Raw genomic sequence first — 43,576 nt, 5'->3', positions numbered from 1 at the left:
ATGGCGCCGACGGCGTCACTGGCCAGTGCACCGACCTGGTCGGACGAGAGGCCGGCAAGCGCGGCGGTGGTGACGGCGCGCAGGTCGGCCGTTTCCAGCTTGCCCAACTGGCCAGTGGACAGCGCACCGAACTGGCCGGAGGTCAGCGCGGCAAACTGGGCCGTGCCCAGCGCATTGAGGTTGTCAGTCGCGAGGTTGCCCAGCTGCGTCGAGGTCAGCGCCTGGACCTGGCCCGAGGACAGGTTGGCAAACTGGCTGCTGGTGAGGCTGTTCAGGTCTGCGGTGCCCAGCGTGTTGACCTGGCTGGTCGTCAGCGCGGTGATCTGCGAGCTGCTCAGCGAGCGCAGCTGGTCGCTGGTAAAGGCGTCGAGCTGGTCGGACGACAGGTTGCGCACGGCGCTCGTCGTCAGCGACTTGATGTCAACCGTCTCGATGGCGGCGATCTGGGAGGTCGTGAGCTTGGCGGCCTGGCCGGACGTCAGCGCGCCGATCTGGGACGACGTCAGCGCCGCCATGTCGGCGGTCGTCAGGCCCTGGATCTGCGAGGTGGACAGCGCGGCGATCTGGTTCGTCCCTAACGCCTGGACCTGGTCGGTCTTCAAACCGACGATCTGGTCAGACTTGAGGCCGGCGAGCGACGGGACAGACAAAGCGCGCAGATCTTCGGTCTGGAAGGCGCGCAATTGATCAGTGCTCAACGCAGACAGGCCGCTGGAGGTGATCGCAGCGGCCTGTGTGGTGGTGAGAGCAATGAGCTGGTCGGAACTGAAGGCAGCCCAATCCTCCGTCGTGAATCCCGCGATCGTCGCCGTGGACAGATTCGGGATGGTCGACGCCGGAATGTTGGGGATGATGGTTGCCATAGTCTTTACCTGCTGTACTGATGTTCACCGCGCCCAAGGACGTGGTGGTTTTTGTCTTGTCTTGTCTAGCCCGCGCCACCGCGCTTAGGCATTCCCTGAGCAGCGCCTGCGGTGGTCGAAAACTTCATCCGACCGGCCGCGCTGACGCGAAAACTGAACTTCTGTGACGCTGCCGTCTCAACCGTCGAGACGTGATTTCCATGCGAGCGCGACGGCATGGCGCTTGCGTGATGCCATGCTATTGACGGTCGCTTCCGGGTAATCGGCAAAAAGGCGTGCTTTCCTTAGCTTTGCCTGCACCGTCCGGCAGAACGCCGGACGGTTCGGGGACGATTTCACGACTCACAACCACCCGCCGCCGTTGTTGCGCCTGAACTCGTCTTCCTCGGCCAGCTTGCGGTCGATGGCGGCGAGGTGGGCATCAGGCGAGGGCAGGGCGGCGCGGGCCAGGTCGACCGGCGCGGCGCCGAGCAGCGCCTCGCTCGGCGGGGCCAGCACGTCGGTCAGGCTGACCGTCGCGGCGTGGCCGTCGTCGGCCTTCTGCGGCTGCACGTCCTTGGCAAACCAGACGTCAGCCATGTCGTGCTTGGCGCCGTCGGTCGTCGTGTAGCTGGACACCAGCCCCACGAGATTGCCGTTGTCCATGCCGCTGCCCTTGACCGCGTTCAGGTCGAGCGAGGCGACGCCCAGCTCATCCAGCGACTTCAGCTCGCCGCCGTCCGTCTTGCCGTCGTGGTTGGCGTCGACCCAGACCTTGAGTTCCTTCCAGTTGGCGTCCTTCACGTCCAGCTTGCCGTCATGGTTGCTGTCCTGCTCGGCCATGGCGACGTAGCCGTCCTTGGCATGCTTGCCGTTGGCGAGGATGGTGCCCATGCCGAACAGTTCGCTGCCGTTGTTGATGACGCCGTCATGGTTGCGGTCCATCACCAGCAGGCCGTCGTTGCCGGCGACCCAGCCGACCTTGTTCACCTGGCCGGTGCCCAGCAGGTCGAAGTTGACGCCCTGGGCGGCAGCCAGCGTGTTCACGCCGTGGCCGTCCAGGTCGAGCGCGATCGGCGTGACCGCGAAGTAGGCGTTCAGCTGGGCGGTGCTCAGTTCGCTGATGGCCGACGTCGTGAGCGCGTCGAGCTGCGCCATGCTCATGGCCGCGATGTCGCGCGTTTCCAGGCCGATGACCTGATCGGAGGTGATGCTGTGGATCTGATCGGTCGTCAGCGAGGCGGCCTGCGCCGTGGTGAGCGCCGTGAGCTGCGTCGCCTTCAGGTCGTCGAACTGGTCCGTCGTCATGGCGGCGATCTGGGCCGTGCTCATCGCGGCGATGTGTGCCGTGGTCAGCGCGCGCAGGTCATCGGTTTCCAGTGCTGCGATCTGGGTGTTCGTGAGGGACTTGATCTGGACGCTGCTCATGACGGCGAACTGGGACGTCGTGAAGGCGTTCAGGTCGTCGGTACCCAGCGTGCTGATCTGGCTGGTCGTGAGCAGCGAGACGCGGGCGCCGAGTCCGGTCAGCTGATCGGTCGTCAACGCCTCCAGCTGGGTAGAGCTGATGGCCTGCAGAGACGCCGAAGACAACCTGACCAGGTCTTCGGAGTCGATGGCGACGATTTGGTCGGTCGACAGCGAGTTGACCTGGGCCGTCGTCAGTGCCGCGACCTGTGCGGAGGTCATGGCCGTCATGTCGGCTGCCGCCAGGCCCTGCATCTGGGCTGTGGACAGCGACACGATCTGTGCCGTGCTGAAGGCGGCGATATGGTCCGTTTCCAGCGAAGCCACTTGATCGGAACTCAGGCCGCCCAGTGCGGCGGTCGTGACTGCACGCAGGTCGGCTGTTTCCAGCTTGGACAGCTGCTCCGTCGTCAGCGAGCCGAACTGGCCGGACGACAGCGTGGCGAACTGCGCCGAACCCAGGGCGTTCAGGTTCTCCGTGCTCAGGTGGCTCAGCTGCTCGGTGGTCAGCACGCGGATCTGCGCGGTGGTGAACTTGTTGAGCTGGTCAGACGCGAGGCTGTTCAGATCGTCCGTGTTCAGCGTGCTGACCTGCGCCGTGGTCAGGGCGGTGATCTGGCCGCTGCTCAGGGCGCGGAGCTGGTCGCTGGTGAAGGCGTCAAGCTGGGTGCTGGACAGCGCCCGCAGCGCGGTCGTCGTGATCGAGCGCATGTCGGCCACGTCGATGGCGGCCAACTGGTCGGAGTTCAGCGCCGCCAGCTGTGCCGAGCCCAGCACGGCGATCTGTGCGGAACCCAGGGCCGACATGTCGGCGGTCTCCAGGCCCGGCAGCTGCGCGGTCGTCAGCGAGCTGATCTGGGCCGTGCTCAGGCCGGCAATGCCACCCGAGCTGAGGCTCTGCACCTGGTCGGAGGACAGGCCGCGCAGCGCAGCGGTGGTGACGGCGCGCAGGTCGGCCGTCTCCAAAGCGCCGAGCTGGTCGGACGTGAGCGAGCCGAACTGGCTGGACGACAGCGTGGCGAACTGGGCCGAGCCCAGCGAGTTCAGGCCGTCGGTGGTCAGGTGGCTGAGCTGCTCGGTGGTCAGCGATTGCACCTGGCCCGTGGTCAGGCGTACGAACTGCTCGGACGTCAGGCTGTTCAGGTCATCCGTGTTCAGCGTGCTGACCTGGCCCGTGGTCAGCGCGGCGATCTGGCCGGTGCTCAGCGCGCGGAGCTGGTCGCTGGTCAACGCGTCGAGCTGGGTGCTGGACAAGGCCCGCAGGGCGGCCGTCGTGATCGAGCGCATGTCGGCCACGTCGATGGCGGCCAACTGATCGGTGCCCAGCGAGGCCAGCTGCGCCGAGCCCAGCACGGCGATCTGCGCGGAGCCCAGGGCCGACAGGTCGGCGGTTTCCAGGCCTTGCAGCTGCGCGGTCGTCAGCGAGCTGATCTGGGCCGTGCTCAGGCCGGCGATGCCCTCGGAGCTGAGGCTCTGCACCTGGTCGGAGGACAGGCCACGCAGCGCGGCGGTGGTGACGGCGCGCAGGTCGGCCGTCTCCAGCTTGCCAAGCTGGTCGGACGTGAGCGAGGCGAACTGGCTGGACGACAGCGTGGCGAACTGGGCCGAGCCCAGCGAATTCAGGCCGTCGGTGGTCAGGTGGCTGAGCTGCTCGGTGGTCAGCGATTGCACCTGCGCTGTGGTCAGGCGCACGAACTGCTCGGACGTCAGGCTGTTGAGGTCATCCGTGTTCAGGGTGCTGATCTGGCCCGTGGTCAGCGCGACGATCTGGCCGGTGCTCAGCGCGCGGAGCTGGTCACTGGTCAGCGCGTCGAGCTGCGTGCTGGACAGCGCGCGCAGGGCAGCCGTCGTGATCGAGCGCATGTCGGCCACGTCGATAGCGGCCAGTTGGTCCGTGTTCAGCGAGGCCAGCTGTGCGGAGCCGAGAGCGGCGATCTGTGCGGAGCCCAGGGCCGACAGGTCGGCGGTTTCCAGGCCTTGCAGTTGCGCAGTCGTCAGCGTTGAGATCTGGGTCGTGCTCAGGCCGGCAACGCAATCGGAGCTGAGGCTCTGCACCTGGTCGGAGGACAGGCCACGCAGCGCGGCGGTGGTGACGGCACGCAGGTCGGCCGTCTCCAGCTTGCCGAGCTGGTCGGACGTGAGCGAGGCGAACTGGCTGGACGACAGCGTGGCGAACTGGGCCGAACCCAACGCGTTGAGGCTGTCGGAGGCCAGGTTGCTCAGCTGCTCGGTGGTCAGTACCCGGATCTGGGCGGTGCTGAGCTTGTTGAGCTGGTCCGTCGCGAAGCTGTTGAGGTCTTCGGTGTTGAGGGTACTGACCTGGGCCGTGGTCAGCGCACCGATCTGCACGGAGGACAGGGCGCGCAGCTGGTCGCTGGTCAGGCCGTCGAGCTGGGTGCTGGTCAGCGCGCGCAGGGCGACCGTCGACAGGAAGCGCACGTCAGTGGCTTCGATGGCAGCCAGCTGCTCGGTGCTCAGCACGGAAACCTGGGTGGAATTCAGCACGCCGATCTGGGCGGTGCCCATGGCGGCCATGTCTGCGGTTTCCAGGCCTGGGATCTGGAGGGTGGACAGCGAGCCGATCTGGGCCGTGGTCAGGCTGGCGACCGCCTCGGAGCTCAGCGAGTGGATCTGGTCGGAGCTCAGGCCTTGCAGGGCTGCCGTCGTGACGGCACGCAGATCGGCCGTCTCCAACGCGCCGAGCTGGTCGGACGTCAACGAAGCGAACTGGCCGGACGACAGCGTGGCGAACTGCGCCGAACCCAAAGCGTTCAGGTTCTCCGTGCTCAGGTGGCTCAGCTGCTCGGTGGTCAGCACGCGGATCTGCGCGGTGGTGAACTTGTTGAGCTGGTCAGACGCGAGGCTGTTCAGGTCGTCCGTGTTCAGCGTGCTGACCTGCGCCGTGGTCAGGGCGGTGATCTGGCCGCTGCCCAGGGCGCGGAGCTGGTCGCTGGTGAAGGCGTCAAGCTGGGTGCTGGACAGCGCCCGCAGGGCGGCGGTCGTGATCGAGCGCATATCGGCCACATCGATGGCGGCCAACTGGTCGGAGTTGAGCGCTGCCAGCTGGGCCGAGCCCAGCACGGCGATCTGTGCGGAACCCAGGGCCGACATGTCGGCGGTCTCTAGGCCCGGCAGCTGCGCGGTCGTCAGCGAGCTGATCTGGGCCGTGCTCAGGCCGGCAATGCCACCCGAGCTGAGGCTCTGCACCTGGTCGGAGGACAGGCCGCGCAGCGCAGCGGTGGTGACGGCGCGCAGGTCGGCCGTCTCCAGCGCGCCGAGCTGATCGGACGTGAGTGAGGCGACTTGGCTGGACGACAGCGTGGCGAACTGGGCCGAGCCCAGCGAGTTCAGGCCGTCGGTGGTCAGGTGGCTGAGCTGCTCGGTGGTCAGCGATTGCACCTGGCCCGTGGTCAGGCGCACGAACTGCTCGGACGTCAGGCTGTTCAGGTCATCCGTGTTCAGCGTGCTGACCTGGCCCGTGGTCAGGGCGGCGATCTGGCCGGTGCTCAGCGCGCGGAGCTGGTCGCTGGTCAGCGCATCGAGCTGGGTGCTGGACAAGGCCCGCAGGGCGGCCGTCGTGATCGAGCGCATGTCGGCGACGTCGATGGCGGCGAGCTGGTCGGTGTTCAGCGAGGCCAGCTGTGCCGAGCCCAGCACGGCGATCTGCGCGGAGCCCAGGGCCGACAGGTCGGCGGTTTCCAGGCCCTGCAGCTGCGCGGTCGTCAGCGTACCGATCTGTGCCGTGCTCAGGCCGGCGATGCCCTCGGAGCTGAGGCTCTGCACCTGGTCGGACGACAGGCCGCGCAGCGCAGCGGTGGTGACGGCGCGCAGGTCGGCCGTCTCCAGCTTGCCAAGCTGGTCGGACGTGAGCGAGGCGAACTGGCTCGACGACAGCGTGGCGAACTGCGCCGAGCCCATGGCGTTGAGGCTGTCGGTGTTCAGGTTGCTCAGCTGTTCGGTGGTCAGCGCCTGGACCTGGCCGGTCGACAGGCGGGCGATCTGCTCCGTCGTCAGCACATTGAGGTCGCCGGTGGTGAGGCCGATGAACTGCGGGTTGGTGGTCAGCGCGTTCAGCTGGGCGCTGGTGAGGCCACGCAGCTGGTCGCTGGTCAGGCCGTCGATCTGCTCGCTGGACAGCGCACGCAGCGCCGTCGTGGACAGGGCGCGGATGTCGGGTGCATCGATGGAGGAGAGCTGGTCGGTGGACAGAGCCTGCACCTGGGCCGAGTTCAGCACGCCCACCTGGGAAGAGCTCAACGCGGACATGTCGGCCGTCTCAAGCCCCTGCACCTGGGCGCTGGTCAACGCGGAGATCTGGGCCGTGCTCAGGCTTGCGACTTCAGCGGAGGTCAGTGCCTGGATCTGGTCTGACGACAGGCCACGCAGCGCGGTGGTCGTGACGGCGCGCAGGTCGGCTGTCTCCAGTGATCCGAGCTGGTCGCTCGTGAGGGCAGCGAACTGGCTGGACGAGAGCGTCGCGAACTGGGCCGAGCCGAGCGCGTTCAGGCTTTCGGAGGCCAGGTTGCTCAGCTGCTCGGTCGTCAGCACGCCGATCTGGGCGGTGCTGAGCTTGTTGAACTGGTCGGATGCGAGGCTGTTCAGGTCTTCGGTGTTGAGCGTGCTGACCTGGGCGGTGGTCAGGGCACCGATCTGCACGGAGGACAGCGCGCGCAACTGGTCGCTGGTCAGGCCGTCGAGCTGGGTGCTGCTCAGCGCGCGCAGCGCCGCCGTCGTCAGGAAGCGGACGTCGCCGACTTCGATGGCGGCGAGCTGCTCGGTGTTCAGCGCAGCGACCTGGGTGGCGCTGAGCGCGGCCACCTGGCCGGTGCCCAGGGCCGCCAGATCGGCGGTTTCCAGGCCCTGGAGCTGTGTGGTGGACAGCGAGCCGATCTGCGCGGTGGTCAGCACGCTGATCGAATCGGAACTCAGCGTGTGGATCTGGTCGGAGCTCAGGCCTTGCAGCGCCGCCGTCGTGACGGCGCGCATGTCGGCCGTTTCCAGCGCCCCGAGCTGGTCGGACGTGAGCGCCGCGAACTGGGTGGACGACAGCGTGGCGAACTGAGCCGTGCCCAGCGCGTTGAGACTCTCGGTGGAGAGGTTGCTGAGCTGCTCCGTCGTCAGCACGCGGATCTGCGCGGTGGAGAACTTGTTGAGCTGGTCAGACGCCAGGCTGTTGAGGTCGTCCGTGTTCAGCGTGCTGACCTGTGCGGTGGTCAGGGCGGTGATCTGGCCGCTGCTCAGCGCGCGGAGCTGGTCGCTGGTGAAGGCGTCGAGCTGGGTGCTGGACAGCGCGCGCAGGGCGGCCGTCGTGATCGAGCGCATGTCGGCCACGTCGATGGCGGCGAGCTGGTCGGAGTTCAGCGCTGCCAGCTGCGCCGAGCCCAGCACGGCGATCTGGGTGGAGCCCAGAGCCGACAGGTCGGCAGTCTCCAGGCCTTGCAGCTGTTCGGTCGTCAGCGTACCGATCTGGGCCGTGCTCAGTCCGGCGATGCCCTCGGAGCTGAGGCTGTGGATCTGGTCGGACGACAGGCCGCGCAGTGCGGCGGTGGTGACGGCGCGCAGGTCGCCGGTCTCCAGCGCACCGAGCTGGTCGGACGTGAGCGAGGCGAGCTGACTGGACGACAGCGTGGCGAACTGGACCGAGCCCAGCGAGTTGAGGCTGTCGGTGCTCAGGTGGCTGAGCTGTTCCGTGGTCAGCGCCTGCACCTGGCCAGTGGTCAGGCGCACGAACTGCTCGGACGTCAGGCTGTTGAGGTCATCCGTGTTCAGGGTGCTGATCTGGCCCGTTGTCAGCGCGGTGATCTGGCCGGTGCTCAACGCGCGGAGCTGGTCGCTGGTCAACGCGTCGAGCTGGGTGCTGGACAGCGCGCGCAGAGCGGCCGTCGTGATCGAGCGCATGTCGGCCACGTCGATGGCGGCGAGCTGGTCGGTGTTCAGCGAGGCCAGCTGCGCCGAGCCGAAGGCGGCGATCTGTGCCGACCCCAGGGCGGACAGGTCGGCGGTCTCCAGGCCTTGCAGCTGCGCGGTGGTCAGCGCGCCGATCTGGGTGGTGGTCAGGTTGCCCACCGAGTCGGAGCTGAGCGTCTGGATCTGGTCGGACGACAGGCCGCGCAGCGCAGCGGTCGAGACGGCGCGCAGGTCGGCCGTCTCCAGCTTGCCAAGCTGATCGGACGTGAGCGAGGCGAACTGGGCAGACGTCAGCGTCGCGAACTGAGCCGTGCCCAGCGCGTTGAGGCTGTCGGTGGCGAGATTGCTGAGTTGCTCGGTCGTCAGCGACCGCACCTGGGCGGTGGAGAGCTTGTTGAACTGGTCAGACGCGAGGCTGTTGAGGTCTTCGGTGTTGAGGGTGCTGACCTGGGCGGTGGTGAATGCGCTGATCTGAACCGAGGTCAGGGCGCGCAGCTGGTCGCTGGTGAACCCGTCGAGCTGGGTGCTGCTCAGCGCGCGCAGCGCGGCCGTCGACAGGAAGCGGATGTCGCCTGCCTCAATGGCGGCGAGCTGGTCGGTGTTCAGCGAGGCGACTTGCGTGGCGCTCAGCGCGGCCACCTGGGCGGTGCCCAGAGCGCCCACGTCGACGGTCTCCAGGCCTTGCAGCTGCGCAGTGGACAGCGAGGCGATCTGCGTGGTGGTCAGTACGCTGACCGATTCGGAACTCAGTGTCGCGATCTGGTCGGAGCTCAGGCCTTGCAGTGCGGCTGTCGTGACGGCGCGCAGGTCGGCGGTCTCCAAAGTGCCAAGCTGGCTGGTCGTGAGCGAGCCGAACTGGCTGGAAGACAGCGTGGCGAACTGGGCCGATCCAAGCGCGTTCAGGTTGTCCGTGGCGAGGTGGCTGAGCTGTTCCGTCGTCAGCGCCCTGATCTGGGCGGTCGACAGTTTGTTGAACTGGTCGGACGAGAAGCTGTTCAGGTCTTCGGTGTTGAACGCGCTGACCTGGGCGGTGGTCAGTGCGGTGATCTGGGACGAGGTGAATGCGCGCAGCTGTTCGCTGGTCAAGCCGTCCAGTTGCGTGCTGGTCAGCCCGCGAATGGCCGTTGTGGACAGGAACTTAACGTCTATCGCCTCAAGCGACGAGAGCTGGTCCGTAGAGAGGCTGCCGACCTGGGACGAACTCAGCGCGCTGACCTGGGAGGAGGTCAGGGCCACCATGTCCGCAGTGTTGAGCCCGGCCAACTGGCTGGTGCTCAGCCGGCCGATCTGCGTGGTGCTGAACGCCTGCACCTGCTCGGTGGTCAGGAAGCCGATCTGTTCGGACGCGAAGCCGCCGATGGCCGTCGTGGAAATGGCGCGCAGGTCTTCGGGCTGGAACGACCGGATCTGGTCGCTGCTCAACACGGAAAGGCCGCTGGAGCTGATGACGGCAGCTTGGGCGGTGGTCAGGGCAACCAGCTGGTCGGTACTGAAGGCAGCCCAGTCCTCGGTCGTGAAGTCCCGAATCGTTGCCGTGGTCAGGCCGGGAATCCGCGAAACCGGAATGAATGGGACGATGCTTGCCATGGTGCTTGCCTGTTGTGCTGGTATCCGGCGGCGACTTCGCGTGAGCCGCCGCTGCGTCAAATGGATAGGCCTCGATCCCTAAGGCGCGCGACCTGTGGTGCGCGGACAGCCGCTCTTTCGGAACGGCAGTCGTATCCCTAGATTTCAAGTGCTTCGATCGGTTATCGGGCCGCAGGGGATTGACTTGAGGAACTAATACTCAAATCCGCCTCGTTGAACACGAAACCGGCCAACTACCCACGGCTCGGACACCCAAGCCGGGGGTGGTTTACCCAGTGATTGGCATGCTAGTTAGGGGTTGCGCAATCCGCGCGCGGATAAGCAGGCCGTTTCGGTGGCAGTTCACGGGCGCCGCCGGTGCTGTCAGGAAGCCGTCCGAGTCGCGTTCAAGCCGTTACAAAAATGAGCCGTGACAAGTTCACGGCAGCTTTGCGCATCCCGCGAAAGCAGCGCCTTGACGATGGCGCGGTGTTCGGCCAGCGACTCCTCCAGCCGTCCCTCCCGGAACAGCGAATGGTGGCGGTTGAGCTTCATCAGCCGGCGCAGGTCGCCAACGATCTGCAGCCGCCAGCGGTTGCCGTCAATCTCCAGCACGCGCAAGTGGAAGCGCTCGTTGGCGGCGAAGAAGGCGTCTCGGTCGGGCAAGGCCTCCTCCAGCGCACGGTGCAGTTCGCCCAGCTCGGCGAGTTCATTGGCGGTCGCCCGAGTGGCGACTTCTGCCGCCGCGTCACTTTCTAGAAGCGAGAGCAGTTGATAGGCTTCCCGCACATCCCGTTCGCTCATCTCGGTCACGTAGGCGCCGCGGCGCAGCTTCATCGTCACGAGGCCTTCGCTGGCCAGCACCTTCAGTGCCTCACGCAGCGGCGTGCGGCTGATGCCCAGCTCACCGCAGAGCTTCAGTTCGTCTATCCACGCGCCAGGCTCAAGCTCCCGCGCCAGGATGTGTTGGCGCAGCCGATCGGCCACCTGTTCATACAGAGCAGTGGAGGCAAACGGGGTCGCGTGGTCGAGCAAACCGGCGGGCATGGCGCTGAGTGTAGGTGGAATCTGAATTTATAATTATGAATAACGGAGCGGGCTATGATGCCGTCTCAGTCAAGGAGAAGTTCGATGTCGGACGGCAGTCGCGCCCCGGAATTCAAGACCGCCACGCTGGAGCAGTGGGAAAAGGCTGCGGCCAAGTCCGCCCCTGGCGGCGATGTGAGCGCGCTGAACTGGGTCACGCCCGAGGGCCTGGTCGTCAAGCCGCTCTACACGGCCGCCGACGTGGCCGGCCTGCAGCACGCTGACACGCTCCCCGGCTTCGAACCCTTCCTGCGTGGCCCGCAGGCGACGATGTATGCCGCCAGACCGTGGACGATCCGCCAGTACGCGGGCTTCTCAACCGCTGAGGAAAGCAACGCCTTTTATAGAAAGGCTCTCGCCGCCGGCGGCCAGGGCGTGTCCGTCGCCTTCGACCTGGCCACCCACCGCGGCTACGACAGCGACCACCCGCGAGTGACCGGCGACGTCGGCAAGGCCGGCGTGGCCATCGACTCGGTGGAGGACATGAAGATCCTGTTCGACGGCATCCCGCTGGACAAGGTGTCCGTCTCGATGACGATGAACGGCGCCGTGCTGCCGGTGCTGGCCGGCTATGTCGTCGCCGCGGAAGAGCAGGGCGTGCCGCAGGAGCAACTGGCCGGGACCATCCAGAACGACATCCTCAAGGAGTTCATGGTCCGCAACACCTATATCTACCCACCGGCGCCCAGCATGCGCATCGTCGGCGACATCATTGAATACACGGCGCAGCAGATGCCGAAGTTCAACTCGATCAGCATCTCCGGCTATCACATGCAGGAGGCGGGCGCGACCCAGGCGCTGGAACTGGCCTTCACGCTGGCCGACGGCAAGGAGTACGTGAAGACGGCGATCGCCAAGGGCCTGGCTGTCGACGACTTCGCGCCGCGGCTGTCGTTCTTCTGGGCCATCGGGATGAACTTCTATCTCGAGATCGCCAAGATGCGCGCGGCGCGGCTGTTGTGGACCCGCATCATGAAGAGCTTCGGCGCCACCTCGCCAAAGAGCCTGATGCTGCGCACCCACTGCCAGACCTCGGGCTGGAGCCTGACCGCGCAGGACCCGTACAACAACGTCGTGCGCACCACCATCGAAGCCATGGCCGCCGTCTTCGGCGGTACGCAGAGCCTGCACACCAATTCGCTGGACGAAGCCATCGCGCTGCCCACCGAGTTCAGCAGCCGCATCGCGCGCAACACGCAGCTCATCATCCAGGAAGAGACGCACATCACCAGCGTCATCGACCCCTGGGCCGGCAGCTACATGATGGAGAAGCTGACCCAGGACATGGCCGACCAGGCCTGGGCGCTGATCGAGGAAGTCGACGCCATGGGCGGCATGACCAAGGCGGTCGACTCGGGCTGGGCCAAGCTGAAGATCGAGGCGAGCGCGGCCGAAAAGCAGGCGCGCATCGACTCGGGCACGGACGTCATCGTCGGCGTCAACAAGTACAAGCTCGCCAAGGAAGACCCGATCGACATCCTCGACGTTGACAACGTCAAGGTGCGTGACGGGCAGATCGCGCGGCTCAACCGCATCAAGGCGACGCGCGACACGGCTGCCGTCCAATCTGCGCTGACCTTGCTGACGCAAGCCGCAGAAACCGGCGAGGGCAACCTGCTCGACCTGGCCATCAAGGCCGTGCGCCTGCGCGCCACCGTGGGCGAAGTGTCCGACGCGCTGGAAGCCGTTTATGGCCGCCATCGTGCCGACACACACAAGGTCAGCGGCGTCTACGCAGCCGCCTATGACTCGGCCGAAGGCTGGGCCAGGCTGCAAGGTGAGATCGCCGCGTTTGGCGATGCACACGGCCGCCGCCCGCGCGTGATGATCGCCAAGCTCGGCCAGGACGGCCACGACCGCGGCGCCAAGGTCGTCGCCACCGCCTTCGCGGACCTCGGCTTCGACGTCGACATCGGCCCGCTGTTCCAGACCCCCGAGGAATGCGCCCGCCAGGCCATCGAGAACGACGTGCATGCGGTGGGCGTGTCCACGCTGGCGGCCGGCCACAAGACACTGGTGCCGGCCATCATCGAAGAGCTGAAGAAGCAGGGCGCGGACGACATCATCGTCTTCGTCGGCGGCGTGATCCCCGCGCAGGACTACGACTTCCTGTACGAGGCCGGTGTCAAGGGCGTCTACGGCCCGGGCACGCCCATCCCCGCCAGCGCCAAGGGGGTGCTTGAGGCCATCAAGGCTCAGCTCGCCGCAGTGGGCGGAGTTGCCGTTTGACCCCCACGCTGGCGCCCGTTGCCGACGCGGACTTCGAGGACATGCTCACCCTGCGCATCGAGGCGCTGCGTGAGAGCCTGGAGCGGCTCGGCCGCTTCGACCCCGCCGTCGCGCGGGCGCGCCTGCGCAGCCAGTTCCGGCCCGAGTGGATGCAGCATCTTGTGGTGGACTGCGAGCGCATCGGCTACGTCACCGTCGAACCTCGCGAAGGCGAACTGCGGCTGCACCATCTCTATCTGAAGCCGGCCGCGCAAGGGCAGGGCATCGGCGCCTGGGTCATCGACCAGCTCAAGAGGCAAGGCCAACCCATCACGCTCGCTGCGCTGCGCGACAGCCGCGCCAACGACTTCTATCGCCGCCACGACTTCCGTGTCGTCGAAGAACAAGAGTTCGACATCGAATACCGCTGGCACCCCGTCGAGGAGAGTGCGGCGTGAACGACCTGGCCAGACGCCTACAGGCCGGCGACCGTCGCGCGCTGGCCAAGGCCATCACGCTGGTCGAGTCCACCCGCGCCGACCACCGCGAGCAGGCCGACGCGCTGCTGACCGAGCTGATGCCCGCCACCGGCGCCTCGCTGCGCCTGGGCATCTCCGGCGTGCCGGGCGTGGGCAAGAGCACCTTCATCGAGTCCTTTGGACTGCTGCTGCTGGAGCGGGGCCATCGCGTGGCGGTGCTGACCGTGGACCCGTCCAGCAGCGTATCGGGCGGCGCCATCCTGGGCGACAAGACGCGCATGGAGAGGCTGTCCATGGATACGCGCGCCTTCATCCGCCCCAGCCCCAGCAGCGGCACACTCGGCGGCGTGGCCGAGAAGACGCGCGAGGCCATGCTGCTGTGCGAGGCGGCGGGCTACGACATCGTCATCGTCGAGACGGTCGGCGTCGGGCAAAGCGAGACGGCCGTCGCAGGCATGACCGACCTCTACCTGCTGCTGCAGCTGCCCAATGCGGGCGACGACCTGCAGGCGATCAAGAAGGGCGTGATGGAACTGGCCGATCTCGTCGTCATCAACAAGGCCGACCTCGACCCCGCTGCGGCCATGCGCGCGCAGGCGCAGATCACATCCGCCCTGCGCCTGCTGCCGATGCACGCGGCAGCCGCGCCGCGCGTGTTGCAAGTCAGCGCGCTGAAGGCCGACGGCATCGCGTCGCTCTGGGACGCCATCTGCACACAGCGCGACGCGCGCCAGTCCAGCGGCGCCTGGGACGCCAAGCGCCGCGAACAGTCGCTTGCCTGGATGTGGGAGCGCATCCAGGCCGGCCTGCGCCACGCCTTCGTCACGCATCCAGGGATGGCCGCTCGCCTGGAGGCCGCCACGGCCGAGGTGCGCGACGGCCGCACGCCCCCATCCACCGCGGCACGCCAGTTGCTGGCGGCCTTCAAGCTTCGGAGTTCTTCATGATCACTGGTCTGAATCACATCAACCTGCGTGCGCCCGCCGAACTGCTGGCGACGCTGCGCGACTTCTACCGCGACGTGCTGGGCCTGACGGTCGGCCCGCGGCCCGGTTTCGACAGCGACGGTTACTGGCTCTATGCCGGCGACCACGCCATCGTCCACCTGTCCACGCAGCGCGCCCACGAGCCGGTGCGCGGCCCGGTGAACCCAAGCGCGCCGTCGACCTTCGACCACACCGCCTTCTACGGTACCGACTCCAAGGCCACTGCCGCCCATCTGGCTGCGCTGGGCGTGACCTTCCACGAGTCGCGCTCGGCGGTCACGCGCCAGCACCAGTTCTTCCTGCAAGACCCCGCCGGCAATGGCGTGGAGATCAATTTCCCGTTCGAGGGCTGAACCCATGCACGACATCCTGCAAGCGCTGGAAGACAAGCGCGCCCGCGCCCGACTCGGCGGTGGCGAGAAGCGCATCGCCGCCCAGCATGCCAAGGGCAAGCTGACGGCGCGCGAGCGGCTGGAACTGCTGTTCGACGATGGCAGCTTCGAGGAATGGGACATGTTCGTCGAGCACCGCTGCGTGGACTTCGGCATGCAGGAGAACAAGATCCCTGGCGACGGCGTCGTCACCGGCTACGGCATGATCAACGGCCGCCTGGCCTTCGCCTTCAGCCAGGACTTCACCGTCTTCGGTGGCGCCTTGAGCGAGGCCCACGCCGAGAAGATCTGCAAGGTGATGGACCAGGCCATGAAGGTCGGCGCCCCGGTCATCGGCCTGAACGATTCGGGCGGTGCGCGCATCCAGGAAGGTGTCGCGTCACTGGGCGGTTATGCCGACGTCTTCCAGCGCAACGTGATGGCCTCCGGCGTCATCCCGCAGATCAGCATGATCATGGGGCCTTGCGCCGGCGGCGCGGTGTATTCGCCGGCGATGACTGACTTCATCTTCATGGTGAGAGACAGCTCATACATGTTCGTCACCGGCCCCGAAGTCGTGAAGACCGTGACGCACGAGGAAGTCACGGCCGAAGAGCTTGGCGGCGCCACCACGCACAACAGCCGCAGCGGCGTGGCCGACCTGTCGTTCGAGAACGATGTGGAGGCGCTGCTGATGCTGCGCCGCTTCTTCAACTACCTGCCGCTGTCCAACCGCGAGAAGGCACCTTGCCGCCCGAGCGGCGACCCGGCCGCGCGCCTGGACTATTCGCTCGACACGCTGGTGCCCGAGAACGCGAACAAGCCCTACGACATCAAGGAGCTGATCCTCAAGGTCGTCGACGACGGCGACTTCTTCGAGCTGCAGCCCGATTACGCGAAGAACATCGTCACCGGCTTCGCTCGCATGGAAGGCCAGACGGTCGGCATCGTCGCCAACCAGCCCCTGGTGCTGGCGGGTTGCCTGGACATCAAGAGCAGCATCAAGGCCGCGCGCTTCGTGCGCTTCTGCGACGCCTTCAGCATCCCGGTCGTCACCTTCGTCGACGTGCCCGGCTTCATGCCCGGCACTTCTCAAGAGTACGGCGGCATCATCAAGCACGGCGCCAAGCTGCTCTACGCCTACGCCGAGGCGACCGTGCCGAAGATCACCGTCATCACCCGCAAAGCCTACGGCGGCGCCTATGACGTGATGGCTTCCAAGCACCTGCGTGGCGACGTCAATTTCGCCTGGCCCAATGCCGAGATCGCCGTGATGGGCGCCAAGGGCGCGGTGGAGATCATCTTCCGCGAGGACAAGGGCGACCCCGCCAAGCTAGCCGCGCGCGAGGCCGAGTACAAGGCCCGCTTCGCCAACCCCTTCATCGCCGGCAGCCGCGGCTTCATCGACGACGTCATCCAGCCGCACGAGACGCGCAAGCGCATCTGTCGCAGCCTGTCGATGTTGAAGGACAAGAAGCTGGAGAACCCGTGGCGCAAGCACGGGAACATCCCGCTGTGAGCAAGGCGAGCTGCGCCGCTGAGGCCAGGCGGCTGACCGACATCCCCAACATCGGCAAGGCGATGGAGGCCGATCTCATCGGATTGGGCATCACGACGCCGGCCGACGTGAAGCGCATGGACCCGTACAGGACCTATGACGCCTTGCGCGACCCCATGGGCCAGCGCCATGACCCCTGTGTGCTGGATACGTTCATGGCGGCACATGACTTCATGAACGGCGGGCCTGCGCAGCCGTGGTGGCATTTCACCGAGCAGCGCAAGAAGCTGCTCGGTTCAAAGAAATAACGAGGCTCAGCATGTTCACGAAGATCTTGATTTCGAATCGTGGAGAGATCGCCTGCCGGGTCATCGCGACGGCCAAGAAGATGGGCATCGCCACCGTCGCCGTCTACTCCGAGGCCGACAAGGACGCCCGCCACGTCGAGCTGGCCGACGAGGCCGTGCTGCTGGGCCCGGCGCCGTCGCGCGAGAGCTATCTCGTCGCCGACAAGATCATTGCCGCGGCCAAGCAGACGGGCGCACAGGCCATCCACCCCGGCTACGGCTTCCTGTCCGAGAACGAGGCCTTCGCGCGCCGCGTCGAGGAAGAAGGCCTGGTCTTCATCGGCCCCAAGCACGCAAGCATCGCGGCGATGGGCGACAAGATCGCGTCCAAGAAGCTGGCCACGGCGGCCGGCGTCAACACCATCCCTGGCCACAACGAGCCCATCCTGTCGGCGGAAGAAGCCGTGGGCATCGCCGCGAAGATTGGCTACCCCGTCATGATCAAGGCCAGCGCCGGCGGCGGTGGCAAGGGCTTGCGCGTGGCGTTCAACGACAAGGAGGCCTTCGAGGGCTTCACGTCCTGCCGCAACGAAGCCCGCAACAGCTTTGGCGACGACCGCGTCTTCATCGAGAAGTTCGTCGAGGAGCCGCGCCACATCGAGATCCAGGTGCTGGGCGACTCGCAAGGGCAGGTCGTCTACCTGTGGGAGCGCGAGTGTTCCATCCAGCGCCGCCACCAGAAAGTCATCGAGGAGGCGCCGTCGCCCTTCATCAGCGAGGCCACGCGCCGCGCCATGGGCGAGCAGGCCGTGGCGTTGGCCAAGGCCGTCAACTACCAGAGCGCCGGCACGGTGGAGTTCGTCGTCGGCAAGGACCAGGGCTTCTACTTCCTGGAGATGAACACGCGGCTGCAGGTGGAGCACCCGGTCACCGAATGCATCACGGGCTTGGACCTCGTCGAGCAGATGATCCGCGTCGCTGCGGGCGAGCCGCTGTCGTTCACGCAGGACCAGATCAAGCGCGACGGCTGGGCCATCGAATGCCGCATCAATGCGGAAGACCCCTTCCGCAACTTCCTGCCGTCCACCGGCCGACTGGTGCGTTATCAGCCGCCCGAGACGACGATGCAGCAAGGCGAGCCCAGCCGCTTCGGCGTGCGCGTTGACACCGGCGTCTACGAGGGCGGCGAGATCCCGATGTTCTACGACTCGATGATCGCCAAGCTGATCGTTCACGGCCGCGACCGCGCCGAGGCGATTGGCAAGATGCGCGAGGCGCTGAACGGCTTCGTCATCCGCGGCGTGTCCAGCAACATCCCCTTCCAGGCCGCGCTGCTGGCCCATCCGGACTTTGCGAGCGGCGACTTCAACACCGGCTTCATCGCCCAGCACTACGCCGCCGGCTTCAAGGCCGAGGACGTCCCGCATGACGACCCGCTGTTCCTCGTCGCGCTGGCCGGTTTCATCCGCCGCAAGGCGCGCGAGCGCGAGGCCGGCATCAGCGGCCAGCTGCGCGGCCACGAGGTGCAGATCGAGCATGACTACGTCGCCGTCGTCAACCTCGGCGGCGGGCGCAGCGAGCAGCACCCCATGCACATCAGCGAGTTTGCCGGTGCCCTGGGCGAGGCGCGTGTGCAGGTGGGCGACAAGGACTACCGCATCGCCAGCCGTTCGCGCCTGAACGACGTGCGCATCACTGGCACCGTCAACGGCCTGGCCTTCACGGCGCAGGCCGAGCGCGGCACGGCGAAGAACCCGCTGGCCTACCGCATCCACCACGGCGGCCGCTCCATCGAACTGACCGTGCTGAGCCCGCGCGCGGCGGAGCTGCAGGCGCTGATGCCCTACAAGGCGCCGCCGGACACGAGCAAGTTGCTGCTGTCGCCCATGCCCGGCCTGCTGGTGCACCTGGCCGCCCAGGTCGGCCAGACCGTGCAGGCCGGCGAGCGCCTGGCCGTCATCGAGGCGATGAAGATGGAGAACATCCTCACAGCGAGTCAGGACGTGACCGTGGCCGAGGTGCTGGCCAAGCCGGGCGAGAGCCTGTCGGTCGACCAGCCCATCCTGCGCTTTGCCTGAGCCGACGGTCGCCATCGTCGGCGCGGGCGTGGCCGGCGCTGCGGCGGCCGTGCGGCTGGCCGAGCGCGGGGTTGCCGTCACGCTCTATGAGGCCGTACCCGAGCCGCGCCCCATCGGCGCCGGCCTGCTGCTGCAACCCACCGGCCAGCGCGTGCTGGCGGCCATGGGCCTGCTGGACGAAGCGCTGGCGCTGGGCGTGCGCGTGGACCGGCTGTTCGGCGACACGCCGTCGGGCCGCGCCGTTTTGAACATGAGCTACCGGCGCTTTCACCCCGACGCCTATGGCCTGGGGCTGCAGCGCGGCGCGTTGATGGGCCTGCTGTGGAAGCGCGTGCGCGAGCTGGGCATCCCCTGGCACTGCGGCGCGGCGGTCGAGAGCTTTGAGCAGGATGACAGCGGCGTAACGCTGCACTTCAGCGGCACCGAGCCCGTGCGGCACGGCGCGCTGATCCTCGCCAATGGCAGCTTCTCCCGGCTGCGCTTGGGGCTGAAGGTCAAGCAGAGCGCGCGGCTTTTCCCCTGGGGCGCCGTCTGGACCGTGCTGCCGGCGCCGCCGGGCTTCCCGCAGATCGAGCTGCGGCAGCGCTTCCGCTCGGCCTCGCAGATGCTGGGTCTGATGCCCGTCGGCAAGGCGGCCGCTGACGATGCCGAACAAGGCATCAACCTGTTCTGGAGCCTGCCGGTTGCGGAACTCGACGGCTGGGCCGGCCGCATTGGCCTCGACCCACTCAAGCAGCGCATGGCCGAGCTCTTCCCCGATGTGACGCCACTGCTCGCCGGCCTGCACGACGCCGCCCAGCTGCGCGAGGCGCGCTACGCCGACGTGCACATGGCGCGCTGGCACGACGGCCGCGTGCTGGCCATCGGCGACTGCGCCCACGGCATGAGCCCGCAACTGGGGCAGGGCGCCAACATGGCGCTGATCGACGCGCACGAACTGGCGGCCGAAGTGGGTGGCGCTTGGCCTGATGTCTTCGCGCGCTACAGCCAACGCCGCCGCGCCCACCTGCGCTTCTACGGCCAGGCCAGCAAGGGCCTGACGCCCATGTTTCAGTCCCACGCCGTCGTCGCGCCCTGGCTGCGCGACCGCTTCTTCGGTTGGGGTGGCCGGCTGCCCTACATCCATCAACAATCCATCGCCACCCTGGCCGGGGTCAAGACCGGCTGGCTGTGGGGGCGGCTCAAACTCTGAAGACGACCATGACCGACACGCGCCCCTTCAAGGTCCTCGGCCTGCAGCAGATCGCCATCGGCGGCCTCGACAAGGCCAGGCTGCGCCACCTGTGGGTGGACCTGCTGGGCGTGCCGGTGACCGGCAACTTCGTCAGCGAGCGCGAGAACGTCGATGAGGACATCTGCACGCTGGGGCAGGGCGCCCATGCGGTGGAGGTGGACCTGATGCAGCCGCTGGACCCCGACAAGAAGCCCGCCGTCCACGCCACGCCGCTCAACCACGTCGGCCTGTGGGTGGACGACCTGCCCGCCGCCGTGCAGTGGCTGGAGTCGCAAGGTCTGCGCTTCGCCCCGGGCGGCATCCGACGGGGCGCGGCCGGCCACGACATCTGCTTCGTCCACCCCAAGGGCAATGGCCAGTTCCCGTTCGGCGGCGAGGGCGTGCTGATCGAGTTGGTGCAGGCGCCGCCGGGAGTGGTCTCAGCGCTTCAAGCCGGCTGACAGTTCGACCAGCCGCTCAAACTCCGCGCGGTGCCCGTAGCGGTCCGCACTGCGCGCGTCATGCGCCAGCGCGGCAATCTGAGCCGGGCCGTAGTCGCCGATCTGCGTGCTGCCGCGCAGCCACTGGCCCCAGGCGGCCACGGCGATGGCGAAGCGCAGGTCGGCGTCCGCCTTGCCCAGCGCCGGCCAGGCCGCAGCCTTGGTGATGGGCAGCTGAACGAGCTTGCTCTCCGCCTGCCCCGGCGGCTTGTAGCGCAGCTTCAGCCAGGCCAGCTCCCTTGCGTGCGGGTCGGCGGGCTTGGCGTCCTTGCCCTCGCCGTAGCGCAGCGGGTCCACCGTGCCCTTGGCGCCGGTGAGGATGATCTCGTACAGCGCCGTCACCGTGTGGCCGGCACCGATGTCGCCCGCGTCCACCTTGTCGTCGTTGAACTGCTGGCGCGTCAGGTTGTTCAACTCGTAGCCGATGAGGCGGTATTCCTGCACCAGCGCCGGGTTGAACTCGATCTGCAGCTTCAGGTCCTGGGCAATGACGGCCAGCGTGCTGGTCATCTCGTTGACGAGCACCTTGTGCGCCTCCTGCAGCGTGTCCAGATAGTGGTAGCTGCCGTCACCCACGTCGGCGAGCTTCTTCATCAGCGCCTCGTTGTAGTTGCTGTCGCCCACGCCCAGCGTCGTCAGGCTCACGCCGCGCTTGCGTTCACCTTCCACCAGGGTTTTCAGCTCGTCCGCGCTCGTCACGCCGATGTTGAGGTCGCCGTCGGTGGCCAGCAGCACGCGGTTGATGCCCTCGCTGATGAAGCCCGCGCGGGCCTGCGCGTAGGCCAGGCGAATGCCCGCCTCGCCATAGGTGCCGCCGCCAGCGCTGAGCGTGTCGATGGCGGCGTGGATGGCGTCCTTCCGGTCGCCCGGTGTGGCCTCCAGCACGACGCGCGTGCCACTGGCGTAGCTGACGATGCCGACGCGGTCCTGTGCCCGCAACTGGTTGGTCAGCAGGTGCAGGGCCGAGCGCACCAGTGGCAGCCGGTCCTGCGGGTTCATCGAGCCCGACACGTCGACGAGGAAGACCAGATTGGCCGGCGGCAGGCTCTGCTTGGCCAGGTCCTGCCCCTTGATAGCGATGCGCAACAGACCGCGCTCGGCGTTCCACGGCGACGCGACGAGGCGGGCATCGACGGCGAACGGCGTGGCTGCGTTCGCCGCCGGTGCGGCGTAGTCGTAGCCGAAGTAGTTGACCAGTTCCTCCACGCGCACCGCGTCGCGCGGGGGCAGAGCGCCGCGGTTCAGGAAGCGGCGCACATTGGCGTAGCTGCCGGTGTCCACGCTGGCGCTGAAGGTCGAGAGCGGCGCTTCGGCCACGCGCTGCCAGGGGCGGTCTTCGAAGCGGGTGTACTGGGCCGTAGATGGCGGCTGCGCGATGGGAGGCGGGGGAGCGGGCAGGTATGCCGGCACCGCGATGGCCATGTGAGGCACTGGCACCTGAGTTGCCGCAATCGGCGCAATCGGACTGGGTTGCGGCGCGACTTCGGCGCGCTCCAGCTTGGGCGCCGGTGCGTCCGGCCGGGGGGCCTCGGCGCCCTGGTTGAGTTGATGCCCGCAGCCGTTCAGGCCGAGGGCAATGAGCAAGGCAAGGCCGAGCCGGCGCGGGCCCAGGGTCTGGGTCATGTGGATCTCCCTTGGGCGGTGAGCGCCCTGGCATCCGAACGTGCCGCAGCCGCATCGCGCCGACAGCGCCGGCCCCGGACAAACCCGAGCCATGAACTGCGGCGAAGCGCCACTTCCCCAACCGCTGCTTCTGCTGCGCGGTACCCGCCCGTAACCTGCGCGCTGCAAATCTTGCGCGTGCTGCGCTGGGCTGACCGGCCCGTGGCACACCGGGAGGCGGGGGGTCATGAGCAACCCCGTGGATTCGGTCGCAAGGCTTTGCTCGGCCGCTCGGGCCCAGAATCAGCGACTTCGCCTTTCACGCCGCCCGATGCGCCCCATCCTTCTTCTGCTGGCCCTGCTGCCGACCTTCGCGCAGGCATGGGGCAACCACAGCCCCATGTGCTACCGCGCCTTCGAGCGCATGCCCGAGGTGGCCGGCGCGGCAGCGGTGAAGGCCGAGCCGCTGGTTGATTTCCTGCGCGACCAGGACGCCGCCATCTCCCGCACGCTGGATGCCCAGGAAGCCTGGGCCCGTGAGCACCTGAAAGGACATGCGCCACGGCCCGATGCGTTGCGTTTCCTGCCCGACGCCAAGCGCAGCGATGCCGAACGTCGCGCCGCCTTGCTGCGCGCACTGCGCCTGTCGCCGCAGTCCCGGCTGGCGCTCTATCTCCAGGTCGATCCGCGCGAAGGTGAGACCACGCGGCCGGCCATAGCCACCAGCCTGGTCTCCGCCGTCACCCCTTCCAAAGGTGCGACGCAGCGCTTTGTCCCCTTGCAGCCCGGCGAAGCCGTCGCGCCGCTGGCCGTGCTGGCCTCGGCTTGCGACGAGCCCGATTACGGCCACGACCTCAACCTGTTCGACGACAACCCGGGCAGCCCCGGCAACCCGTCGTATGGCTTTGGCAAGCAGCCCTTTGGCAACCCGGCCGTCGCCATCGGCTCGCAGGCGCCCTTCCACATGGGCTTCTTCCACCAAGGCGCCGTCTTCAACACGCTGGCGCCCAGCTTTGCCCGTACGTTTGCCGAGCTGCGCGTGCAGCAGTACGGCGGGCTGGCCGTGCTGGCGTGGCAGACTGGCCATGCCTACTGGGGCTGGCGCTTTGCCGGGCTGGCGCTGCACCATGTTCAGGACCTGACCCAGCCGTATCACGCCAGTGCCGCCCCCGGCGCCACGCTGGGCCACATGATGTGGGTCAACCTCAAGGCCCAGCTCGGCGCGCCGGCCGACCGGCAAGGCCTGGTTGTGCTGCAGAGCAATCGTCACTTTGTGCTGGAACAGTTCCAGACGCGCTGGATCATCGACGCCGCCCGCCAGCGTCGTGACGGCCCATTGGAGACGGCTCTGCGCGGTGCCGCGGGCGACGCGCGCTATCCGCCCTGGAGCCCGGGCTATGTGCGCGACGTCGTGGCCGCCGAAGCCTTCGCCGCCGGCCCGGCAACGGACGCGGCGGTCGTCGTCGGTGCGCCGGCGAAATTCGTCACTGACCCCAATTTCGATTTCGCGGCCAACGAGGCCCAGCTTGGCCCGGAGCTTGCGCGCGACCTGCAGGGCCAGCGCGATGCGCTGCAGCGCGAGCTTGCCGAACTGCTCGGCCACTTCGGCGCGCACAGCCGCAATGTGCTGCGCGGGTTGCTGAAGCAGATGGACAGCCCAACGACACGTTGAAGTTCGTGTTTGGCGAAATCACTATCGCTTTTTGGCGCAGAATTGCCATCTTCGCGAAGGCTATGCTGGAGTCAAACGATCATGCGCCACGACCTCACCACTCTCAATCTCGTGCTGGCCATCGAGCAGACCCGCTCGATCACCCGTGGCGCCGCCCAGGAACACCTGGCGCTCGCTGCGGCCAGCAAGCGACTGTCTGACCTCGAAAGCCGCCTCGGCGTGCAGCTTTTCGAGCGGCGGGCGCGGGGTGTCGAACCTACCGAGGCCGGCCGGGCGCTGGTGCGCCACATCCGCTCGCTGCATGCGTCCCTCTACGCCCTCGAAACCGAGGTCATGGAGTTTTCGCGTGGCATCAAGGGTCATCTGCGCATCGCGTCCAACACCAGCGCCATCGCCGAGTGCCTGCCGCCCTACCTCGTCGAGTTCTCGCAGGCCCATGCGCAGATCCGCATCAGCCTGGAAGACCTGACCAGCGCCGAAGTGCAGGCTGCCGTGGCCGAAGGGCGTGCGGACGTTGGCGTCTTCACGGCGCCAGTGCTGGACAACCGCGTGCAGGCCTGGGTCTTCGCCCGCAGCCGCTTGGCGGCTCTCGTCCCGCTCAAGCACCCGCTGGCCAGCCGCGAAACGGTGAGCTTCGACGACATGCTGGCCTATGACCTCATCGGCCTGAACGCCGGCGCCAGCGCCCAGGAGCTGATGCGCGAGCAAGCCGCTGCCCGCGGCCAGACTCTCAACGCGCGCCTGCAGGTGCGCGGCTTCGACGGCATCGCCCAACTGGTCGAGTCCGGCCTCGGCGTCGCCGTTTTGCCTGAACAACCCGCCGAGCGCTTCACCCGCGTCTTCGGCGTGCGCTGCCTGCGACTTGAAGAGTCGTGGGCGGAGCGCGACTATTACCTGGGTGTGCTGCGCCAACAGCGCTTGCCCACCGTGGTGCAACGCTTCGTGGACACCCTCATTCCTCGAGAAAAGCAATGACCTCCCGTACCCTTTACGACAAGCTCTGGGACGAGCATGTCGTGCACTCCGAACCGGATGGCACGGCACTGCTCTACATCGACCGCCACCTCGTCCATGAGGTCACCAGCCCGCAGGCCTTCGAAGGCCTGGACCTGGCCAGCCGCAAGGTCTGGCGCCTGTCGGCCAATTTGGCCGTCAGCGACCACAACGTGCCAACGACGGACCGTTCGCAAGGCATCGCTGACCCCATCTCCAAGCTGCAGGTCGACACGCTGGATGCGAACTGCGATCGCGTCGGCATCACGCAGTTCAAGATGAACGACAAGCGCCAGGGCATCGTGCATGTCATCGGCCCGGAGCAGGGCGCCACGCTGCCCGGCATGACCGTCGTCTGCGGCGACAGCCACACCTCAACGCACGGCGCCTTCGGCGCGCTGGCGCACGGCATCGGCACCAGCGAGGTCGAGCATGTGCTGGCCACGCAGACGTTGTCGGCCAAGAAGGCCAAGAACCTGCTCGTCAAGGTCGAAGGCCAATGCCCCAAGGGCGTCGGCGCCAAGGACATCGTGCTCGCCATCATCGGCAAGATTGGCACCGCTGGCGGCAATGGCTACACGATCGAGTTTGCGGGCGCGGCTATCCGCTCACTCTCGATGGAAGGTCGCATGACCGTCTGCAACATGGCCATCGAAGCCGGCGCCCGCGCCGGCCTGATCGGCGTGGACGACACGACGATCAATTACGTCAAGGGCCGCCCCTTCTCGCCGAACGGCGTGGAGTGGGATCAGGCCGTCGCCTATTGGCGCACGCTGCACAGCGACGCCGGTGCGCATTTCGACAAGGTCGTCGAGCTGGACGCCGCGCAGATCCGCCCGCAGGTCAGCTGGGGCACTTCGCCCGAGATGGTTCTGTCGGTGGACGAGCGCGTGCCCGATCCCGACAAGGAAAAGGACGCCGTCAAGCGCGGCGCCATCGAGCGCGCGCTGACCTACATGGCGCTGGAACCCAACAAGGCCATCAGCGACATCCACGTCGACAAGGTCTTCATCGGCTCCTGCACCAACAGCCGCATCGAGGACATGCGCGAAGCCGCGGCCGTCGTGCGCCGCGTCGGCGGCCGTCTGGCCAAGAACATCAAGCTGGCGTTGGTGGTGCCGGGCTCCGGCCTCGTCAAGGCGCAAGCGGAAGCCGAAGGCCTGGACCAGGTCTTCAAGGCCGCCGGCTTCGAATGGCGCGAGCCGGGCTGTTCCATGTGTCTGGCCATGAACGCCGACCGGCTGGAGCCGGGCGAGCGCTGCGCGTCGACCAGCAACCGCAACTTCGAAGGCCGCCAGGGCGCCGGTGGGCGCACCCACTTGGTCAGTCCTGCGATGGCTGCTGCTGCGGCGATGACAGGGCATTTCGTTGACGTTCGCACGTTGAGCTGAGAGCCATGGACAAGTTCACCATCCACAAGGGGCTTGTCGCGCCCATGGACCGCGACAACGTCGACACCGACGCCATCATCCCCAAGCAGTTCCTGAAGTCGATCAAGCGCTCGGGCTTCGGTCCCAACCTGTTCGACGAATGGCGCTACCTGGACCATGGCGAGCCCGGCCAGGACCCGGCCAGCCGCAAGCCCAACCCCGACTTCGTGCTGAACCAGCCGCGCTACGCCGGTGCGAGCGTGCTGATCGCGCGCAGCAACTTTGGCTGCGGCTCCAGCCGCGAGCACGCGCCCTGGGCGCTGCAACAGTTCGGCTTCCGCGCCATCCTGGCGCCGAGCTTCGCCGACATCTTCTTCAACAACTGCTTCAAGAACGGCCTGCTGCCCATCGTGCTGCCGGAAAGCGCCATCGCGCGCCTGTTCGACGAGGTCTATGCCTTCCCGGGCTACCAGCTCATCGTCGACCTGCCGCGCCAGGTCGTCGTCAAGCCCGACGGCGCTGAACTGCCCTTCGACATCGAGCCCTTCCGCAAGGAGTGCCTGATCGGCGGCCTGGACGAGATCGGCCTGACCTTGCAGCACACCGACAAGATTCGCGCCTACGAGGCTGCCCGCATCGCTGCGAAGCCCTGGCTCAACAACCGAGTGATTTGAGATGAAGAAGATTGCAGTACTGCCAGGCGACGGCATCGGTCCCGAAATCATGGCCGAGGCCGTCAAGGTCTTGAACGCGCTGGACCTGCCATTGCAGCTCGACTGGGCCGACGTCGGCGGCAAGGCCTATGACACCAGCGGCCACCCACTGCCCCCGGCCACGCTGAAGCTGGCCCAGGAAGCCGACGCCGTGCTGTTCGGCGCCGTGGGCGACTGGAAGTACGACAAGCTCGAGCGCTCGCTGCGCCCCGAGCAGGCCATCTTGGGTCTGCGCAAGGCCCTGGGCCTCTTCGCCAATTTCCGCCCGGCCATCTGCTACGAACAGCTCACGCACGCGTCGTCCCTCAAGCCGGAACTCGTCGCCGGTCTCGACATCCTGTTGATCCGCGAACTGACCGGCGACATCTACTTCGGTCAGCCGCGCGGCCGCCGCACGGCCGTGGACGGCCACTTCCCCGGCGCCGACGAAGCCTTCGACACGATGCGCTACTCGCGCCCCGAGATCGAGCGCATCGCCCACGTTGCCTTCCAGGCCGCGCGCAAGCGCAGTAAGCGCCTGACCAGCGTCGACAAGGCCAACGTGCTGGAAACTTCGCAGTTCTGGAAGGACATCGTCATCGAAGTCCACGCCCAGTACCCCGACGTCGAGCTGGACCACATGTACGTGGACAACGCCGCCATGCAGCTCGTCAAGGCGCCGAAGAAGTTCGACGTCGTCGTGACCGGCAACATGTTCGGCGACATCCTGTCCGATGAAGCCGCGATGCTGACCGGCTCCATCGGCATGCTGCCGTCCGCCTCGTTGGACGCCAACAACAAGGGCCTCTACGAACCGAGCCACGGCAGCGCGCCGGACATTGCCGGCAAGGGAATTGCGAACCCTCTGGCTACAATCCTGTCCGCTGCCATGATGCTCAAGTTCTCCCTCGACCAAGCCGACGCTGCCGCTCGTATCGAGCAGGCCGTGCAGTCCGTGCTGGCCCAGGGCTTGCGCACCGCCGACATCTGGAGTGATGGCACCACGAAGGTCTCGACCATTGAAATGGGCGACGCCGTGGTGAAAGCCATTACGACCACGAAAACCATCAAGAGCTAAAGCTCCGTCTCGTCTCGCCCCTCCAAACCCGGCGAACGAGCCGGGGCCCGAAGTGGATGGGGTTTGGTGAACGACAAAGGAATGATGATGACGACCTTGGTAGGCCTCGTAGGCTGGCGCGGCATGGTGGGCTCGGTGCTCATGGAGCGCATGACCGCTGAGCGCGATTTCGACCTGATCGAGCCGCTGTTCTTCTCGACCTCCAACGCCGGCGGCGCTGCCCCGGCCCAGGCCAAGAACGAGAAGACGCTGCAGAGCGGCTTCGACATCGAACAGCTCAAGCGCTGCGACATCATCATCACGGCCCAGGGCGGCGACTACACGTCCGAGGTCTACCCCAAGCTGCGCGCTGCGGGCTGGGCCGGCCACTGGATCGACGCCGCCTCCACGCTGCGCATGGCGGATGACGCCGTCATCATCCTGGACCCCGTCAACCGCCCGGTCATCGACCAGGCGCTGAGCAACGGCGGCAAGAACTGGATCGGTGGTAACTGCACCGTCAGCTGCATGCTGATGGGCGTGGGCGCGCTGTACAAGGCCGGCCTCGTCGAGTGGATGTCCACGCAGACCTACCAGGCCGCATCCGGCGGCGGTGCCCAGCACATGCGCGAGCTGCTGACGCAGTACGGCACGTTGAACGCCGCCGTCAAGCCGCTGCTCGACGACCCCAAGAGCGCCATCCTCGAGATCGACCGCCAGGTCATCGCCAAGCAGCGCTCCTTGTCCGCCGACGAAACCGCCAACTTTGGTGTGCCGCTGGGCGGCTCCCTGATCCCCTGGATCGACAAGGACCTCGGCAACGGCATGTCCAAGGAAGAGTGGAAGGGCATGGCCGAGACCAACAAGATCCTCGGCTCTGGCGCCATCCCCGTCGACGGCTTCTGCGTCCGCGTCGGTGCCATGCGCTGCCACAGCCAGGCGCTCACCTTCAAGCTCAAGAAGGACGTGCCGCTGGCCGACATCGAGGCCATGATCGCCGCCGACAACGAGTGGGTGAAGGTCGTGCCCAACACGCGCGAGGACACGATCCGCGACCTGACACCCGTGGCCGTGACCGGCACGATGACCATCCCCGTCGGCCGCCTGCGCAAGCTGGCCATGGGCCCCGAGTACCTCGGCGCCTTCACCATCGGCGATCAACTGCTGTGGGGCGCCGCCGAGCCGCTTCGTCGCATGCTGCGCATCCTGCTGGAGCGCTGAGGCCGGACCCCGACCGCCTGTTCCGCTTACCGTCTTTTACGAGTTGACCTAGGGTTGACCCCGGTCTCGTTATCGACACCAAGCGACACATCAGATACCCCTTGAGCATTTCCGCGTATATGCTTGATGCTGTTGTGTTTTTGATTCGAGACTCGACGCAGGCGTAACGTGCAGATCAGCGTGCAAACCAGGTATGTGCAGCGCGTGCTGAAGATCGAGACAGGCGGGGCGCTATGCCCCGCCTTGTTGCTTGGGGGAATGCCTTGAAAGACCACATCCGCGACGCATTCGAGGGCGTCCGCCCGACCGGCTTCACCCGCCACCACCTTGCACTGGCCGCCGCGCTGCTCGTGGCCACGGGGGGTGCTCAGGCCTTGGGCCTGGGCCGGTTGAATGTGCAGTCCGCCCTCGGCGAGACGATGCGCGCCGAAATCGACGTCACCAGCCTGACGCCAGAAGAGGCCGCCACGCTCAAGGTGCGCGTTGCGCCGCCCGATGCCTACCGCACCAGCGGCGTCGACTACAACCCGGTGCTGACGTCGGCCCAAGTGTTGGTGGTTCGCCGCGACGGCCGCACGCTGCTGCGCGTCAGCAGCGACCGCGCAGTGCAAGAGCCTTTCGTCGACGTCATCCTGGAGCTGACCTGGTCGACCGGCAAGCTGGTGCGGGAATACACGCTGCTCTTCGACCCGCCGAGCCTGCCCAAGCCGGCCCCGATGATCTCCGCGCCGCCAGCCGTTGCCGGCGCACCAGCGGTCGCCAGCGAAGCTGTTCCCGCCCCGGCGCCTGCCGTGACCACGGCGCTGCCGCGCATCCTGCCCGCTCAGCCGCCCGTGGCCGTGGCCCGGCCACCGGTTGCGGCGCCGGTCCCCGCACCTGTACCTGCCCCGCTGCGTCCGCCCGTCACCGGCTCTTCCGAGTACCGCGTGCGCCCGGGCGATTCGCTGTCCAAGGTCGCCGGTCGTACCCAGGTCAGCGGCATCTCGCTGGACCAGATGCTCGTCGGGCTGTTCCGCAACAACCCTGACGCCTTCATCGACGGCAACATGAACCTGCTCAAGGCAGGTGCCTTGTTGCAGGTGCCGTCCAGCGATGCCTTGGCCACCGTGCCCGCGCCCGAGGCGCGCCGCATCATCCTGGCACAAAGCGCCGATTTTTCAGCCTACCGTCAGCGCCTGGCCTCCGCCGCGCCGACGCTGCAAAGCAGCGGCAACGAGCGCCAGTCCAAGGGCCAGGTGCAGGCTGCCGTCGAGGACCGCAAGCCCGCCGCCGCGCCGACGCCCGACAAGCTTACGCTCAGCAAGGCCGGCGCCGCCGCCAGCGAGACCAAGCTGTCCAAGGACACCGAGAAGAAGGACGCCGCAGCCCGCGTGGCTGAGTTGACACGCAACGTCGAAGAGCTGAAGAAGCTCTCCAGCGCTGCCGCCAAGCCTGCCGCGCCGGTGGCTTCCGCAGCGCCTGCTCCGGCACCGGTCGTGCCGACGCTGCCAGCGCCAGTCGTCGCCGCCGTCGAGCCCGCGTCCGCGCCGGCACCCGTGGCTGCGGCCAGCGTCGCGGCCTCCAGGCCGCAACCCCGCGCCAGCGCTCCGCTGCCCCCGCCGCCGGCCGCCGAGCCGCCGGGGGTCATCGAGCAACTGCTCGACAGTCCCATCGTTCTGCCGCTGGCTGGCATGCTTGTCGCGGTGCTGGGCGTGCTGGGATTGCTCCGGCTGCGTTCGCGCCGCCCGGCCCATGCGTCCGAGACCGGCTTCCACGAAAGCCGCCTGCAGCCCGACTCCTTCTTCGGCGGCACCGGCGGCCAGCGCGTCGACACCCGCGATGCTCAGAACAGCGGCCAGTCGTCGATGAGCTACTCGCTCAGCCAGCTGGACGCCATCGGCGATGTCGATCCGGTCGCCGAGGCCGACGTCTACCTGGCCTATGGCCGCGACCTTCAGGCCGAGGAGATCCTCAAGGAAGCCCTGCGCGCCAACCCGACGCGCCTGGCCATCCGCCTGAAGCTGCTCGAGGTCTACGCCAAGCGCCGCGACACCAAGGGCTTCGAGCAACTCGCCGTGCAGCTGTTCGCCGAGACCCGCGGCTCCGGTGAAGACTGGGCCAAGGCGCAGGAACTCGGCCGCGGCATCGACCCGGACAACCCGCTGTACCAGCCGGGCGGCGCGCCGGCCCATGTCGAGGACGGTCCCGAACTGCGCCCCGAGCCGATGAATGCCAGCACGTTGCCGCAGACGGCATTGCCGAGCGGCGCCCATCCCTCCACGGCTCATCTGGGAACGGACGCGCTGTCCCGCGGCGGCCCCGACACCGGTCCTGTCAGTGGCTTCGATCTGGCGCTGGACCTGGACCTCGACGCCCCTGAGCCGGTCTCGCCTCACGCGATGGCCGCGACCCAGGCCATGCCGGCCTCGGTCGAGCATGCACCGCTGACGATGGACTTCGACATCTCCGGCCGTGGCGCCCGTGTCGCACCGCCGGCGCCTGATCTGAACTTCGACCTCAGCAGCATGGGCGGCCTGTCGAGCACCACGTCTGCGCCGGCAACGGCGCCGACTGACCTGGACTTCGACCTCGGCGAGCCCACCCAGCCCGGTGAAACCGATCCTGATCACCTGGCCGAAGCACTTGAAGCCCTGGGTGACGACGACGGCGATCCGTTGGTTCGTCAGCTGGAGCTGGCCGACGAGTTCCGCCAGATCGGCGACACAGAGGGCGCCCGCGAGGTGTTGCAAGAGCTGATCCAGCGCGCCAGCGGCTCGCTGCGCGACCGCGCTCAGGCGATGCTGAACGACCTGCGCTAAGCACGGCGCGATACTTCGACGCCCGGCCCGGCCGGGCGTTTTTATTTCCGAATCGATGAGAGTTGCACTTGGCGTGAGCTACCGCGGCGGCGGCTACAACGGCTGGCAGAGCCAGGCCGATGGCCGCACCGTGCAGGACGTGCTCGAAAAGGGCTTGTCCGCCTTCGCTGCCCGACCCATCCGCACGATATGCGCCGGCCGCACCGATACCGGCGTGCACGGCATCAACCAGGTGATCCATTTCGATACCGAGGTCGAGCGCGAGCAGTTCTCCTGGGTACGTGGCAGCAACCGCTACCTGCCACCCGACATCGCCATCCAGTGGTGCCGCTTTCCAGGCGACAGCTTCCATGCGCGCAACTCAGCGCGAGGGCGGCGTTATGCCTTTCTGCTGCTTGAGTCTGCCGTGCGGCCGGCCATCGAATCCGGCCAATGCGGCTGGGTGTTCCGGCCGCTCGACCAGGCTGCGCTGGAGGCCGCTGCGGGGCGCTTGGTCGGTGAGCACGATTTCTCGTCCTTCCGCTCATCCGAATGCCAGGCCGCGTCGCCGGTGAAGACGCTGCGCGAGATCCGCGTGCAGCGGCGCGGCGCCTACTGGCGCTTTGAGTTCGAGGCCAGCGCCTTCCTGCACCACATGGTGCGCAACCTGATGGGCTGCCTGCTCGCCGTGGGCAACGGCACGCGCTCCGTCGACTGGGTCTCCGACGTGCTCGCTGCACGCGACCGCAAGGTGGCCGCGCCGACCTTTCCCCCCGACGGGCTCTATTTCCTCGGCCCGACCTACGATGCCGAGCTCGACATCCCGCGTGAAGTTGCGGCTTTGGACTGGCTTCCATGACTCGAATCAAGATCTGCGGCCTGACCCGCGAAACCGACGTTGCAGCAGCCGTTGCCGCCGGCGCCGACGCCGTCGGCTTCGTCTTCTACGCCAAGAGCCCGCGGGCCGTGACGCCGGAGCGAGCGCGGGCGCTTGCGAGGCTGTTGCCGCCCTTCGTGACCCCGGTCGGCCTGTTCGTCAACGCGACCGACGCCGAGTTGCAAGCCGGGCTGGACGCGCTGCCCAACATGCTCGTCCAGTTCCACGGCGACGAAACGCCCGCAGACTGTGACCGGGTCCAAAGGCCCTACCTGCGCGCCGCCCGCATGGCGCCGGGGGTCGATTTGCTAAACTTCGCCGCACAATTTCCCAACGCCCAGGCCCTGCTGCTCGACGCCCATGTCGACGGTTACGGCGGCGGCGGCAAGGTCTTCGATTGGTCACTCATTCCAAAAAGCGTCAGCTCTCGCCTCGTTTTGTCTGGTGGGTTGAATGCAGCAAACGTCGCCGATGGCATCAGGCAGGTACGGCCCTGGGCCGTTGATGTGAGTTCCGGCGTCGAGGTGTCCAAGGGCATCAAGAGCGCCGACCTGATCCAAGAGTTCTGCCGCGCGGTCCGCCGCGCCGATGCCGAACTGACCTGACAAGGGAAGACCATGTTCCAGTACGACCAGCCCGACGCGACCGGGCATTTCCGCCATGCGGGCACCGCGACCTTCGGCGGCAGCTTCGTCTCCGAGACCCTCGTCCATGCGCTGGATGAGTTGAAGGACGCCTACGCGCACTATCGCAACGACCCCGAGTTCATCGCTGAGTACCAGCGCGAGTTGAAGCACTTCGTCGGTCGCCCGAGCCCGATCTATCACGCCGACCGCCTGAGCCGCGAACTGGGCGGCGCGCAGGTCTACCTGAAGCGTGAAGACCTCAACCACACCGGCGCGCACAAGATCAACAACGTCATCGGCCAGGCGCTGCTGGCCAAGCGCATGGGCAAGCCGCGCGTCATCGCCGAGACCGGCGCCGGCCAGCACGGCGTGGCCACCGCGACGATCTGCGCCCGCTACGGCCTGGAATGCGTCGTCTATATGGGCAGCGAGGACGTGAAGCGCCAGTCGCCCAATGTCTACCGCATGAAGCTGCTCGGCGCGACGGTCGTGCCGGTGGAGAGCGGCAGCAAGACGCTGAAGGACGCGCTGAACGAGGCGATGCGTGACTGGGTCACCAACGTCGAGAACACCTTCTACATCATCGGCACCGTGGCCGGCCCGCATCCCTACCCGATGATGGTGCGCGACTTCCAGCGCGTCATCGGCGAAGAGTGCCTGGTGCAAATGCCCGAACTCGCCGGCCGCCAGCCGGACGCCGTCATCGCCTGCGTGGGCGGCGGCTCCAACGCCATCGGCATCTTCCACCCCTATATCGCGCATGAGTCCGTCAGGCTGATCGGCGTCGAGGCCGAAGGGCAGGGCATCGCCAGCGGCAAGCATGCCGCCACGCTGACGGCAGGCAGCCCCGGCGTGCTGCACGGCAACCGCACCTATCTGCTACAGGACGACGACGGCCAGATCATCGAGACGCACTCCATCTCGGCCGGCCTCGACTACCCCGGCGTCGGCCCCGAGCATGCCCACCTGAAGGACATCGGCCGCGCCGAATACGTCGGCGTCACCGATGCCGAAGCGCTGTCGGCCTTTCACCGGCTGTGCCGGACGGAGGGCATCATCCCCGCGCTTGAATCCAGCCACGCCGTCGCGTACGCGGTCAAGCTCGCGCCGACGCTGGGCCAGGACAAGGTGCTGCTGGTCAACCTCAGCGGCCGTGGCGACAAGGACATCGGCACCGTGGCCGACCTGTCCGGCGCGTCGTACTTCGACCGCCCGTCGCAAGCCGGCGAGAAGGTAAAACAATGAGCCCCCACACTCGCACCTGCTCGCTGCCCCCCGAGGTGGCGCACGGCCGCCTCGGGGCGGCCCGTCGGAGGCCGGCATGAGCCGCATCAAGACCACCTTCGACCAGCTCAAGGCTGATGGCCGCAAGGCGCTGATTCCCTTCGTCACCGCCGGTGACCCCTATCCGACGGTCACCGTCGACCTGCTGCTCGCCATGGCCGAGGCGGGCGCCGATGTCATCGAGCTGGGCGTGCCGTTCTCGGACCCGATGGCCGACGGACCGGTCATCCAGCGCGCCGGTGAACGTGCGTTGAAGCATGGCATCGGCCTGCGCAAGGTGCTGGCCTATGTGCGCGAATTCCGCGCCCGCAACGACACCACGCCCCTCGTACTGATGGGCTACGCCAACCCGGTCGAGCGCTACGGTCTGGACGCGTTCGTCGCCGACGCCTCTGCAGCCGGCGTCGACGGCATCCTCATCGTCGACTACCCGCCTGAAGAGTGCGAGGAGTTCGCCGCCAAGCTGCGCGCGGCCGACATGGACGCGATCTTCCTGCTCGCGCCCACGTCCACCGAGGCGCGCATGGCCCAGGTCGGCAAGCTCGCCAGCGGCTACGTCTACTACGTGTCTCTCAAGGGCGTGACGGGTGCAGGTCACCTCAACACCGCGGCCGTGGCCGAAGCCGTGCCGCGCATCCGCCAGCACGTCAGCACGCCGGTGGGCGTGGGCTTCGGCATCCGCGACGGCGCAACGGCGCGGGCCGTGGCCGACGTGTCGGACGCGGTCGTCATCGGCTCTAAGCTGGTCGAGCTGCTGGAACGCCAGCCGGCCGATAATGTCGCTTCCACCGGCGCCGCGTTCATCCGTGAAATCCGCGCCGCACTCGACAAGAAGGACTGACGCATGAGTTGGCTCGACAAACTTCTCCCGCCCAAGATCCAGCAAGGTGACCCGGCCGACCGCCGGACCGTCCCTGAAGGCCTGTGGATCAAGTGCCCGAGCTGCGAGACGGTGCTCTACAAGACCGACCTGGAGCAGAACATCAATGTCTGCCCCAAGTGCTCGCACCACCACCGCATCGGCGCCCGCGCGCGGCTGGACGCCTTCCTCGACGGTGAAGGCCGCTACGAGATCGGCCAGGAAGTGTTGCCCGTCGATGCGCTGAAGTTCAAGGACAGCAAAAAGTATCCCGACCGCCTGAAGGAAGCGCTGGAGAACACCGGTGAGACCGACGCCTTGGTCGTTCTGGGCGGCGCGGTCATGAGCGTGCCGGTCGTTGCGGCCTGCTTCGAGTTCGACTTCATGGGTGGCTCGATGGGCTCGGTCGTCGGCGAGCGCTTCGTGCGCGGCGTCGAATCGGCTATCGAGCAGAAGACACCCTTCATCTGCTTCACCGCCACCGGCGGCGCCCGGATGCAGGAAGGCCTGCTGAGCTTGATGCAGATGGCCAAGACCAATGCGTCGCTGACGCGCCTGGCCAAGGCCAAGCTGCCCTACATCAGCGTGCTGACCGACCCGACGATGGGTGGCGTGTCTGCCTCCTTCGCCTTCGTGGGCGACATCGTGCTGGCCGAGCCCAAGGCCTTGATCGGTTTTGCCGGCCCGCGCGTCATCGAGAACACCGTGCGCGAGAAGTTGCCCCCGGGCTTCCAGCGCGCCGAGTTCCTGATGGAGAAGGGCGCCGTCGACATGATCGTGGACCGTCGCCAGCTGCGCGAGACCATCGCCCGCCAGCTGGCCATGCTGCAGCGCCAGAGCGCGGACGCCGTCGCCTGACCGCCACCCGCAATGTTCCGAGCCAGGCCCCGCGCCTGGCTTTTGTTTTTCTCAGCCATGACGCTTGACCATGAAGCTCGATGACTGGCTTGCCCACTGCGAGCGCCTGCACCCCAAGACCATCGACATGACGCTGGACCGTGTGGTCACCGTGCGCGAGCGTCTGGGCATTGCCTTCGATGTGCCCACCATCGTCGTCGCCGGCACCAACGGCAAAGGCTCGACCTGCGCGATGCTGGAGTCCATCGCCTTGCACGCCGGCTACCGCGTCGGCCTCTACATCAAGCCCCACCTCGTGCACTTCCAGGAGCGCTGCCGCGTTGGCGGCGAGCCCGTGCAGGCCGAGTCGCTGGAGCCGCATTTCGAGGCCGTCGAGACCGCGCGCGGCGACATCACGCTGACCTATTTCGAATTCACGACGCTGGCCATCATGCGGCGCCTGCAGCATGAGCCGCTGGACCTCGTCATCCTCGAAGTCGGCCTGGGCGGCCGGCTCGATGCGGTCAACGTCATCGACGCCGACTGTGCCGTCATCACCAGCATCGACCTCGACCACACCGAGTTCCTGGGCAACGACCGCGACAGCGTCGGACGCGAGAAGGCCGGCATCATGCGCACCGGCCGCCCGGTCGTCGTCAGTGATCCGGTGCCGCCGGCCTCCCTGGCCGAGCGTGCCCTGGAGATCGGCGCCGACCTGCGCCAGCTCGGCCGCGACTTCACCTTCAGCGGCGACCGCACGCAATGGCAATGGGCCGGCCGCAACAAGCGCTTCTCCGGCATGGCTTACCCGGCGCTGCGCGGCGTCAACCAGTTGCTGAATGCGGCCGGCGTGCTGGCCGCCTTTGAGGCGCTGGCGGACCGCCTGCCCATCAGCGCCCAGGCCGTGCGCACGGGCCTCGCATTGGTCGAACTGCCCGGCCGCTTCCAGGTGCTGGCTGGCCAGCCAGCCGTCGTGCTGGACGTGGCCCACAACCCTCACGCCGTCGCCGCGCTGGCGCAGAACCTCGACCAGATGGGCTTTTTCCCTCGCACCCACGCCGTCTTCGGTGCTATGGCGGACAAGGACCTGGGCGGCATCCTCGCGCGCATCGCGCCGCTGGTGGACGTCTGGCATTTCACCGATCTGCCCCAGCCGCGCGCCGCGACGGCCGAGCAGCTCCAGGCTGCCTTCCTGGCCGCCGGCCTGAAGACACCGCCTGGCGTGGCGACGCACACCCATGCCAACCCGCTGGACGCCCTGCACGCGGCCGCGGCCGGGGCGACCACGGCCGATAGAATCTTGGTCTTCGGTTCCTTCTACACCGTGGGTGGCGTGCTGCAGCAGGGCTTGCCCCGCGTGACGGCCGGCGCCGCCGAGCCAAAACCTCCCACCCTCCACTGAGGCCACGCCGCCGATGGGCCTGTTTTCCTTTCTCAAGCGCGATGACGCCACCGCTGCGGCGGCGCCCAAGAAGTCGGTCAAATCTGGCGCCAAGGCCAGCGCGGCGGACGATGTGCTGGTGCTGCGCGTGCGCGCCCGCCGCCGTCTCATCGGCGCCGCCGTGCTGGTGGCGGCCGGCGTGGTCGGCTTTCCGCTGATCTTCGAGACGCAGCCGCGGCCGATTCCTGTCGACCTGCCCATAGAGATCCCGCGCAAGGAGACGGCGCCGCCGCTGACCGTGCCGACGCGCGAACCGCTGAGCCAGGCCGAGCCGGCGCCCCTGCCGACGCAGGCTGCCAGCGCGGAGCTTCAGGTCGAGCCCAAATTGGCCGAGAAGCCGGTTGAAAAGCCAGCTGAAAAGGTGGTCGACAAGCCGGTCGAGAAACCACCCGTCAAGGTCGCTGAAAAACCTGTCGACAAGCCCAAGGCCGCCAACGACGGCGCCCGCGCCCAGGCTTTGCTGGAAGGCAAGGAGCCCACGCCTGCGGCTGCCGCCCGCTTCATCGTGCAGGTCGGCGCCTATGGCGAGAGCAAGACGGCGCAGGACGTGCGCGGCAAGGTCGAAAAGCTGGGTCTCAAGACCTATGCCCAGGCGGTCGAGACGGCTGACGGTCGCCGCATCCGCGTGCGCCTGGGGCCGTTTGCCAGCCGCGACGAGGCCGAGCGCGCCGCTGCCAAGCTCAAGGGCGCGGGCCTTCCCGGCGCCATCCTGACGCTGTAGGCCGCCATGGACATCGCGCTCAGCTGGGTCGATCTCGCACTGGCCGCATTGCTGCTGCTGTCCATAGGCATCGGCCTTTGGCGCGGCCTGGTCTTCGAGGTCATGTCGCTGGCGGGCTGGGTGATTGCCTATTTCGCCGCCTCGCCACTGGCACCCGTCGTGCTGGACCTGTTGCCGGACTCGATGGCGTCCAAATTTGGCCCCGCCGTGCTGCATGCGGTGTCTTTGGCCATCGCGTTCTTCTTCGTCCTCATCATCTGGAGCCTGGCCACGCGCCTGGTGAAGGCGCTGATCCACGCCACGCCGCTATCCGTGGTGGATCGCCTTGGCGGCGCCGGCTTCGGTGCGCTGCGCGGGGTCTTCATTGCGCTGCTGCTGGTGCTCGTCATCGGTGCCTCACCGCTGGCCGAATCTGACACTTGGCGCGCATCTCTGGCCGTGCCCCGCCTGGCCGTCGTGCTGCGCGACGCCGCACCGATGCTGCCTGAACCCATTGCCCGTTTTGTTTCGCGCTCGATGACCCCATCTGAGGCGGAATCGACAGATTAAGGATCCACGCCATGTGCGGCATCGTCGGCACCCTCGCTGCCTCTCCCGTCAACCAGTTGCTCTATGACGCACTGCTGCTCTTGCAGCATCGCGGCCAGGACGCCGCCGGCATCGTCACGATGCAGGGCTCCAAATGCTTCATGCACAAGGCCCGCGGCATGGTGCGCGACGTCTTCCGCACCCGCAACATGCGCAGCCTGCCGGGCAATGTCGGCCTGGGCCAGGTGCGCTACCCGACCGCGGGCAACGCCTACAGCGAGGAAGAGGCCCAGCCCTTCTACGTGAACGCGCCGTTCGGCATCGTCCTGGTGCACAACGGCAACCTGACCAACGCCCACGCGCTGAAGGACGAGCTTTTCGACATCGACCGCCGCCACATCAACACCGAGAGCGACACCGAGGTGCTGATCAACGTGCTGGCGCACGAGCTGGAGATGGCTGCCCGTGACCTGCCGCTGACGCCCAAGGAGATCTTCGCCGCCGTGCGCGCCGTGCAGAAGCGCATCAAGGGCAGCTACGCCGTCATTGCGCTGATCGCCGGCCAGGGCCTGCTGGCCTTCCGCGACCCCTACGGCATCCGTCCGCTGTGCTTCGGCCGCTCTGCCAACGGCGATGTCATGGTCGCCAGCGAAAGCGTCGCCCTCGAAGGCACCGGCCACCAGTTGGAGCGCGACCTGGCGCCTGGCGAGGCCCTGTTCATCGACCATTCCGGCAAGCTGCACAGCGAGCAGTGCAACGACAACCCGTCGCTGAACCCCTGCATGTTCGAGTTCGTCTACCTCGCGCGACCGGACTCGGTGATGGACGGCATTTCCGTCTACCAGGCGCGCCTGAACATGGGTGAGACGCTGGCCCAGCGGGTCATCTCCACAATGCCGCCGAACGAGATCGACGTCGTCATCCCCATCCCCGAAAGCAGCCGCCCTTCGGCCATGCAACTGGCCCACCGCATCGGCAAGCCCTACCGCGAAGGCTTCGTCAAGAACCGCTACGTCGGCCGCACCTTCATCATGCCGGGGCAGGGCGCGCGCAAGAAAAGCGTGCGCCAGAAGCTCAACGCCATCGGCGTCGAGTTCAAGAACCGCAACGTGCTGCTGGTCGACGACTCCATCGTGCGCGGCACCACGTCCCGCGAGATCGTGCAGATGGCCCGCGAGGCCGGCGCGCGCAAGGTGTACCTGGCCTCCGCCGCGCCGCCGGTGCGCTACCCCAACGTCTACGGCATCGACATGCCGACGGCGGAGGAACTGATCGCCCATAACCGCTCCATCGAGGAGATTCGCGCGTACATCGGCGCCGACGCGCTGATCTACCAGGACGTGGACGCGATGAAGCGGGTCGTGGCCGCGCTGCGCCCGGGGCTGGCCGGCTTTGAGGCGAGCTGCTTCGATGGCCACTACGTCACCGGCGACGTCAGCCTTGAAGACTTTGCCACGCTGCGTGCACAGCGAGCCAGCCAGCCCAGCGACGAGGAGTCGGACAGCCGTGGCCGTCTGGCGCTGCAAGGCGACACGGAGGGCTGAGGCATGAGTGACGACACCCGCCGCGCCCTGCCCGAAGGCCTGCGCCGCGAAACGCTCGCCATCCGCACCGGCCTGCCACGGAGCCAGCATGGCGAGCACTCCGAGGGGCTTTACCTGACGACGGCCTATGTGCAGGCCGACGCCGAGACCTCGGCGCGCAAGTTCGCCAACTCCGAGGACTTCACCTACTCGCGCACCAGCAACCCCACGGTTCGCAGCCTGGAGGCGCGCATGGCGGCGCTGGAAGGCACCGAGGCCGCCATCGCCACATCCACCGGCATGAGCGCCATCCTGTTGCTCGGCATGGGCCTGCTGAAGGCCGGCGACCACGTCGTCTGCTCGCGCTCGGTGTTCGGCTCGACGATCAACCTCTTCGCGAAGGAGTTCGGGAAATTCGGCGTCGAGACCACGTTCGTCTCGCAGACCGACCTCGCCGAATGGCGCGCGGCTATCAAGCCGACGACCAAGCTTTTCTTTGCCGAGACGCCGACGAACCCGCTGACCGAGATCTGCGACATCCGCGCGCTGGCCGAACTGGCGCACGATGCCGGCGCGCTGCTCGCCGTGGACAACACCTACTCTTCGCCGACGCTGCAACGCCCGGCGGAGATGGGCGCCGACGTCGTCATGCACTCCGCCACCAAGTACATGGACGGGCAGGGCCGCGTGATGGCCGGCGCGCTCTGCGGCCCGAACAAGCTCATCCGCGATGTTTTCGGCCCCGTGCTGCGCACCGTCGGCATGACGCTGGCGCCGTTCAACGCCTGGGTCGTGTTGAAAGGCCTGGAGACGCTGTCTTTGCGCATGAAGGCCCAGAGCGAGCAGGCCCTGGCCGTCGCCCGCTGGCTGGAGGCTCAGCCCGACGTCGCCCAGGTTTACTACCCCGGCCTTGCATCACATCCCCAGCACGAGCTGGCCATGCGCCAGCAGAGCGGGCAGGGCGGGGCGGTGCTGTCCTTCGATGTCAAAGCCGATTCGCCCGAGGCCGCACGCGCCGCCGCCTTCCACGTCATCGACAGCACGCGTGTCGTCTCCATCGCCACCAATCTCGGCGACACGAAAACCATCATCACCCACCCCGCGACCACGTCGCATGGCCGCCTCACCGAGGCCCAGCGCCAGGCTGCCGGCATCGGCCAGGGCCTGATCCGCCTGGCCGTCGGCCTCGAGCATGTCGACGACATCACCGACGACCTTCAGCGTGGTCTCTCAACCTTGAACGCCCGATGAGCTCCTTCGACAAGATTCGCACGCGCATCGCGCCGTCGCCGACCGGTTTCCTGCACCTGGGCACCGCCCGGACCGCCTTGTACTCATGGGCCTATGCCCGCCATCACGGTGGCGAGTTCGTGCTGCGGATCGAGGACACCGACGTCGCCCGCTCCACGCAGGACTCGGTCGACCAGATCATTGCCGCGATGAAATGGCTGGGCCTGAACTATGACGAAGGCCCGATCTACCAGATGCAGCGTCTGGACCGCTACCAGGCCGTCATCGACCAGCTGATCGCCGAGGGCAAGGCCTACCACTGCTACACGACGCCTGAAGAGCTGAATGCGATGAAGGAGGCGCAATTCGCTCGTGGTGAAAAAAGGCTTTACGACCGCCGCTGGCGCCCCGAGCCGGGCAAGGTGCTGCCCTCGCCGCCTGAAGGCGTGAAGCCCGTCGTGCGCTTTGCCAACCCGGTGGAAGGCGACGTCACCTGGGACGATCTCGTCAAGGGGCCGATCACGATCAACAACCGCGAGATCGACGACCTCATCATCGCCAGGGCGGACGGTGTGCCGACCTACAACTTCGCCGTCGTCGTCGATGACTGGGACATGCGCATCAGCCACGTCTTCCGCGGCGACGAGCATGTCAACAACACGCCCTGGCAGATCAACATCTTCAACGCGCTGGGCGCGCCGCTGCCGGCCTTCGGCCACCTCCCGATCATTTTGGGTGACGACGGCTTGAAGCTGTCCAAGCGCCGTGGAGCCGTCAGCGTGATGGACTACGCCGCCAACGGCTATCTGCCGGAGGGCATGCTGAACTACCTGGCCCGCCTGGGCTGGAGCCACGGCGATGACGAACTGTTCTCCGCCGAGCAGATGGTCAGCTGGTTCGACGGCCTGCACCTGTCCAAGAGCCCGGCGCAATGGGACCCCGCCAAGCTGGACTGGGTCAACGGCCATTACGTCAAGCACATCGATGAGGCGCGTCTCGCCGGCTTGGTTGCCGAGCAATTGGCGGCCAAGGGCATCGCTGTGACGGTCGAGCAGATCCAGCCCAAGGTGGGCCTGTTCAAGGATCGTTGCGCCACCGTTGCCGCACTGGCCGATTGGCTGGAGATGTATTTCGCGCCGGTCACTCCTTCTGCCGATGACCTGACGACCCACGTCACCGACGCCGTCCGCCCCGCCTTGGCGGTACTTGTGGAGCGGCTTGCTGCCTTGGGTGAATGGAACAAAACAACCCTTCAGCAGGCACTGAAAGAAACCCTCGCAGCGGCTGGCCTCAAGATGCCGCAACTGGCCGTGCCGGTACGTGTTCTGGTGTGTGGCCGCGCCCAGACGCCGTCGCTGGATGCGGTGCTCGAGCACTTCGACAAGAAAAAAGTCCTCGATCGCTTGCAAGCAGTCTGAAAATCGTCATATACTCTTGGTCTCGCTTGAACAGCGCTGCAAACAAAGCGATTTGCGACAAGGCCGGTAACGGCTAAATCAAAGAATCAAATTGGGGGTATAGCTCAGCTGGGAGAGCGCTTGCATGGCATGCAAGAGGTCAGCGGTTCGATCCCGCTTACCTCCACCATTTAAACCAATGGTTTATTGGCGGCGCGCAGTTCAAGCGGCGAAGATTTAGTCCCCTTCGTCTAGAGGCCTAGGACACCACCCTTTCACGGTGATTACAGGGGTTCGAATCCCCTAGGGGACGCCAAGTTTGATGAGCTTGGCAATCGTTGAAGATTTCGGTCGGAAGCGGTTGCGAATTCATCCCACGCG

30 protein-coding genes, 2 tRNA genes and 1 pseudogene are annotated in these 43,576 nt (G+C 67.1%); 29 read left to right on the top strand and 4 right to left on the bottom strand.

The annotated features are described in order from the left end of the window. The 3 genes and pseudogenes from AC0IZJ_RS04665 to AC0IZJ_RS04655 all read right to left on the bottom strand — a co-directional run. Nucleotides 1–863: pseudogene (locus AC0IZJ_RS04665) on the bottom strand (heme utilization protein); the annotation flags it as partial. A 342-nt stretch (nucleotides 864–1,205) separates the two neighbouring features. After that, nucleotides 1,206–9,803, bottom strand: a complete 8,598-nt coding sequence (locus tag AC0IZJ_RS04660) for a hypothetical protein (RefSeq protein ID WP_471847109.1) — start codon at nucleotides 9,801–9,803, stop codon at nucleotides 1,206–1,208. Nucleotides 9,804–10,166: 363 nt separating this feature from the next. Then, a complete protein-coding gene (locus tag AC0IZJ_RS04655; protein ID WP_471847107.1) occupies nucleotides 10,167–10,829 on the bottom strand; it encodes a GntR family transcriptional regulator in 663 nt (220 codons plus the stop codon). A gap of 84 nt (nucleotides 10,830–10,913) precedes the next feature. Here AC0IZJ_RS04655 and scpA point away from each other — a divergent pair, with 84 nt between their 5' ends. The 9 genes from scpA to AC0IZJ_RS04610 are packed head-to-tail and all read left to right on the top strand — an operon-like array spanning nucleotide 10,914 to nucleotide 20,449. Next, complete coding sequence (gene scpA / locus AC0IZJ_RS04650) at nucleotides 10,914–13,097, top strand: methylmalonyl-CoA mutase (protein WP_471847105.1); 2,184 nt, start codon at nucleotides 10,914–10,916, stop codon at nucleotides 13,095–13,097. Beyond that, complete coding sequence (locus AC0IZJ_RS04645; protein WP_471847103.1) at nucleotides 13,094–13,534, top strand: GNAT family N-acetyltransferase; 441 nt, start codon at nucleotides 13,094–13,096, stop codon at nucleotides 13,532–13,534. Before scpA ends, AC0IZJ_RS04645 begins: the two co-directional genes overlap by 4 nt. Next, nucleotides 13,531–14,502, top strand: a complete 972-nt coding sequence (gene meaB / locus AC0IZJ_RS04640) for a methylmalonyl Co-A mutase-associated GTPase MeaB (RefSeq protein WP_471847101.1) — start codon at nucleotides 13,531–13,533, stop codon at nucleotides 14,500–14,502. The genes AC0IZJ_RS04645 and meaB overlap by 4 nt, the downstream gene beginning before the upstream one ends. After that, nucleotides 14,499–14,894, top strand: a complete 396-nt coding sequence (locus AC0IZJ_RS04635) for a VOC family protein (protein WP_471847099.1) — start codon at nucleotides 14,499–14,501, stop codon at nucleotides 14,892–14,894. The genes meaB and AC0IZJ_RS04635 overlap by 4 nt, the downstream gene beginning before the upstream one ends. 4 nt (nucleotides 14,895–14,898) lie before the next feature. Then, on the top strand, nucleotides 14,899–16,431 hold the full coding sequence (locus AC0IZJ_RS04630) for an acyl-CoA carboxylase subunit beta (RefSeq protein WP_471847097.1): 1,533 nt from the start codon (nucleotides 14,899–14,901) through the stop codon (nucleotides 16,429–16,431). Further along, entirely contained in the window at nucleotides 16,428–16,718 is a 291-nt protein-coding gene (locus AC0IZJ_RS04625; RefSeq protein WP_471847095.1) for a helix-hairpin-helix domain-containing protein, read from the top strand. Before AC0IZJ_RS04630 ends, AC0IZJ_RS04625 begins: the two co-directional genes overlap by 4 nt. Before the next feature lie 11 nt (nucleotides 16,719–16,729). Further along, a complete protein-coding gene (locus AC0IZJ_RS04620) occupies nucleotides 16,730–18,775 on the top strand; it encodes an acetyl-CoA carboxylase biotin carboxylase subunit (protein WP_471847093.1) in 2,046 nt (681 codons plus the stop codon). Further along, the gene (locus AC0IZJ_RS04615) at nucleotides 18,768–19,967 is read left to right on the top strand and encodes an FAD-dependent oxidoreductase (protein ID WP_471847091.1); all 1,200 of its coding nucleotides are present in this window, start codon (nucleotides 18,768–18,770) and stop codon (nucleotides 19,965–19,967) included. Before AC0IZJ_RS04620 ends, AC0IZJ_RS04615 begins: the two co-directional genes overlap by 8 nt. An 8-nt stretch (nucleotides 19,968–19,975) precedes the next feature. Further along, nucleotides 19,976–20,449: a VOC family protein gene (locus tag AC0IZJ_RS04610; protein ID WP_471847089.1), complete on the top strand. Its 474-nt coding sequence runs from the start codon at nucleotides 19,976–19,978 to the stop codon at nucleotides 20,447–20,449. On the opposite strand, the gene AC0IZJ_RS04605 is transcribed toward AC0IZJ_RS04610, so the two are convergent. Continuing rightward, nucleotides 20,429–22,111 carry a vWA domain-containing protein gene (locus AC0IZJ_RS04605; protein ID WP_471847086.1) on the bottom strand — a complete coding sequence of 561 codons (1,683 nt, stop codon included), beginning with the start codon at nucleotides 22,109–22,111 and terminating at the stop codon, nucleotides 20,429–20,431. The two genes, AC0IZJ_RS04610 and AC0IZJ_RS04605, sit on opposite strands and share 21 nt — an antisense overlap. Nucleotides 22,112–22,421: 310 nt before the next feature. Here AC0IZJ_RS04605 and AC0IZJ_RS04600 point away from each other — a divergent pair, with 310 nt between their 5' ends. From AC0IZJ_RS04600 to AC0IZJ_RS04505, 20 genes are all read left to right on the top strand, one after another. Next, a complete protein-coding gene (locus AC0IZJ_RS04600) occupies nucleotides 22,422–23,762 on the top strand; it encodes a hypothetical protein (RefSeq protein WP_471847084.1) in 1,341 nt (446 codons plus the stop codon). Nucleotides 23,763–23,843: 81 nt separating this feature from the next. After that, nucleotides 23,844–24,737, top strand: a complete 894-nt coding sequence (locus tag AC0IZJ_RS04595) for a LysR family transcriptional regulator (RefSeq protein WP_471847082.1) — start codon at nucleotides 23,844–23,846, stop codon at nucleotides 24,735–24,737. Next, nucleotides 24,734–26,146: a 3-isopropylmalate dehydratase large subunit gene (gene leuC, locus AC0IZJ_RS04590; protein WP_471847080.1), complete on the top strand. Its 1,413-nt coding sequence runs from the start codon at nucleotides 24,734–24,736 to the stop codon at nucleotides 26,144–26,146. The genes AC0IZJ_RS04595 and leuC overlap by 4 nt, the downstream gene beginning before the upstream one ends. Nucleotides 26,147–26,151: 5 nt before the next feature. Continuing rightward, complete coding sequence (gene leuD, locus AC0IZJ_RS04585) at nucleotides 26,152–26,799, top strand: 3-isopropylmalate dehydratase small subunit (RefSeq protein ID WP_471847078.1); 648 nt, start codon at nucleotides 26,152–26,154, stop codon at nucleotides 26,797–26,799. A 1-nt stretch (nucleotide 26,800) separates the two neighbouring features. Next, entirely contained in the window at nucleotides 26,801–27,895 is a 1,095-nt protein-coding gene (leuB, locus tag AC0IZJ_RS04580; protein ID WP_471847076.1) for a 3-isopropylmalate dehydrogenase, read from the top strand. Nucleotides 27,896–27,982: 87 nt separating this feature from the next. Beyond that, nucleotides 27,983–29,095: an aspartate-semialdehyde dehydrogenase gene (gene asd / locus AC0IZJ_RS04575; protein ID WP_471847074.1), complete on the top strand. Its 1,113-nt coding sequence runs from the start codon at nucleotides 27,983–27,985 to the stop codon at nucleotides 29,093–29,095. A gap of 263 nt (nucleotides 29,096–29,358) precedes the next feature. After that, the gene (locus AC0IZJ_RS04570) at nucleotides 29,359–31,893 is read left to right on the top strand and encodes a FimV/HubP family polar landmark protein (protein WP_471847072.1); all 2,535 of its coding nucleotides are present in this window, start codon (nucleotides 29,359–29,361) and stop codon (nucleotides 31,891–31,893) included. 55 nt (nucleotides 31,894–31,948) lie between these two features. Then, entirely contained in the window at nucleotides 31,949–32,731 is a 783-nt protein-coding gene (gene truA / locus AC0IZJ_RS04565) for a tRNA pseudouridine(38-40) synthase TruA (RefSeq protein ID WP_471847070.1), read from the top strand. Continuing rightward, a complete protein-coding gene (locus AC0IZJ_RS04560) occupies nucleotides 32,728–33,354 on the top strand; it encodes a phosphoribosylanthranilate isomerase (RefSeq protein ID WP_471847068.1) in 627 nt (208 codons plus the stop codon). Before truA ends, AC0IZJ_RS04560 begins: the two co-directional genes overlap by 4 nt. Before the next feature lie 12 nt (nucleotides 33,355–33,366). Beyond that, the gene (gene trpB / locus AC0IZJ_RS04555; RefSeq protein ID WP_471847066.1) at nucleotides 33,367–34,620 is read left to right on the top strand and encodes a tryptophan synthase subunit beta; all 1,254 of its coding nucleotides are present in this window, start codon (nucleotides 33,367–33,369) and stop codon (nucleotides 34,618–34,620) included. Between the two features lie 76 nt (nucleotides 34,621–34,696). Beyond that, the gene (gene trpA, locus AC0IZJ_RS04550; RefSeq protein WP_471847064.1) at nucleotides 34,697–35,500 is read left to right on the top strand and encodes a tryptophan synthase subunit alpha; all 804 of its coding nucleotides are present in this window, start codon (nucleotides 34,697–34,699) and stop codon (nucleotides 35,498–35,500) included. Between the two features lie 3 nt (nucleotides 35,501–35,503). Then, nucleotides 35,504–36,376 carry an acetyl-CoA carboxylase, carboxyltransferase subunit beta gene (accD, locus tag AC0IZJ_RS04545; protein WP_471847062.1) on the top strand — a complete coding sequence of 291 codons (873 nt, stop codon included), beginning with the start codon at nucleotides 35,504–35,506 and terminating at the stop codon, nucleotides 36,374–36,376. A 70-nt stretch (nucleotides 36,377–36,446) separates the two neighbouring features. Next, entirely contained in the window at nucleotides 36,447–37,757 is a 1,311-nt protein-coding gene (gene folC / locus AC0IZJ_RS04540) for a bifunctional tetrahydrofolate synthase/dihydrofolate synthase (protein ID WP_471847060.1), read from the top strand. Nucleotides 37,758–37,770: 13 nt separating this feature from the next. Further along, nucleotides 37,771–38,517 (top strand): SPOR domain-containing protein, encoded by a 747-nt coding sequence (locus tag AC0IZJ_RS04535; protein ID WP_471847058.1) that lies wholly within the window; start codon nucleotides 37,771–37,773, stop codon nucleotides 38,515–38,517. 6 nt (nucleotides 38,518–38,523) lie between these two features. Continuing rightward, nucleotides 38,524–39,066 carry a CvpA family protein gene (locus AC0IZJ_RS04530; RefSeq protein ID WP_471847056.1) on the top strand — a complete coding sequence of 181 codons (543 nt, stop codon included), beginning with the start codon at nucleotides 38,524–38,526 and terminating at the stop codon, nucleotides 39,064–39,066. An 11-nt stretch (nucleotides 39,067–39,077) separates the two neighbouring features. Next, the gene (gene purF, locus AC0IZJ_RS04525) at nucleotides 39,078–40,589 is read left to right on the top strand and encodes an amidophosphoribosyltransferase (RefSeq protein ID WP_471847054.1); all 1,512 of its coding nucleotides are present in this window, start codon (nucleotides 39,078–39,080) and stop codon (nucleotides 40,587–40,589) included. A 3-nt stretch (nucleotides 40,590–40,592) separates the two neighbouring features. Next, a complete protein-coding gene (locus AC0IZJ_RS04520; RefSeq protein WP_471847052.1) occupies nucleotides 40,593–41,819 on the top strand; it encodes an O-succinylhomoserine sulfhydrylase in 1,227 nt (408 codons plus the stop codon). Beyond that, a complete protein-coding gene (gene gltX, locus AC0IZJ_RS04515) occupies nucleotides 41,816–43,216 on the top strand; it encodes a glutamate--tRNA ligase (protein WP_471847050.1) in 1,401 nt (466 codons plus the stop codon). The genes AC0IZJ_RS04520 and gltX overlap by 4 nt, the downstream gene beginning before the upstream one ends. 93 nt (nucleotides 43,217–43,309) lie before the next feature. Beyond that, nucleotides 43,310–43,385, top strand: a tRNA-Ala gene (locus AC0IZJ_RS04510). A 50-nt stretch (nucleotides 43,386–43,435) separates the two neighbouring features. Beyond that, nucleotides 43,436–43,511: transfer RNA gene (locus tag AC0IZJ_RS04505), tRNA-Glu, on the top strand. Nucleotides 43,512–43,576 lie beyond the last annotated feature (65 nt).

It is taken from the genome of Roseateles sp. AC306, from assembly GCF_979253795.1.
This window is presented reverse-complemented; position numbering and strand designations above follow the sequence as displayed.

Excerpts from the sequence above, each read along its gene's own strand:
- AC0IZJ_RS04660 (WP_471847109.1), bottom strand. The coding sequence starts at position 9,803 with ATGGCAAGCATCGTCCCATTCATTCCGGTTTCGCGGATTCCCGGCCTG.
- AC0IZJ_RS04655 (WP_471847107.1), bottom strand. The coding sequence starts at position 10,829 with ATGCCCGCCGGTTTGCTCGACCACGCGACCCCGTTTGCCTCCACTGCT.
- scpA (WP_471847105.1), top strand. The coding sequence starts at position 10,914 with ATGTCGGACGGCAGTCGCGCCCCGGAATTCAAGACCGCCACGCTGGAG.
- AC0IZJ_RS04635 (WP_471847099.1), top strand. The coding sequence starts at position 14,499 with ATGATCACTGGTCTGAATCACATCAACCTGCGTGCGCCCGCCGAACTG.
- AC0IZJ_RS04630 (WP_471847097.1), top strand. The coding sequence starts at position 14,899 with ATGCACGACATCCTGCAAGCGCTGGAAGACAAGCGCGCCCGCGCCCGA.
- AC0IZJ_RS04620 (WP_471847093.1), top strand. The coding sequence starts at position 16,730 with ATGTTCACGAAGATCTTGATTTCGAATCGTGGAGAGATCGCCTGCCGG.
- AC0IZJ_RS04610 (WP_471847089.1), top strand. The coding sequence starts at position 19,976 with ATGACCGACACGCGCCCCTTCAAGGTCCTCGGCCTGCAGCAGATCGCC.
- AC0IZJ_RS04605 (WP_471847086.1), bottom strand. The coding sequence starts at position 22,111 with ATGACCCAGACCCTGGGCCCGCGCCGGCTCGGCCTTGCCTTGCTCATT.
- AC0IZJ_RS04600 (WP_471847084.1), top strand. The coding sequence starts at position 22,422 with ATGCGCCCCATCCTTCTTCTGCTGGCCCTGCTGCCGACCTTCGCGCAG.
- AC0IZJ_RS04595 (WP_471847082.1), top strand. The coding sequence starts at position 23,844 with ATGCGCCACGACCTCACCACTCTCAATCTCGTGCTGGCCATCGAGCAG.
- leuC (WP_471847080.1), top strand. The coding sequence starts at position 24,734 with ATGACCTCCCGTACCCTTTACGACAAGCTCTGGGACGAGCATGTCGTG.
- leuD (WP_471847078.1), top strand. The coding sequence starts at position 26,152 with ATGGACAAGTTCACCATCCACAAGGGGCTTGTCGCGCCCATGGACCGC.
- leuB (WP_471847076.1), top strand. The coding sequence starts at position 26,801 with ATGAAGAAGATTGCAGTACTGCCAGGCGACGGCATCGGTCCCGAAATC.
- asd (WP_471847074.1), top strand. The coding sequence starts at position 27,983 with ATGACGACCTTGGTAGGCCTCGTAGGCTGGCGCGGCATGGTGGGCTCG.
- truA (WP_471847070.1), top strand. The coding sequence starts at position 31,949 with ATGAGAGTTGCACTTGGCGTGAGCTACCGCGGCGGCGGCTACAACGGC.
- AC0IZJ_RS04560 (WP_471847068.1), top strand. The coding sequence starts at position 32,728 with ATGACTCGAATCAAGATCTGCGGCCTGACCCGCGAAACCGACGTTGCA.
- trpB (WP_471847066.1), top strand. The coding sequence starts at position 33,367 with ATGTTCCAGTACGACCAGCCCGACGCGACCGGGCATTTCCGCCATGCG.
- trpA (WP_471847064.1), top strand. The coding sequence starts at position 34,697 with ATGAGCCGCATCAAGACCACCTTCGACCAGCTCAAGGCTGATGGCCGC.
- accD (WP_471847062.1), top strand. The coding sequence starts at position 35,504 with ATGAGTTGGCTCGACAAACTTCTCCCGCCCAAGATCCAGCAAGGTGAC.
- folC (WP_471847060.1), top strand. The coding sequence starts at position 36,447 with ATGAAGCTCGATGACTGGCTTGCCCACTGCGAGCGCCTGCACCCCAAG.
- AC0IZJ_RS04535 (WP_471847058.1), top strand. The coding sequence starts at position 37,771 with ATGGGCCTGTTTTCCTTTCTCAAGCGCGATGACGCCACCGCTGCGGCG.
- AC0IZJ_RS04530 (WP_471847056.1), top strand. The coding sequence starts at position 38,524 with ATGGACATCGCGCTCAGCTGGGTCGATCTCGCACTGGCCGCATTGCTG.
- purF (WP_471847054.1), top strand. The coding sequence starts at position 39,078 with ATGTGCGGCATCGTCGGCACCCTCGCTGCCTCTCCCGTCAACCAGTTG.
- AC0IZJ_RS04520 (WP_471847052.1), top strand. The coding sequence starts at position 40,593 with ATGAGTGACGACACCCGCCGCGCCCTGCCCGAAGGCCTGCGCCGCGAA.
- gltX (WP_471847050.1), top strand. The coding sequence starts at position 41,816 with ATGAGCTCCTTCGACAAGATTCGCACGCGCATCGCGCCGTCGCCGACC.